This is a genomic window from Streptomyces sp. NPDC051561 (assembly GCF_044454195.1).
Taxonomy (GTDB): Bacteria; Actinomycetota; Actinomycetes; order Streptomycetales; family Streptomycetaceae; genus Streptomyces.
Map to the genome: position 1 here is coordinate 1 of NZ_JBITDM010000026.1, position 56,067 is coordinate 56,067.

Consider the following 56,067-nt stretch of genomic DNA (forward strand, 5'->3'; position numbering starts at 1 on the left):
AGACGTCGAACACCTCCCTCAACGGCACGGGAGCCCTGTCCGTTGCTCACACCGGCCCATCACCCGATCAGTGGCCACTCTGAAAACACTCAGTGATTCCTAATGCGGTCTGTCAAGCCGCGAGTGTGCTTGGTGGTGCGAGTTCGTCGGTCCGTCCGTCGCGTAGGAGTGCCCAGAGGACGTTGACGCGGCGGCGAGCCAGGGAGAGGACAGCCTGGATGTGACGCCTGCCCTCGGAGTGTTTGCGGTCGTAGAACCGGCGGGGGTCCTCGCAGTGGCGGATGCTGAACAACGCGGAGATGTAGAAGACTCGTTGGAGTCGGCGGTTGTGGCGGCGCGGGCGGCGGAGGTTACCGTTGATCTTGCCGGAGTCGCGGGGCACGGGAGCAACGCCGCCAATGCCGGCGAGGCGGTCAGCAGTGCCGAAGAGACTCATGTCGCCTGTCCTGGCGGCCGTTCCTGCCCGCCGCCTGGGACGGGCCCGAAGCCGCAGCCCGTCGGCGGGCCTGCCGGATACCCGAGGCCGAGCACCACCGGCCCAAGTGGCAGCTCGCCCTGGACATGCTCGATGAGCTTGCCGCGACCGGACTGCGGCCCGCGGTCCTGGTCGCGGACACCGGCTACCGCGCCAACGCCGACTTCCGCAGCAGTCTGGAAGACAGCGGCCTGGTCTACGTCCTGCAGACCACGGCCGAGATGACCGCCTACGGCGAGGGGGCCGCACCCCACCAGTCGGCTTACGGCGGTCTGAGACCTCGGCCGCTGCCCCGCTACCGCACCAACCCGGTCTCCCTGCGCCAGCACGTGCTGGCCGCGGGCCGCAGCAGCGGGCGGACCGTGACCTGGCGCAAGGGCTCGAAGGCAGCCGTGAGTCCGCACTTCGTGTTCCTGCGGGTGAGGCTGGCCGGGCGACGGTCCAAGTCCTGTGGCGACGATGGGACGATCCCGCCTGTCTGGTTGATCGCCCAGTGGCCCGAAGGCGGGAGTGAGCCGGTGAAGTACTGGATTTCGAACCTGCCCGCCGACCTCCCGCCCAAGGACCTCGTCCGCCTGGCGAAAGCCTGCTGGCGGATCGAGCACGACTGCCGTGAGCTCAAGACGGCCCTGGGCCTGGACCACTTCGAGGGCCGCTCGTTCACCGGCTGGCACCGCCACGTCACCCTCGTCACCGCCGCCCACCTGTTCCTGACCGAACAGCGGACCAGCCCAAAAGCCCCTGCCAGGGCCTGACCCTCCACCAGGCCCTGGACCTCCCCCAACACCTCATCGCCACCTGGACCGGCACCTGCCCCACCTGCCCCACCTGCCGACAACTCACCTGGCAGCCCCCGGCAGATCCGGCCGCAGGCCAACGAGACGTAGGCATCGTGGAGTTCGGGTCGTCGTTCCCAGCGCACGGCGAGGCGCTTGAACCGGTGGAGCGGGGCGAAGGTCTGCTCGACGACGTAGCGGAGCTTGCCCGGGCCCTTGATGTTCGGGGCGCCCTTGCGGGAGATCACGGGCAGAGTACGGCGATTGCGCAGTCCGCGCCGGACGGCCTTGGAGTCGTACGCCTTGTCGCCCAGCAGAGTGTCGGGGCGACGTCGCGGTCGGCCGGGTCGTCCGGCCACCGGCGGCAGACCGTCGACCAGGGCGAGGGCCTGGGTGATGCCGTTGACGTACGCCGCGGTGGTGACGACGTGGAGCGGGGTGCCGCGTCCGTCGCAGATCAGGTGGTGCTTGCTGCCCGTTTCCCGGTGGTCGACCGGCGACGGGCCGGTCGAGGCTCCCCCCTTCGCGCGGATGCGGGAGCCATCCACGCACGCACGGGAACAGTCGGGTGCGCCGGCCGCGTTCAGCTTCGCGAGGAGGATCCGGTGCAACTGCTGAAAGAAACCGACCTGTTGGCACCGGTCCGGCCGCCGCCAGCAGGTCTTTCCGGAGCCGAACCCCAGCTCCACGGACAGAAGTTGCCAGGCGAGGTCCTGGTGCAGGACCTACAGGACGCCCTGTAGGCACATCCGGTCGTTCACCGGCTTTGGCCCCGGCGACCGCTCGGGCCAGGGCTGCAGCAGCGGCTCGACCAATGCCCACAAGTCGCCGTCCACCATCCACAGCCAAGTCGTCACACTCACCCAAACGATCAGATCGTCACGACAGTCACGCCCGACCGGGGCACTTCAACAAGATCCTGGTACGAGCTCTTCGGGAAGTACTGACGCAGCAAGCCGTTTATGTTCTCGTTCGTTGGTCGTTGCCAGGGTGAGCGGGGATCGGCGAAGAACACCTTCGTCCCGGTATCGAGGGCGAACTGGGCGTGGCCGGAGAGTTCCTTTCCGCGGTCCCAGGTGAGGGTTTCGCGTAGCTACTCGGGCAGCTGCGTCATCGAGGCGGTGAGCGCTGCGTTCATCGCGATCGCGCCATAGCCTCCGACTGAGGGGCCGTTCTTCACGGGCGGATTCTCGCCCCAGCCCACGAGCCGGGGCAGGTGCACCAGGAGCGTGGAGCGGCTGCTGCGCTCGACCAGCGTGCCGATCGCGGAGCGATCCGTCCTGATGATCAAATCGCCTTGCCAGTGTCCGGAAACCACGCGGTCTGCGGCTTCGGCGGGGCGTTCGCTGAGGATGACGTCCGCGGTGACGTGCCCTTGCGGTTTGTTCTGCGACCGCGCAGACAGGGCGGCGGTGCGAGATCTGTTCCGGGCTCCATGCCGTCGCCCAGCGCCGGTCCTGCCGGTGCGGCTTGTTCAGCCCCTTCCACGCGGATGTCCTGGGTCCGGTGACGATCGTGTGTCGGGGCGGCGGACGCTGCCGGCATGCCGGTCCTGTACGTACTCACGCAACCTGTCGTTGCAACACCGGCTTGCGGGAGCAACAGGAGCCGCTCGCTGAACGCCTCGGCGGGTGTCTTCTGCTCGAGTGTCTTACCGGGACGGATGTGTCACCTCGTGGACGAGCTGGTCTCCGCATTGGCGTCCGCGTGCTGGAGTTCCGCAAGTAACTCGTTCTGCCCGGAGAGCAGTTCCGTGAGAATGCGTCGCGCGGCCCGTAGGAGTTCCGCCACGTCGCCCCCGGCCAGGGCGTAGCTGACGGTGGCGCCGTCACGGATGGAGACGACGATTCCGGACCGGCGCAGCACCGCGAGTTGCTGGGACAGGTTGGACGGTTCGACCTCGATCTCGTTCAGCAGGTCGCGCACGGGCACGGGCCCGTTCTGGAGCAGTTCCAGCACGCGGATCCGGACGGGATGCCCGAGCATGCGGAAGAATTCGGCTTTCGCCTGGTACAGCGGCACCTGCATGCAACAACACTCCCACCCGAGTCCGATCATCCCGTGAGTCGCCAGCTGGACCCGGCGTTTCCCCGGCGCACAACTGCCACCATCCTCCCCCTCCCGGCTCCGACACACTCGCGGCCCATCACATTCGGATGTTCCGAGTTGAAGAATTCTTCAACTTGCGGGCATGGGGAGCCGGGAGGCAGGAAAGCGGTTACAACTCCAGTTCGGCCTCGATGCGCTTGAGCTGGTGCCTGGCCATGGCCAGGTTCGCCCTGCCCTTGTCCAGGACGAGGTACAGGAACAGACCGTTGCTCCCCCTGCCCCTGAGTAGCCGGATGAGGTGGTACTGACCGCTGAGAGTGATCAGCACGTCCTCGATGTCCTCCTTGAGGCCCAGCATTTCCATGGCGTGAAGTTTCGCCCGGATCACGTCGGTGTTTCCTGCAGCGGCCACCGTCAGATCGAGGTCCTTGCCACCGCCCAGCGTACCCAGTGCCATGCCGCTCGTGTAGTCGACCAGCGCAGCTCCCACGCTGCCCTCGATCGAGGTCATCGCCTCTTTCAAAGACGTCTCCACATTCATCATGAGTACACGCTCCTTCAGCTCTCGACGGCCCCGGCCCGGCTGCGTTCCTGTGGGCGGGTGGCGAACGGAGACGCTACCGGTCGACCGCCAAGCAGCAGTCGGAAACGTTGATTTCGGTACCGTCCGCTGTGTCAAGCCCCGGGTTTCGTGGAGAGTGGGTTAGCTGGTTTTCTGGAGTGACGCACGGGGTTCGGCCACGTAGTAGGCGGCCTCGTGTTCGGCGGGGGTGACGTGGCCGAGCTCGCCGTGCAGCCGGCGCTGGTTGAACCGGTCGATGTACTCGACGTCGTTGATGGACGTTCAGGGGCCCTTGTTGCGGATCAGTTCGGCCTTGAAAAGGCTGTTGAACGCCTCGGCGAGGGCATTGTCGTAGCTGTCGCCCTTGGAGCCGACCGAGGCCACGGCCGCTTCGTCGGCGAGGCGTTCGGTGTAGCGGGTGGCACGGTATTGGCCGGATTCAACCGGTCGTTGCAACACCGGCTTGATGGAGCAACTGTAGCTGCTCGTTAAGTGCTTCGGCGGGCGTCCTCCAGCCGAGCGTCTTACGGGGCCTGCTGTTGAGAGTGTGAGCGACGGCCTCGATTTCCTCGGCGGACCACCGTGAGAGATCGGTGCCTTTCGGGAAGTACTGGCGCAGGAGCCCATTGGTGTTCTCGTTCGTGCCGCGCTGCCATGGACTGTGTGGGTCGGCGAAGAAGACTGGAATTCCGGTCTCGACTCTGAACTGCGCATGCGCCGACATCTCCTTTCCTCGGTCCCATGTCAGCGATCGTGTGAGTTGTCCGGGCAGCGTCGACATCGTGTCGGCGAGTGCGGTCTTCATCGTGATCGCCCCATAACCGGCCAGCGCAGGACCATTCTTGACCGATTGCTTATGCCGGTAGCCTTCCTCCCGCGGCAGGTGAACCAGCATCGTGAATCGAGTCGACCGCTCGACGACAGTGCCGATCGCGGAACGCTCCAGCCCGATGATCAGGTCACCCTCCCAGTGACCGGGAACGGAACGGTCCTCGACCTCGGCCGGCCGCTCGCTGATCAGCGCTTCAGGCGTCACATGCGCCCAGGTCTTGCGGCGCGAGCGAGCGCGCGGGGCACGCAACGCACGGCCTGTTCGAAGGCACAGGATCAGCTCCCGCTTCAACGCCCCACGGCCCTGGATGTAGAGAGCCTGGTAGATCGCCTCGTGACTGATGCGCATGGACTCATCATCCGGGAAATCAAGCTTGATCCTGTTCGCGATCTGCTCCGGACTCCACGCCTGCACCCACGCGCGGTCCTTGCGGTGCGGCTTGTTCCGTCCCGCCCACGCGTCTGTCGCCGGTCCTGCGATCGCCATACCGCCAGACGTGCTGATCTCTCCGGACAGTCGCTCCTGGACGTAGGCGTGCAACCGCGGATCGGCGACCAGCTTCGATGTCTTCGGGCGGCGGGCGGCCATGTCCGATTTCCATTGCGCGACCGATGCCCGGTAATCGGGCTTCCCGCCCCTGGTAGCCGCATTGCGCCGCAACTCACGGGAGATCGTCCCCGCATCACGGCCGACTTGCCGAGCGATCTCACGAACGCCCATGCCTTGAGCGTTGAGCAGCGCAATCTCCTCCCGCTCGGAGAACGACAGATACCTGCCCGAATGGGGCTTCGGATCGAACGGTCGCATGCCGCCACACTGCCGATACCAGCGCGAAGCCACCGCCGGCGCCACGCCGATAACTCCGGCCGCTTCTTCCGGGAGAAGTCCCTTGGCGATCTCATCCCAGAATGCAGCTTCAATTTGACGCTGAAATTTCGGATGCCCCGGGGACCTCAGCTTCGGGCGAATCGCCCGATCGGCTGTCTGCTGACGACGAACCATCCCGCACCTCGCTGATCACGAGGTGTTGCGACAACCGGTTGAATCCGCCTTGCGATCCTCGGTCGCTGTGCAGCACGCATCCGGCGACGTTCCCGCGGCGGGCAACAGCGTTGTCCAGGGCCGTGACGGCCAGGCGGGACTTCATCCGTGCGTCGATGGAGTAGCCGACGATCCGTTTGCTGAAGACGTCCTTGACCGCGCAGAGGTACAACTTTGCTTCTGCTGTGGCGTGTTCGGTGATATCGGTGAGCCAGAGCCGGTTCGGGCCGTCCGCGGTGAAGGCGCGTCGGACGAGGTCGTCGTGCACCGGCGGGCCGGGCTTCTTGACCTTGCCGCGTTTCTTGCCGAACACGCTCCACCACTTGTTGTCCCGGCAGATCCGCCATGCGGTCCGCTCCGCCATGACCGACCCCGCGTCGCGGGCTTCGTCGGCGAGGAATCGGTAGCCGAATTCCGGGTCCTCGCGGTGGGCGTCGAACAACGCGTTCGCACGGACGGCCTCCTCGAACTCGGCTTCTGTGACTGGCCGTTCCAGCCAGCGGTAGTAGGGCTGGCGGGCGAGCTTCAGGACCCGGCATGTGACGGTGACGGGCACCCCACCCGTGGCCAGCTCCTTCACGAGCGGATAGATCCTTTTCCCCGGCAGGTTCGCCTGCGACAGATAGGCCGCCGCCCGGCGCAGGACCTCGTTCTCCTGCTCCAGGAGCTTGATCCGCCGCCGTGCTTCCCGCAGTTCCGCGTTCTCCTGGCTGCTCGTACCGGGTTTCACCCCGTTGTCGATGTCCGCCCGGCGCATCCACTTCGACAGCGTCATCACGTGAACACCGAAATCGGTGGCCACCTGCTCCAGCGTCACACCCGGGCCGCGGTTCTTCGCGACCCGCACCACATCGTCCCGGAACTCCTCCGGATAAGGCTTCGGCACAACGACATCCTTCCCACCCGCCGCACAGGGCCAGCCAGTTCAGATGTCACCCGATCGTGCAGCAGACCCGGATGAGGTTGACGCGGTGGCGCAGGAGGGGCACCCCCGCGCGTCCGGTCATGATCCGCTTTGGGAGTTTCAGCTCGGTCATGCGGCCTTCGTAGACGCCGGAGTTGAACCGGGTGGTGATGCCCTGGATGACTACGGGCTGGTCTTCGCGGATGGCGTGGGCCGGGCTGACCAGGGCCGGGAGGCCGGGGGTGGTGAGTTGGCCGAGTCGTTGCGTCGCGTCAGCAAGGTGGCGTCGTGGGAATCGAGCATGGCGGCGAACTGGCGTACCAGGTCATGGGTTTGGTTCAGTTCTGGGCAGTGATCGAAAAGCCGCCTCAGTGCCTCGGTGGCGTGTAGGCCGCGCCGGAACGGCGTGGTGGTGATCCAGCGGGCTGCCTGCCGGTGTGAGGGGGGCCGTTGGTGCGGTGTGTCGACCGGCATACCCCGGCGAAGCGGCGCGATGGCCATCTTGACCCGCTGGTAGTGGCCCCGGTAGCCCTTGGCGACAATCTCCTGGTGCAGCACCGTCGCGGTGTGCTCGCCCTCCTCCCATCGCTGCTGCAGATACTCCAGGGACGGGTCGAGGCTGGTAGGCCGGCGGGAGGCAGGGAGCGCGGCGTACACGTCTCCTGCCAGGTAGTTGCTCGGGCGTACTTGGCCACGGTGCGGCAGTTCAAGCCCAGCTGGCGGGCGGCGGCGTGAAGCGAGATGCCGGTGTCGGTCACCGCGTGCACCGCATCGAACAGGGTCTTCGCGTGCTGGCGGGCACGGGTGTCGGTCTCATCGGATGGTGCCGCCTGGGTCGGTGGCGGTAGTGCGGCTCCAGGATCGGGAACCGCTACGGACAGGCAACTGCGGTGTGCGGCGGCGATGTCCCCGACCCGCTTCGACAAGCCCTGCCACACACCGAAGCGGTCGCCGACCTGCACCGCTTCCGGAGCGCCGTCGGCGATGCCCTGCCGATATACCAGTGAGCCGTCCCGGCAGACGACCTCAACACCGGGATGCGCCCGCAGCCAGACGGCCAGTTGCCCGGCGTCGCGGCCTGCCCACAGCTCGACCGGGAGCCGGGAGCCAGCATCCACCAGCAGGGTCGTAGGTGTACTCGGCGACAGCCGCTCCGACCGTGGTCTTCAGCAGCCGGTTGCGGCCTCCATGGCGGGTAGGGCGCACCCTGTGGTTGGTTCCCATGGTTGCCAGGGCGCCCCCTTGTGCACGCATTGGCTCGCCTGCGCCCCTTACAGAGCCGCGGTCGCGGGGACACTGTGCGCGGCAGGTTGGGAGACGGCCCGGCCGGACCCGGCCACGGCAACCCAGTAGTGGCGCGCGCCGGCATCGAGCGAACTGGCCTCCTTAGTGGGCTCCATGGCCTTACCGCACGGAGACGGTTGGCCACCGCACGAAACACGCTGTAGCTTCAAGTAGCGGCGAACGATCCAGCCGGTTTCCCCGGCTCCTCCGCCAGCACATCCCACTGCGTGCGCCCGATGGCGGATTCGCCCTGTATCAGCATGTGAGCGCCCCCTGCCGGTGCGCCGCGCCACCACGCCCGGATACCGGGTCTTTCTGACGGGTCGTGAGCTGCCCGGTCCGACCCGAGCGAGCACCGCGCTCGGTTCCGCCTCACCACAGCAGCGTCCAGCCACCGCCGGTGCTGCCGCCCGGCTGCGCCCGCGTTCAACGGGCCGTGCCACTTCGAAGGGATCCATGTGCAGTTGAGCGAGTTGCTAGCCGGGCAGGAACACCAGGTACTCCAGGGCGACCCGGGTACGACGCCGATCACCGCGGGCGCGACCTTCGACGTCGACCGGGTCACTCCCGGTTCCGTCTTCGTCGCCGTGCCCGGTCACCGGGAGGGCGGGAGCGCCTCCATCCCGGCTGCGTTCGCCCGTGGAGCGGCGGCCGTCCTCGTCGAGGGGGCCGACCCCGCGCTCCCGGAGTCGCTCTGGCCCGCGAGCAGGTGCACCGTGCGGGTGCCGGACGCCCGGCGGGCCGCCGCGGTGGTGGCCTCCCGGTACTACGGCGAGCCGGGGCGGGAGATGGCCATGGTGGCGGTCACCGGGACCAACAGCAAGACCTCGGTGTCGTACATGGTCGAGTCCGTACTGCGGCTCTCCGCGGCGGCCGAGGTGGGAGTCATCGGGACGTCGGGCAGCCGGATCGGCGACGCGCTGATCCCGATGCCGCCCTCGGTGCTCACGACCCCCGAGTCGCCCGACCTCCAGTACCTCCTGGGGTACATGCGCGACCGGGCGGCAACCTGCGTGGTGCTCGAAGCCACCTCGATGGCGCTGCTGACCCACCGGGTGGACCGTACGTTCATCGACGTTGGGGTGTTCACCAACCTGACCCAGGACCACCTGGACGACCACGGCACGATGGCCAACTACCGGGACGCCAAACTCCGGCTCTTCCAGGGCCTGTGCCGGCACGCTGTCGTCAACGCCGACGACCCGGTCGGGGCGGGGATCACCGCGATGATGCCGGGCGCCGTGACCACGTACGCCCTCGACAATCCGGCGGACTACCGGGCCACCGACCTGGTGGTGAGTGCGTCGGGCACACGGTTCACCCTCCACCACGGCGGGCGCGCCCGCCCGGCCGCCATTCCGTTCCCGGGCCGGTACGCCGTCGCCAACGCGCTCGCGGCCCTGGCCTCCTGCCACGTCCTGGGGCACGAGCTGGACTCCCTCGTCGCCGCGCTGGCCCAGATGCCGCCGGTCCCCGGCCGGTTCGAGCGCTTCGAGACCCCGGACGGCACCTCGGTGATCGTGGACTACGCACACTCCCCCGACTCCCTGGAGAAGGTGCTCACCGCAATCGGCGGCTACTCGCGTGCCCGGGTGATCACCGTGTTCGGCTGCGGCGGCGACCGGGACACCACGAAACGGGCCGACATGGGAAGGATCGCCGGGACGTACTCCGACCTGTGCGTCCTGACCTCGGACAACCCGCGCAACGAGGCCCCGGAGGCGGTCCTGGACGAGATCGCACCCGGCCTCGCCTCAACGGGCACGCCGTTCGAGCGGCTGGCCGACCGGCGCGAGGCGATCGCCTTCGCGCTGTCAGCGGCAGGGCCGGACGACATCGTCCTTCTCGCGGGCAAGGGCAGCGAACCGCACCAGACCGTGCGGGAGGAACTGATCCCGTTCAGCGACATGGCTGTCGCACGCGAACTCGCCCTGCGACAGACTGCCGCCCGGTTCCCCGCCGCCCGGCCGGCTGTGGGACCACATCCGCAGTCGGCCGCCCGCCCGACGCTGGCGGTCGGGGACTGCGCAACGACCACCGCGGAGCGCGCCGGGTCCGGACCGGTGTCGTAGACGACGGCGCTCGACGCCCGATCCCGTGAGGTGGGGACCGGACACGGAGCCCGAGCCGGCGAGGCGGGGGGGGCGGATACGGAGCCCACCGAGAAGACACCCCAGTTGCCTAGATATTGAACGACCCTGTCGAGAATCTCGAGGTTCCAAGGTCATTTGCCTTGGCGCCACCAGAGGGAGCGGGGTAGCTCGCGGGCTTCAAGGTACTGCTGGAACGCTGTGGGTCGCCTGGGGCGGTAGGGGGAAGTGGGGGGCCTGGTGGGCGAGGCGCTCGATGTTGAGGGCGATGGCCGTCATGAGCCTTCCCCTTGATCGTGGACACCTGGAGACTGGGACCTGAGGTTCCAGAGGAAGTAGCACCAGGTGGGAAGCAAGTACAGAAAGCGGTACACCGAGGAGTTCAAGCGCGACGCGATCGAGCTCGTCGATTCCTCGGGCAAGACAGTGACGGCGGTCGCCCGGGAGCTGGGCATCAGCTCCGATTCCCTGCGCGGCTGGTACCGCCGGGCAAAGGCCGATCGGGGCGAGGGCGCTCCGGGAGAGCTCACCACGGCCGAACGCGAAGTGCTCAAGCGATTGCGTCGGCAGAACGCCGAACAGGCATAGACGATCGAGGTGCTGCGAAAAGCCGCGGTCTTCTTCGCGAAGGAGAGCGATCGGTGAACGACACGTGCGCGTTCATCGAGGCGGAGAAGACCACCCACGGCGTCGCTTTCCTGTGCCGGCTGCTGAAGGTGGCCCGCTCCTCCTTCTACGCCTGGCTCGCCGCGGCCAGGACGCGCTCGGCCCGCAAGGCCGCCGACGAGGCCCTGGCCCACGAGATCACCGTCATTCACGTCGCCTCCCGCCACACCTACGGGGTTCCGCGCATCCATGCCGAACTGCGGCGCCTGGGGCGACGCGTGAACCACAAGCGCATCGCCCGCCTGATGCGCGAGCACGGCATCCAGGGAGCCCACCGCCGCGGGCGGAGGTCGCTGACCCGGCCGGACAACAAGGCGAAGCCGGCCCCCGACCTGATCGGCCGCGACTTCCACGCCAAGATCCCCGGCACGAGGCTGGTCGGCGACATCACCGCCCTGCCCACCGGCGAGGGCTTCCTCTATCTCGCCTGCTGGCTGGACCTGGCCGCCCGTGAGGTCGTCGGCTACTCGATGGCCGAGCACCACCGCGCCGGCCTCGTCGTCGACGCGCTGGAGATGGCCGCCGGACGCAGCCGTCTCCAACCCGGCTGCATAGTGCATTCGGACCGCGGCAGGGAATACACCAGCAGCCAATTCCGAGATGCAATAAGCAAGTTGGGCCTCCGGCAGAGCTGCGGACGCACCGGATCCCGCTTCGTCAACGCCGCCGCGGAGAGCTTCTGGGCCTTGCTCAAAGAAGAGATCGGCACCCGCTTCGGGCCCGACCGGGCCACCGCCCGCGCCGAGGTCTTCGACTTCATCGAGACGTTCTACAACCGCCGCCGACTGCGCAAGCACAAGGTCTTCGGCTACCTCACCCCAGCCGAGACCCGACAGCGGCACCACCACGACCTCGCGGCATAGAAAACGAGTGTCCAAGATCACGGGGATGCTTCACAGGCGGCCTTGCCCAGGTACTGGCCGGCGCACCCCCCTGGTCCGCCATCAGCGACGAGCGCCGGAGCGTTGGTCCGGAGCCATTGAAGTGGCTCCGGACCGCCAGACTGCCCTGGGGGTGGTCACGGCTGCTGCTGCAGCATCGTCCAAATCGACATCACGAGCATGATGGTGGTGATGAGCGCAAGGGTCGCCGTGGCCCAGGACAGTGTGGGAAGTTGCACGCGGCGAGGGTGCCGAAGACGGCGAACCCGACGAGCGAGGATGAGAAGGCCATCAGGGGCAGGGCGATCCCGGTGACCGCCATCGCGGGGACGATCACCTTGCGGTGGTTGCCCTCCAGCCTGTCGGAGAGCCGCCCGCTGATGACCGTCGCCCTCGCCGAGGCGAGCGCCGGTACGGCCAGGAGCGCGCTGGCGGTGGTGAGCGGAAGGCCGCGCTCCTCGCTGAGGTAGGAGGGGACCCACGTGGTGAGCCCCCAGACGATCACGTTGTAGCCGAACATGATCAGCGCGAAGCGCCACAGCACGCCGATCCGCAGTACGTCCCGGACCCGGACGCGCACACCGGCCCCAGCTGCGTCGGACCTGTCGGACCCGTCGGACCCGTCGGACCCGTCGGATCGCGTACGGGTCAGTGGGTCCGGCAGCCACAGCCGGAGCGCCAGCACCACGAAGACACCCAGTGCGGCGGTCGAGAAGAACGCCGAGCGCCAGCCGAAGACCGCGATGAGCGGGGCCACGGCGAGCGGGGTGAGGACTCCCGCGATCGCGTTCGAACTCATGATCAGCCCCTGGGCGCTCATCCGTTCCTTCGGCGTGGTCCGTTCGACCAGCACCTTCATCGAGGCGGCGGGAAAGATGGCCTCGGCGGCGCCGAAGAGGAACCTCAGGGCCAGGAGCGCGGCGAACGACCAGGCGAAGCCCGTCAGAACGGTGAAGAGGGACCAGGCCAGCAGCGCCCACGTGGCGACCTTGCGGGCGCCGAAGCGATCGGCGAGCATGCCGCCCGGGATCTGGCAGAGGGCGTAGGCGAGGAAGAAGGCGGAGACGACCAGGCCCTGTTGCCCCCGGTCGAGGTCGAACTCCGCGCCGACGGACGGCAGGACGAGGTTGATGACGAGGCGCTCGGCGTAGTCGATCAGCCAGGCGGAGAAAAGCAGCGCGACCGTGACCCGGACGACCCGTTGGGCGCGGGCCGCTTCGGCGGCGTCGGCCGGAACGGCGTGCGGGGGTGGAGCAGGCATGAGACTCCTCTCACCGATGGCCGGAACTGAATGTCGGCCGGGAAGTGCCCCTAAGATCCGCTCCGTGACGGAAGATCTCGGGAAACCGCAGGAAAATTACTCGCGAACGAACCCTGCGCACGATTTCGCCCAACCCGCGCAGGGGGACGCCTGGTTCGCCGAGCAGGACCTGGCACTCGTGGACGCCCTCCAGTCGGCCCCGCGCGCGCCCTGGTCGCGGATCGGGCACGCGATCGGTGTCGACGCGACGACCGCGGCCCGTCGCTGGGAACGGTTGCGCAGCGAGGGACTCGCCTGGGTGACCGCCTACGACTCGGCGCGCACGACCACGGTGGCCTTCGTCGAGGTACGGTGCCGGCCCCGGGCCCTCGCGGAGGTGAGCGCGGCCGTGAGTGCGCTGCCGTGGGTGTTCAGCGTCGACGAGACGGCCGACGACCACGACCTGTTGCTCTCCGTCGCCGCGGCCGACGTGCCGGGCCTCGGCCGGGCCGTTCACGAGGTCATCGGCGGCCTGCCCGGAGTCCGGTCCGCCCGGATGAGGATCGGCATCACGCTGTACGGCGAGGGCGGCGACTGGCGCATCAGGGCCATGGAACCGGCGCGGCGGGCCGAACTGGGCACGTCGGGGCTGCCCGGCCGTGCCTCGTACGCGACGCGTCAAAGCTCCCGGACCTCGCCCGAGGACCAGGCCCTGCTGGCCGCCCTCGGCGCCGACGGCCGCCTCGGCTTCACCGCGCTCGCGGCCGCCACGGGACTGAGCGAGCACACGGCGCGCAGGCGGGTGCAGCGGATGCTCCGCGACGGGGACATCACGCTGCGCTGCGACCTGGCCTACCCGCTCGCCGGGCTCCCGACCCTGGTGGTGTACCGCATGTCGGTACCGCACGGCGCGCTCGGGCCGACGGGGCGTGCCCTGGCCCGGCTGGGCCCGGTGCGGCTGTGCGCCTCGGTCAGCGGCCCGCACAACCTCCTCGTCCAGGTCCTGCTGCACGGGCTGGCGGGCATCGACCTGTTCGAGGCGCAGCTCGCCGACGCGTTCGGGGACCTGGAGATCAAGGACCGGACCGTGGCGTTGCACACCCTCAAGCGGATGGGCTGGCTGCTGGACGCGCAGGGCCGTGCGACCGGGCGCGTCCCGCTGGCCCCTCCGGAGCACTGACCCGGCCGTTCACTCCACGGCTCGCCACAACGACGTACGGCTTCGTGTCACGTCGCTGCGGTACGGCTCACCTGGGCGGTCGCCGCAGACCGTGCAGGGTGGCCTGCTCGAAGGCGAACCCGGCGCGCAGCAGCGGCAGTTCGCCCCGGTGGGGGCCGACGAGCTGGACGCCCACCGGAAGCCCCTCCGGGGTGAAGCCTCCGGGTATCGCGAGCGAGGGGCTGCCGGTCGCCGAGACGTAGTAGGCGGACTTCATCCAGTCCAGGTAGTCGTCCATGGCCGCCCCGGCGATCCGGTCCGGGTACTCGAACTCCACAGGGAACGGCGGGAGTTGGCTGGTCGGCAGGAGGAGTATGTCGTACCGGGAGAAGAACTCCCGCATACGGTGGAAGAGTTCGCCGTGGCGGAGTTCCGCCCGGCCCAGGTCGGCGCCGGTCAGCCCGAGACCGTGGTCGATGTTGGCGGCGAGGGACGGCTTGACCCGGTCGCGATGGGCTGCGAGCGCGGGTCCGAGCACCGTCGCCATCTGCCAGGCCCGCAGCGTACGGAAGACCTCGTCCGCCCCGGTGAAGTCCGGGCAGTCCCGTACAACGGTGCAGCCGAGGCCGGTGAAGACCTCCGCCGCCTCCTCGACGACGGCGGCCACCGACGGCTCGACGGGCACCGCGCCGCCCAGGTCCGGTGACCAGGCGACGCGCAGCGCTCCCACGTCGCTGTCGAGCGGTCCGGCGAAGACGTCGGGGTCCTGCTCGATCGAGACCGGGGAGCGCGGGTCGGGCCCGGCCATGACCGAGAGCAGCAGTGCCACGTCGGTCACGGTGCGGGCCATCGGCCCCTGGACGACCTGGGTGGCCCAGGGGGTGAAGTCCGGCCACAGCGGCACCCGGCCCGGTGCGGGGCGCAGTCCGACGACGTTGCAGAACGAGGCGGGGTTGCGGACGGAGCCGCCCATGTCGCTGCCGTCGGCGAGCGGGTGCAGTCCCGCAGCCAGGGCCGCCGCCGCGCCGCCACTGCTGCCACCGGCCGACCTCGTGGTGTCGTACGGATTGAGGGTGGGTCCGAAGAGCGGGTTGAAGGTGTGCGAACCGGCCCCGAACTCGGGCACGTTGGTCTTCCCGAGGGTGATGGCTCCGGCCGCGCGCATGCGCGCGATGCTGAGGTCGTCGTGCTCGGGGACGTGGTCGGCGAGGAGCGGGGAGCCGTGGGTGGTGCGGATGCCCGCCGTGTTGTGGGTGTCCTTGTGGGCGACGGGCAGGCCGTGCAGCGGGCCCACGGCTTCGCCCCGTACGAGACGGCCGTCGGCGTCGGCGGCCTCCTTGAGGGCCTGTTCGGCGGTGAGGGTGACGATCGCGTTGAGGGTCGGGTTGAGCTGCTCGATCCGCTCCAGGTGCGCGGTCACGACCTCGACGGCGGACAGTTCACGGGCCCGCAGGCGCCGGGCGAGCTCGGACGCGGGCGCGTCACAGATTTCCGGGTGCAGGGGATCGGTGCGCAGGGGATCGGTCATGCGGGGCCTTCCAGTGCGGTGCCGGACGGCGGCGGCCGTTTCATCGGTGCTTCACAGGACCGGACGTCGGTCCGGCGTGTACGTCCACGGCCTCAGCCCCTCCAGTGCCTTGCCCACGCGGAAGACGGTCGCGTCGTCGTAGGAGTGCCCCACGATCTGGACGCCGGTCGGGAGTCCCCAACTGGACTGCCCCGAGGGTACGTTGAGAACGGGACAGCGGTTGTTGATGTTGAAGGGGAGCGTCATGGCGGCCCAGAGCGTCTCCCCGTGGTCCTCTCCGTTGACGACGAGGCGCTGACCCGTCATGTCGTCGCCCGCGTGCCAGCCCGGCACGGCCGTGGTCGGGCAGATCAGGGCGTCGTACGGGCCCATGGCCTGCGCCAGTTGGGTCTGGAGCCGGTTCTCCGCGCGGAGGCTGCCGAGGTAGGTCACCTGGGTGCGGACGAAGGCCATGACGTCGACGTAGTTCTGGGCGTACGACGTGAGCTGGTCGCGGTGCTGCTCGGCCACCTCGGTGACGGTCTCGGCGAAGATCGTCGCGAAGTGGCCGGCGAAGGCGGTGAGCAGGTCGTCCTGGGTCCAGGGGAGTTCGATCTCCTCGACGTGCGCACCTGCTTCGGCGAGGGCCCGCGCGGTGGCCCGGGTGTTGGCCTCCATCTCGGGGTGTACGTCGTAGGCGCCGAGTCGCACGCACAGCGCGATGCGCATGCCGGTCACGTCCTCGTACGCCGTGGGCAGGGTCAGTTTGGGCCGGATGGTGGCGTGGTCGCGCGGGTCGGGGCCCGCGAGGACGTTCTGGAACAGGACGCAGTCGTCCACCGTGCGGGCCAGCGGGCCGTCGCCCCGGTAGTGGTCGGCGGCCAGCGCGCCCGAGCCGGGATTGCGGCCGTACGGGGCTTTGAAGCCGACGGTGCCGGTGAACGCGGCGGGGATCCGGGTCGAGCCGCCGATGTCGGAGGCGGAGGCGAGGAGGGCGGATCCCGCGGCGAGCGCGGCGGCCGAGCCGCCGGAGGACCCGCCGGGGGTGAACTCCGGGTTCCACGGGTTGCGGGTGAGGCCCCAGATGCGGCTGTGGGTGAAGGTGGCGATGCTGAACTCGGGGGTGGTGGTGCGGGCGTGGATGATGCCGCCGGCGTCCAGGATGCGGTCGATGACGGGAGCGTTCTCCGTGGCGACGTTGCCCCGCTTGGCGAGCGAACCCTCGGTGAGGGACCGGCCGGCCATGGCGTGCTTCTCCTTGGCGGCGACGGGAATGCCCTCCAGGGGTCGGGGAGAGCGTCCGTTCTTGCCGAGGAAGCGGTCCTCGGCGTGCCGGGCCTGTTCCAGGGCCTCGTCGAAGAGCCGTTCGGCGAAGGCGTTGACGACCGGTTCGGTCTTCTCGGCACGGTCGATGACGGCTCGCACGAGTTCGACCGGCGACAGGGACCGGCTCTCGAACAGCTGTCGCGCCTCGGTGGCGCTGAGGTACGGGAGGTCGTGGTCGGCGACGGCGGGGGGCATGGCGAATTCCCTTCCGCCCGGCGTGGGTACGCGGTGCTGATGCGCGGCCGGGCGCCCTCAGAATCCGGGGTCCTCCGACAACCGCACACCGAATGCACGATTCTTTCCCCGTTGCCCATGCAGGCGCAGGAATGCGACAGTACGAGCAGCCCCCGAAGGCCGGTGCCTTCGGGGGCTGCTCGTGTCGGCTGCGGTCTACCGTGCCGCGTAGCCGAAGGCCACGCCGTTGGCCGGGAGGCCACCGGCGCCGGGCCGGTACGTGGTGGTGGGAGCGACCGTGCCGCCCTGTGTCACGTTGGACATCGGCAGCGCGTGGAGCGCACCGGTGGCCAGGGGGCCGAAGGGCATGCCCACGTACAGCTTGGTCGCCGTGAAGTGGATGTTCCTGCCCAGGTATTGGTTGGCGCCGATGGGGCCGGGGACGCCATTGCCGGCCTCCAGCCAGCGGTCGTTCGCGCCGGCCGATCCGGCCAGCGAGAAGGTGTGGATCGCGCCCGCGTTGGCGACGGTGCCGATGTCCTCACCGGGTGTGCCCACCGCGAGCCGCATGGACGCCACGGTGCTCACCGAAGCGGGGGCGGTGTTGACGGCGGCGAGGTACTCGCCCATGCGGTCCCCCTCCTCGGAGGTACCCGTCACGTCGTCGTCCGCTGCGCCCTGCTTGAGCTCGCGCAGGTAGCTCCAGGTGCCGTCGGGCTTGATGCGGATCTGTACCACGCGGCCCGCGTTCGCGCGGGCCGCGGTGCCGACCGTCACGCTCTCACCGGGTGAACCGATCGCCAGGATCGACTCGGTGGCGGCTGCGGCACCGCTGGCCCGGAACGGGGCCATGGCCACCGCGTACCCGAATTGGTCGCCCGCCTCGGCGTCGCCGGAGATGACGGAGCTGTTCTGGTCGAGCCCGGCGAGCGGCAGGGGGTGGCCGGTGGAGTCGAAGCGGTTGGCGTCGAAGATGACGACGCCGCCGGCCTTGGCCGTGCTGCCCAGGGCCTCGTTGGGGGAGCCGATGGCGAGGTAGTTCTGGTCTGCGGCAACGGACCAGCCGAAGAGGTCGCCTGTTTCAGGGTCACCGGGGACACCGGCCGTCGCCTGGCTCACCGCCACGCTGGTGGTGCCGTGCACGTAGAAGGAGGATCCCGCTTGTGTGGCGTCGCCGAGGGATTCTCCGGGCAGGCTGATGATCAGGTACGGTCGGCCCGCATCGTTCACCGCGGCGGCGATCCTGTGGCCCATCCGGTCGCCCGCTTCGGATGCCGAGCCGGCGATCGCACCCGTACCGGCCCCCTGTTCGAGGTGCGTGGCCTTCAGAGTGCCGGCGCCCAGGCCGCCGGCCGCGCCGTAGAGGATGTCGACGAAGCCCGCGTCGGTGGCGGTGCCGACGGACTCGCTCGGGGTTCCGGCGACCAGGTCGGTGAAGCCGTCCTTGTTCCAGTCGACGGTGGCCAGGGTCTCACCGAAGTAGTCGTCCGCCTCGGAGCCGCCGGGCACCCAGTCCAGGTCCTGGCTGATCTCCGCGGTGCCCTTGCCCGCGCCGTACACGACGCGGATCAGGCCGGCCTTGGCGTCGGCACCGACGGTGGCCTGCGGGTCGGAGATCGCGAGGTCCTCCGCGCCGTCACCGTTGAAGTCGGTCATTCCGGCCGGTTTCGGGGGGTTGCCCCCGCCACCGAGTGCGGAACCGAGGTCGATCCGCGGAGTGGTGGCACCGGTGTAGGCGATGCCTCGGCCGCTGTTCTTCAGCAGGGCGGTCAGGTCGGCGATGGTCTTGGTGGGGAAGGCCTGCTTGAGCACGGCGTACGTACCGGCCACGTGCGGCGCGGCCATGGAGGTGCCGTTCTTGGAGGCGTAGGTGCCGCCGGGCACGGAGGAGACGATGCCCGTGCCAGGGGCGAACAGGTCGAGCAGCACGCCCCGGTTGCTGAAGGCGGACAGTTCGTCGTCGTCGGTGGTGGAGCCGACCGTGACGGCGGAGGAGATACAGCCGGGCATGCTCACCGCGTCGGTGTGACCGTTGTTGCCGGCCGCGATCACGGTGGCCACGCCGGCACCCAACAGGCTGTCCACGAGCGGCTTGCGCAGATCGCTGTCGCAGGCTGTGCCGTAACGGCCGTTGCCGAGGCTGAGGTTGGCCGCGACGATCGGCGTACCGGCCCGCTTGAGCTTCAGTACGTGCTCCAGGCCCTTGAGCTGGGCACTCTGGTAGCTGCCCACGCAGGGGGCGGCGCCACCGCAGAACTCCTCGGTGGTGAACTGGCTGAAGACCTGGACGGCGACGATGTTGGCGCCGGGCGCGACACCGTGCTTGGGAGCGCCCGTGATCCCTGCGCCGTTGCCCGCGGCGATGCCGGCCACATGGGTACCGTGGTCGCAGGAGGTCATGGTCGCGCAGGCGCCGGCCGCGGTGTTGGCCGCACCGGTGCCCTCCTGTGCTTCGGCTCCGTTCGGGCACAGGCTGACGACGCCGCTCTCGGCGTCGCTCGGCGAGAAGCACGCCTCGGCCACGACTCGGTTCTTCAGGAACGGGTGGCCGGTTTCGACGCCGGTGTCCAGGACGGCGATCGCCTGTCCCGTACCGGTCTTGCCGGCCGCGACGGCGTCGTCACCGCCGATCAGCGGGACGCTCTGGTCCAGGGTCGGCAGCTCCACCTTGTCCTCGGTGACGCTGACCACGCCCGGCTTCGCGGCGAGTCGGTCCAGGCCGGCCCGGTCCACCTTGAGGGTGACCACCGGGACAGTCTCGAACTCCTGCTTCTTCTCGCCGGCCCTCGCCGCGTCGGCGACGTCCGCGAGGGTCTCGGTGACCACGTTCACGCGGACCTTGCCACCGCTCACTGTCCGGTCGTAGAGCGGCGGGTCGACCGGGTCGGCCGCGGCTTCGGCGGCTGTCGCGGTGCCCTGCGGAGTGACGGCGTACGCCGGTATCGCGGCGCCGAGGGTCACGACCGTCATCGTGGTGACGACCGTCGCCCAGATCGTTCTCTTCATGTTGCCTCGGTGAGCAGGGGGCGTGCCAGGACCGGTCCTGTGGGGAAGCAGACGTGGCGCAGCCCGGGAGGTGTGGGGACGATGTGGTGAGGGTGCCTGGCGGGACACGGGCCGGGCGGCGGGAGGTGTCCGCCGCCCGGCCCGGCCACGCCCATGAGGCGTGCTCCGTCAGGAGGTTGTGCCGTGCGTTCTCCGAAACCGCGGGGACCTGGGTCAGGTCTTCTTGGCTCCGTTCTTCGGGTTGCCCTTCCATGCCACGGCCTTGAGGTAGCCGTAGGCGTAGGCGTTGCACTTCCAGCGGACGAAGACGTTGTACGCCTTGCAGCTGCGCGTCTTCATCGTGGAGTAGAAGGCGTTGTCGACGTTCGACTTCTTGCTGCGGTCCAGGTAGTACCTGTAGCCCTTGTACGTGTTGCCGATCAGGCCGTATCCGTAGTCGTGGGAGTCGCACGCGGCCCGGAAGTTGAAGCCGCCCGGGCGGCTGATGTTCGGACCGGGGGTGCTGCAGCCGTCGTTGATGATGCCCGCTACGCGGAAGCCGGTCGGCGTGTACCGGAACTTCGGCCAGTGCCAGCCGTAGTGCGCGGCCCACGCGACGCAGCCGCGGTTGAGGTACCACATCCACTCGGTGGCACGGTTGCAGTAGCGCGGGTAGGCCTGCGGGTCGGTGACCTCACCGGTGGTGAAGTCCCCGGGCGGGGGCGTGCTCGCGGTTCCGTCGCCGGCCGGGCCCCGCAGGGGCTCGGTGGCGGACGGCAGGTCGGTGCCGACGGGTGCGGCGTTCGGGGCGGCCGAGGCGGCCGGGAACGTCAGGTCCCACTCACCGTTGCTCGGAGAGTCGACGTCGGAGACGCGCCCGGTGGTGTCGTAGCCGTACGACGAGACCGGGTCGGTGCCCTCGACCGGGTTGGTCACGTTGCGCAGCAACCCCGAGGCGTCGTAGGAGTAGCGCGCCAGCGTCTGCGTGGTGGCACCCGACGTGAGCGTGATCTCCTTGGCGCGGCCGGTGTACTCACCGTGTGCTGTGCCGGTGGCCGTCGTGGCGGACGAGTACTTGACCGCCAGCGACTGCGCCGGAGTGTCGGCGGTGGCGGGCTCGCTGACCGTGGCGACCCGGCCCTTGGTGTCGTAGGAGACCGTGGCGTTGGCGCCGTCGGCCAGGTTGCCCAGGCTGGTCACACGCCACTTGTCGGCGCCCGGAGCGATCTGCTTCCAGTTGTAGGTCACCGTGAGGTTGGCGACCCCGATGGCCGCGCCGGCGTCCTCGTCACCCGTCACGTCGGTGTCCGGGGTACCGGTGGCCGGGGCGAGGGTCTCGACCGCGGTGGTCACCAGCGTGCCGGTGGCCTCGTTGTACGTGGTGGTCTCGGAGAGTTTGTCGCCGGTGGAGGTCTCGTACTTCTTGACGCCTCCGCCGCTCGGATAGTCGACGCTGCTCTTGAGGGCGTACGGGACGGAGACCTTGGCGTCGAGGTCGGTGACCACGACGGAGTCGGCCTTCTGCTCCAGCTTGCGGTTGAGCTGGCCCCCCAGGAACCCGGCTTCCCAGCCGGGCCCGAAGACGCCCTGGTCCGGGCGGGTCGCGGGTGCCGACTCCGGCTTGGCGATTCCGTCCGCGCCTTCGGTCACCGTGTGTGTACGGCCCATGAGGCCCTCGGCCACATCGGTCTCGTGCAGTTCGAAGGACTTCTCCGCGGTGGAGTACAGGCCGGGACCGACCTGCTTGATCTCTCCGTCGGCCAGCGGTGGTTCGACGGTGGCGGCCGCGGCCTGCGGCTGCTCGATGACAGCGGCTCCAGCGTGCTGCTGCGGAAGCATCAGCGCTATGGAGAGTGCGGCCATGACAGGCAGAGCTGTCTTGCGCACGAGTTCCCCCCCGTTGTGTCGTTGGTGTGTTGATCGATCGATGCGGACCGTAGACCGGCGCTGATCACGACCACAAGAGGCTTACAAATAGGGGCCTTTGATTCCGCTTCCTTGCAGCAGTGAAGAACACCGGGCCGCCACCCGAGGTTGAGTACGTGTACTCATGTGGTGCGTGTGACCCGGGCCAACACTGGAAACATGATGCGAACTCAGGCTCCCAGCAGGGCAGTTGACACCGGAATGCGTCGCCGCCTGCACGGCCTCGCGATCGCGGCTCTCGCCGCTGCCTCTCTGGCCGCCTGCGGTAACGAGCAGCCGAGCCCCGTCGGAGAGCGTGACAAGTCCGCCGACGCCGTCTCGGCCCCGAGTGACGCGGCCTTCGTCAAGATGCTGGACGAGGTGGCACGGGAGTGCCCCCCACCAGGCACGGAGAGGGAGTCACCGGCCACCCCCGAGGGCGCGGCGCCGACCGCTCCGGTGGAGGCCCCGCCCGGCTCCACCGTCACCCCGCCGCCAGGTGGCGCGGTCGAGCCCATCGCCCCCACGGCAGGCCCGGAAGTGGAATTGGACGCCCACGACTGGTGCGCCGGCGTCCAGCACGAACAGCGCGTGGCCGAAGCGGTCCTGCAGCTCAAGCAGCCCGACCCCGCCCAGGTCAGGAAGGTACTGAACGGCCTCGGCTACATCGACGGGCGCATCCACGGCCTGAAGCAGTCCGCCGCCGTGACGAAGTTCGTCATCGACCTCCGCGACAAGGGTGGCCGGCTGTGTCTGGACGGCACTGCCAACGGCGAACTGACGGAGGTCGAAGCTTGCGTCGCACCCAAGGATGGACTGTTTGATATTGCAAATCTCCATCGCCGATCATGAATTAGATGTGACCCAGATCACGCTCTAGTGATCATTTTGAGTGACTGTTCAGCAACACCTTGTTACCCAATATTGGGGGATACTGTCCTAAAACACAGCTATAGCGGCGAGTTTGGGAGCGCCGGGCCATTGGAGGCAGTTGTCCTTCAGATGTGCAAGCAAGATTGCGCTAGCAATTATCTATGTCCGCGGGCGAACGGCTTCACCGGCGCTCGACAGCACCCTCAGGAGCCGGCCAAACGCGCGGACACGGTTCCTGCGGCGGTCCACCTGCGGGACGGCCCGGGATCGAAAGGGCTCAGAAGGTGCACGAGGAGAGGCATCGAAGCCGGGGAACTGCCGGTGCAGGACACGCTCAGCGGCTTCGGACCCGCCGCAGTCTCTTCATCTCCTGCTCCAGCTCCGCGATCCGGGCGACCTCCGCGCCGGTGCTCGCGGCCGTACGGCCGAACTGGACAAAAATTTCGGCGGCCGGGTTCGCCATTCGATTCGGCAGTTGGACAGGGGGAAAACGGGTGTGGACCTTGCAGACCGACGGGAGCAGCTTCAGCGTTCGTCGGAGCGACCCCACTCTGCTCCAGGTCAACCATGAACTGATCGTGCACTCTCAGCTCGCGTCCCCTGCCCGGGCCCGTCAGGACGAGCACCTCCACCCTGGCCGCGGCAAGCGAGCACAGGGCCGCCGCCACATGCGCGGCGGAGACCCGGAACCGGGACACTCCCGTGAACACGTCCCGCAGGAGGCCCTGTCGCACCGGGTCCACTCGCCACGCCCGATGGCACCAGCCACATGGGCGGCCGGACAACTTTTAGGCGGACCGAGCGACGTCCAGCCGCTCGGGCGACGGCTCGTAGCCAGCAGCTTTGTACGTGGCGACGGCGGCGGCGTTCGAGCTCTCAGCAGCAACGAGCGCGCTGGACGCGCCCATCTCGCGCAGCGCCGCCGCAGCAGCGACGCAGATCGCCGGCCCGTGGCCGCGACCACGATGGGCAGCGTGGACACCCATCGGCTCCAGCAGGCCGGGCTTGCCGGGCCCGGCCGACCAGACCGTCACCGCAGCCACCGCGTTGTCCTGGTCGTCGTAGCCGATCAGGCAGCGGGCGTCAGCGTAGACCGGCCCGGCGGCCAGGACGTGCCAGATCTCCTCGGTGAACCTCGGGCTGTCGAACGCCGAGCGGTGTACCGCGGTCCGCGTGCCCGCCGTCTGCGGACCGACCACCTCAATGCGCAGGCCCGAGTCCTTGACCGGATCGGAGAGGTCGCGGTGCAGCGGCGTCCACGGCTCGTCCAGATGCCAGCCCGCCCTCACGAGAGTCTCACGGAGCAGCGCGCCGCTGGGGATCTCAAGGCTGACCTGCCCGGGCGGCAGGACCCCGCGCTCCGGATCATTGAGATCCGCCAGCAACTGACGCGCCAGAGCCTCGTCCTGTCGCAGATCCGGTGCGGTCGTCAGACGAAGCACGTCGGGGCCGTCCAGGTAACCGACAGCAATGATCTGCCCGTTGACGCTCCAGGTACGGACGGCGGCGGCCAGCTTCTCCGCGCCCAGTGCCCAGGCCCAGCCGAGGTCTCCCGGATGGAGTTGCAGCGGCGTCCGGTCGTCCTGCCATTCGCGGAGCGCGTCCACAGCCCCGGTCAGTCCGTCAACACCGGGCTCGTTCAGAACGATCGTCATATCCCGCATCCCACACCATCACAGCAGGCGGCCGCACTCTCTTTTGATTCAGCCAGACAGATCAGCTTGTCGCATACCCGGACGGCGAACGAGGCTCTTACTGCTTCCGAGGTGAGATCCGCTACGCCACCCGCCCCCGGGCCGGTCTTCTGCGCCACCGCTCCTGGAATCGGCTGCGCCCGGGCCTCGCCCTGCCGTGACGCAGGGCGTCGGGAGCGCCACACATCACGGGGTGTCGCCGGACCAGTCCCACTGGTGCCGTACCCCGGGGCCCGGGTTGGGGCGCGGGTCGTACAGGGCCCGGCCGCCGGGGCCGAACTGACCGAGTTCGGTCATCAACGCGGCACCGTCGCTGATCTCGTTCTCGGTCCAGTTGGTGATGTCGAGCAGCAGGCCGTCCAGCGGGCCGCCGACCAGTTCGGCGTAGATGCGGCCGGGTTTGGGGCCGGGCCTCGGGTGGTCGTGGTCCTCGCCGTAGATCCGGCCGCGCAGGAGCTCCTCGTCGCTGTCCATGCCCCCAGCCTTCCAGCCGGCACTGACAATCGGGCTCCGTCGCTCGGTTCGCGCTACGGCGGTGGTCCCCGTCCGCCGTTTCCCAGCTCGCCAGGAAGGTGGTGAGGGGCGGCGGTGGGGTTGTTCGCGGATGCTCTGCCGGGAAAAGGTGTCGCGGGCGACGTAGGTACGGGGCGACGACGGCGAGCACCAAGTGCTGGAATTCGTCCGGCTCCAGGGCTTCCACCTCCCACCGCACCGGGCGGCGGGGTACGAACCGTCGCAGCCGTTCCTACTCGTCATACGGGCCTCGGAGCAACCGGTGCTTGTCCTCCGGCCGTGGGCGAGTTAACGACCGCAGGCAGCCCGAAGAAGCCGAGGAGGAGGCCCGTGACGCCCGTAGGGGCGGAGACCAGCGTGGCTACCTCAACTGTCCGCCTGCCTCGTCCCTGATCCGGCGGTGCTGGTGCCGGCGGCTGCCGTTCGGAGCAGACCGTGCAGGGTCAGTGCTGACGGCAGCGGGGCGGTGGGCAGGGCGACGTGCAGGGTCCGGCGAAGGGCCGGGTCGGTGAGCCGGACCAGGACGAGCCCGTCCGGCACCGCCCAGGCGGCCAGGGACGGGACCAGCGCGACGCCGAGGCCAGCGGCCACGTAACCGAACTTGCCCGCCCACTCGGCGATCCGGATGATCTTCCTGGGGACGAAGCCCGCCCGCGCGCAGGCGTCGGCGAGCATCGTGGGGCGGTCCCCGTACGCGTCCTGAAGCCAGGCCTCGTCGCGCAGTTCGAGCAGATCGACCACGTCGGCTCCGGCCAGGCGGTGCTCGCAGGGGAGGGCGACGAGCAGTTCGTCCGCGCACAGCGGTGTCGTGGTGACCCCGTCGGCGGAGGGCAGACCGGAGGGGTAGTCGCTGAGCACGGCCAGGTCGAGCCCTCCGTCCGCGAGCCGTGCCGTCAGCATGCCGCTGCGGCCCTCGACCGCGATGACCTCGACATCCGGTCGGGCCAGCCGGAACGCCCGTAGCGCGGCGGGCATCAACGAGATGTTGGCGGTGGAGAACGCCCCGACGTGGAGCAGCCCACCATGCCCCCGGTGCAGCACGGCCAACTCCTCTTCCGCACGCGCCAGTCGGTCGAGAACGTCCACGGCATGCCGGTGCAGGGCGCGGCCGGCCGGGTTCAGCCGGACGCCTCGCGGAAGCCTCTCGAAGAGCGGACCGCCCGCTGCTTGCTCAAGCGACGCGATGCGCCGGGAGACCGCCGACTGCGTGTAGTTGAGGCCGACCGCGGCCTTGGTGAAGGACCCCGCCCCCGCCACGGATACCAGCAGCCGCAATGCGTCAATGTCGAACACGGGACACTCCTCCTCAACGCGACCCATTCCCCTGCCGCATGACTCTCATGCAATCCAGTCGCTGGTGGAATGTATCGCCTCGTCCTAGCGTCGACAGTGCGGCCGCACGCGAGCCGCTCCGATCACTCCGGGGGACCCCGACTCCCCTGCCCGACGAGGGGAAGTGCCGTGCTGAGCAGAGCAGTTGATACGGGAGAGACAGGCGCGTTAACGGCGATGCTCGCCGACCTGGAGACGCTGGTGTGCTGCGAGTCCTACTCGGCCGACCACACCGCACTCGCCCGGAGCGCCGAGGCGGTCGGCGCCCTGGGGACGAGGCTGCTGGGAACTGCACCCGAGAGCATCGTGATCGACGGGGTGACCCATCTGCGCTGGGTCTTCGGTACGGCACGGGTGCTGCTGGTGGGGCACCACGACACGGTGTGGCCGATGGGCTCGCTGGACGCCCGGCCGTGGAGGGTGGCCTCAGGGATCGCGAGGGGGCCCGGCGTGCTCGACATGAAGGCCGGTCTGGTGCAGATGTTTCACGCCCTGGCCTCCCTCCGCACCCTGGACGGGGTGTGCGTGCTGGTCAACGGGGACGAGGAAGTCGGCTCACCGACCTCGCGCGAACTGATCGAGGAGGCGGCGCGCAGGAGTGAGGCGGCGTTCGTGCTGGAGGCCTCCGGCGACCGGGGCGGGGCCTTGAAGACAGCACGCAAAGGGAACTCCCGCTACGCGGTGACCGTGCACGGACGGGCGGCGCATGCGGGTCTGGACCCCGAGAAGGGGGTCAACGCGGCGGTCGAGGCGGCACATCAAGTACTGGCCATCGCGGGAATCGGAGCGTCGGTGGCAGGAGGCGCAGGGGCGACCGGGATGACAGGGGGTACCGGGGCAACCGGCGGGGGCCCGGGCAGTTCGACCGTCACGCCCACCCTGCTGTCGGCCGGCAGCGCACCCAACACGGTGCCCGCACGGGCGACGATCGCGGTGGACGTACGCGTGCCCACCTCGGCCGCGCAGGATCACATCGACACGCTCCTACGGGGGCTGACGCCCCGCACACCCGGGGCCCGGCTGGAGATCCAGCACATCGGCGGACGGCCGCCCATGGAACCTGGAGCCTCCGTCGCACTCTTCGCCCTCGCGTCTCGGATCGCCCGGGAACTGGGCCAGCTTCCCCTGCGCGGGATCGCCGTCGGCGGTGTCTCGGACGGCAACTGCACGGCGTCCGTGGGCTGTCCGACGCTGGACGGGCTGGGAGCGGTGGGCGCGGGAGCTCACGCCGACGATGAATACGTGGAGGTTGCGAGCATGATCCCGCGGTCCCGGCTGCTGGGCGAACTGGTCACCAGGACCCTGCGATGACCCGCCCCGGACGCGCCCGTGTCGCACTGCTGCTCACAGTCGTCACCGCTGCACTGCTGACCGCCTGCACCGGAACCGACACCGATCAGGCCCGCACCGACTCCGCCCCGGCCACGCAACCGACCCCGGCCTCGCCCCCGGCTCCAGCCTCACCCCCACCCCCGTCTCCGACCGCCTCCCCGACACCGAGTACCGCCGCCGAGATCGCCGAAGCCGTCGCCAAGTGGTACACGTACGGAGGCGAGACGGCGATGATCAGACTGATCAAGGAAGCCCGGAACGCAGAATCCGCCCGCCCCCGCGAGGCATTCGAATTCGTGACCCTGGACTTCGGTGGCCTCAACGACGCGCTCAGCACGGCCCGGCTGATGGGTTCCCTCCCCGACCCCAAGACGCAGACGGCCTGGGCGGCCGCCATCGAGGATCTCGACGGGGCGGTGCGGGCGGCCCTGGATTCGGTGCCGAAGGACGGCAGAACGTTCCAGTCGCCCCAGGAGACCGGACAGTTGTTGCGGGGGTGGTCCACGCTCGACAAAGGGATCAAGAGCCTCAAGGCCACGCAGGCGCTGCTGAACCGGAGGTTCGGCCTGAAGCCGTCGGTGGACCCGTGGAAGGGGGAACTGTCGCCGTCAGGTGGATGGTGAGGCGAGATTCGTCCGCACGGACAGTCTGCCGCAGACGCCACAGCAGCACATGACAGTGCGGGTTCGCCCCCCGTCGGGTCCGCCGTGGGCTTCTGGCGCGGTGGCGGATGCCTACGCGATGTTGTCCACCGGAGAGCTCTCGCAGGGCCGCAACCGCGTCCGGGACCTCTCCAGCCCTGGTCGTGGACGGAGAGGTCCCTGACATCGTGGTGGGTGTCGATCCGGCAGGGGCGCCCGCCCTCAGGCTCCCCAGCCGCCGCCGACCGCCCTGCTCGACAGGTACGAGTCACGCAGGGCCTTGCGCAGGCCGGGGACGGCCTGCTCGTCGTAGTACGCGGCGAGTGCCTTGAGGGTCGGCTTGTGCTCCCGGCGCTCCTTGGAGGTGAACACGCTGGTCACCTCGGCCTCGGCCGCGAACACCGCCATCGCCAGCTCGTCGTCAGGAGTCGACGCCGGGCCCGTGTTCTTGAACACCGCCTCACGCACCCGCTGTTGGAGGGCCAGGACCTGCTGCGGATCCTGGACGTGGATCCGGTCGATGGGGAGGACTCCCAGCTTCTTCTCGTGCTCGACCGTGATCGCGCCCGTCGCGGCGAGCTGCGTGCGGACGGGCTTCTCGGCCGTGTGCGCCTTGTTGTGCACGAACGACAGCCAGCCCTTGGGCCTGTCCGCGGGCAGGTCGCGCCAGACGTCGGCGAGGAAGTCGTCGCCCTTCGGCTCCGTACCCGTCTGACGGACCTTGCGGCCCTGGACCTGCAGCAGTCCGGAGCGGGCCAGCTCGTGGAGGGCTGCGGCGCGCAGCAGCTGGCCCCGGCCCTGGAGGTTGGTGAGTTCGAACTTGCCCTTGTCCACGGTGTAGCAGAGCAGGTACAGCTGCTGCGGCAGTGTCGGTTGCACTTCCGGCCTCCGGGGGAGATTCGGTTCCGAGTGGTCAGCGTGGTCAGCTGGTGGGCGAAGGCCCGGGCTGGTGGCCGGCCTGAGGTCCGGCGTCCCGGTGAGCCTGCTGTTGGGCCTGGGCCTTCAGTCGTCGGCCCGACTGCCGGGCCGCCCAGACGACCACCAGGAGGGCCAGCGCGAGCAGCGGGTACCCCATGGCGATCCTGGCGAAGGCCAACCAGCCCGTGGAGTCCTCCTCGTACAGCCACTGCTGGACCACGAACCTGGCCGCGAACACGCCGGTGAGCGCGAGGGTGGCGATGTCGTAGTAGCGGACCGACGGCTTGTCCTTCAGCCAGGCGGTCCCGGTGCTGTTGAGCGCTCCCCAGACGATTCCGGCCAGCGGCCTGCGTACCAGGACGGAAAGGAGGAAGACCGCTCCGAGCGCGAGGCTCGACCAGATACCCAGCAGGAAGTACCCCTTGGCCGAGCCGGTCTTCCAGGCGACGAACGAGGCGACCGCGACACCGAACAGGCCGGACAGGGCGGGCTGTACGGGTTCCTTGCGGACCAGTCGCAGCACGGAGAGCGCGACGCCGACGCCGACGGCGGTAAAGATCGCGGGCATCAGGCCAAGAGCGGCGTTGGCGAGCACGAAGGCCACGATCGGCAGCATCGTGTAGACCATGCCCGTGGCGCCGCCCATCTGTTCCAGGGCGGTGGGCCTGGGCTTCGGGGACGTGGGGCCGGTGGGGCGGCTGGGGCTGGTGGGGTGTATCGGTTCAGTCATGGCGGGATCAACTCACTGAGTGGTGGGGGGGTGTGTCCGGCATGTGCTGACTGCTACTGCTGCGTACCGCCGGCTACTGCCGACCGGCGTGCTCTGCCGCGTCTCGGTCCGGGCCCGGGCGAGTGCCCAGGTGGCGGGCGAGGAAGTGGTCGGCCGCGCGGTACATGTCGATGTTGTTCTCGGGGTTCACGAAGCCGTGGCCCTCGTTGTCCTTGACCATGTACTCGACCGCGACGCCGCGGCTGCGGAGCGCATCGACGATCTGGTCGGACTCGGTCTGGGTGACGCGGACGTCGTTGCCGCCCTGGATCACCATCAGCGGAGTACGGATCGCGTCGACCCGGCTGATCGGCGAGCGGGCGAGCAGCTCCGCCTCCTGCGCGGGATCCTCGGGGTTCCCGGCGTAGAGGTACCAGTTGTTGTACAGCGACGGCTTCACGAACTCCGGCACGTTCCGCAGGAAGGTGACGAGGTTGGAGATGCCGCAGAAGTCGATCGCGGCGGCGAACACGTCCGGGGTGAAGGTGACGCCGACCAGGGTGGCGTAGCCGCCGTACGAGCCGCCGAAGATGCCGACGCGGTCGCGGTCGGCGTACCCCTCGGCGACGGCCCAGTCGACGGCGTCGATCAGGTCGTCGTGCATCTTGCCGGCCAGTTCGCCGACGCCGGCCTGGAGGAAGGTCTTTCCGAATCCGGTGGAGCCGCGGAAGTTCACCTGCAGCACGGCGCAGCCGCGGTTGGCGAGCAGTTGGGCCGTGGGGTCGAACCGCAGGCTGTCGCGGTGCCAGGGACCGCCGTGCACCAGCAGGACCAGGGGCAGCGCGCGCGGCTCGACTCCGCGGGGCAGAGTCAGGTACGAGGGGAGGCTCAGCCCGTCCCGCGCGGTGATCGTGACCGCGGTCATGGGGGCGAGGGTCTCGGGGCCCAGCTCCGGCAGGGGGCGGAACAGGAAGCGGCTTTCGCCGGTGGAGTGGTCGTAGAGGTAGGTGAGGCCCGGGTCGAGGGGGTCGCTGAAGCTGACGACCCAGCGTCGGCCGCTCGTGTCGCTGGAGACGGAGGCCAGTTCGCCCTCGGAGAGCTTCTGCAGGTTCTCCAGGACTGCGGCGAAGTGGGGGTCCAGGGCATGGATGACCTGGCGTTCACCGAGGTAGCGCACGCCGAGGAGGTTCCCGGTGCCGCGGTCGAGGATCAGCGGTTCGGGCATGGTGGGGAAGACGGTGGAGCGGGTGTCGAGGTCGAGGCCCGGGTGACGGTCGACCTCGGTCTGCGTGCCGGTGGCCAGGTCGAGCCGGGTGAGGCCGAGGTGGTCGGTGTCCCCGTAGGAGGCGATCCAGACGCCGGTGCCGTCCGGGGTGGGCTGGAACGGGTTGACTCCCAAGGGGTGTTCGGCGCCGTCGAAGGTGGCCACCGGGCGCAGCGTTCCCGAGTCCGGGTCCCACTGGGCGAAGTCGATCTTTCCGTCGGACGTCCAGGTCTGGGCGTACAGCTTCCCGTCCGGTGTCGGCAGGAGCCCGGCGAACTGGCCCGGGTTCTGCGCGACGACCGTCAGCTCGCCGGTAACGATGTCGATGTCGCAGAGGTCGAACTCGGCGGGACTGCGGTGGTTCAGGTGCACGGTCATCCTGCCCGGGCGGGCGGGCGTCGTCTCCCAGGCCACGGCGGTTGCCCCGGGGTAGGGGGTGAGGTCGAACGCGTCGGCGTCGGGATCGTCGAGGTCGACGCGGTAGACGTGCCAGTTCTCGTCGCCTTCGCCGTCCTGGGCGTACAGCAGCCACCGGGGGTCATCGGTCCAGCGGAAGGTGTGCACGCTGCGGTTGTCGTCGGCGGTGACGCAACGCGCGGGTTCTCCCATGTCGAGGCTCTCCACCCACACATTGAGCCGCTCGCGCCAGGGGGCGAGGTAGGCGATGCGGGTGCCGTCGGGCGAGATCGAGGCTGCGATGCGGGCGGGAGGGGCGAAGAAGTCCTCGACGGCAAGAAGGGGGAGGTCGTTCGGGAGGCCGTTCTGGGCATGGTTCGGCGTGTCGTTCGGAACAGTGGGCATGAGGACACTCCTTGTCGGATATGTGGTCCATTGGTCGATCTGCGTTCGCCCGGCAGGCAGCGGTGTCGGCCTCGCCGGCGCACGCTCACCCAAGGGCGGGGACACGGGGCGGCAGGGTTCGTGGTGCCGGGCGACAGGACTCGCGGCTGCGGGCGGCGGGGACCCGCGGTGTCAGGCGACGGGGTCTCCGACCACTCCCCCGGTGGCGGTGCGAATCGCCCGGGCGAAGCGTGCGGCAAGCTCCGGCACGTCGGAGAACTCGGTGAGGTCGGCGCCGGAGAGCACGGCCGCGCCGATGTGCTCGTCCAGCACCCGGATGACCGCTGCGGCTGCCGCGGCGTGCACCCGTACGTCGAGGTCGTCGTCGGGGCGGTCCATGCGGCCGCCGATGATGGACCGCATCTGGCGTTCCGTCTGGTCGCAGGCCATCAGCCAGGCCGTACGGAGCGCCGGTTCGGTGTCGGCGAGCCTGATCATCTTCATGGCGAGCATCTCGTCGGCCATGCTGACGGGCGGCGACCCGTGCCGGAGCCGGGTCAGCTCGTCGATGAGGTGCTCCTCCAGGGAACTCTCCCGGGGCCAACTGCGCATCACGCTCAGCAGGGTGACGACGCCCTGCATGACGATCGGTTCGGCACAGCTCTCCTTGCTGCGGAAGTGTCGCCAGATGGTCCGCGTGGACAGGCCCACCGCCTCGGCGATCTGGTCGCCGCCGGTGGCGGCCACGCCCTGCTCCCAGAACAGACGCGCCGCTTCCCGCGAGATCTCCAGCCGCAGCCGCTCACGCCGCTGGTCACTCATTCTTCCCGCGCTCCGCTTCGTCTCCGCCATGACGTCTCGCCGCCTCTCCAGTCACTGTCTTCAAACGACATTATGTCACTAAGTGACATGCGACAAGAGGGGTAGCACTATGGGCACACAGCAAGCACGAAAGACCCACAACACGCAGGAGTCGTGAGGCGCGAGTGTGGGTGACCCGCTCGCTCTCGACCAGGCGCAGGAACTCCCCCGCGTCCGGGCTCGCCATGACGACGATCCGCCCGCCGAGGGCGAGGACGGGGAAGCACAGCACGCCGACGTAGCTCGGGCGGCCCTCCAAGGAGTAGCCCATCCCCCAGGTGGCGAGCTCGACTGGTTGACGGTTGCAGCCCACCCACGATTCCCATGGCCCGCGTTGTCTCACGGCCGCTTCGATGAGGAGAGTTGATGTCCACCAGGCAACCCGGGTACGCCACAGTGCGGCCGGATGCCTTCCCGGCCGCACCGTGAGGGCCCCATTCCTGGGGGAGGGCTACCCCACGGCCACCGGTCGGTAGGTGCACACGTGTACGCCCGTGCTGCTGACCACCGTCGAGACCAGCTCAAGGGTGCGCAGCGCGCCGTCGGCCGGGTAGATCGTCTTTCCGCCGCCGAGCAGGACCGGCATGATCATGAGGCGCAGTTCGTCGACCAGTCCTTCGGCCAGGAGGGTGCGGGCGAGCGAGAGGCTGCCCATGACCACCAGGTCCCGGCCGTCGGTGTCGCGTAGCTTCCGGATCTGGTCGAGTGCCTGGTCGCGGGGTATGCGGGTGGTGTTGTTCCACGTCAGGTCGGCTTCGCCCAGGGTGCTGGAGACGACGTACTTGGCCACCGAGTTCATGTGGTCGGCGAAGGGGTCACCGGCCCGTTCGGGCCACGCCGCGGCCATGGTCTGCCAGGTGCGGCGTCCGAAGAGCAGCCCGTCGGTATCGGCGGCCCACTCGGCGAGGGCGCCGCCCATCACCTGCGGGTCGAAGAACGGGTGCGTCCAGCCGCCGTGGGCGAACCCTCCGTCGGTGTCCTCGTCAGGGCCGCCGGGGGCCTGCGCGACGCCGTCCAGGCTGACGAATTGACCCATCACAATGCGCATCGAACTGTCTCGCTTCCTCGTAAGTCGCTGGTCGTTCGGTTGTTGGTCGTGGAGTTTTGGGGCGGTGGCTCTCAGGCAGTGCGCCGGTAGTGCGCGGCTACGTACGCGAGCAGCATGAACATGGTGGTCGTGCCGATGGCCATGGTCAGCGCGCCCGCCTTGCCGCCGCTCATCGACCACGCGTCGCCCGCCAGCATCACCGTGGCGGCGACGCGGGAGACCACCGCGAGACGCTGGTTCCCGAGCCGGGAGAAGTGGCGGCCGAGCAGGTAACCCGCGGCGATCAGCGAGGCGAAGGTGATCGAGCCGGCGGCCATGTGTCCGTACGCGTGCCAGCTCATCGACTGCGGGATGCCCGCCGGTGTGCCCAGCGGGAAGGCGTCCGCCGGGTCCATCGTGAGCAGCCCGGCGGCGACCATGCCGACCCCGACCACCCGGACCAACCGTGGCACCGCGACACCACCGGCCGTCCCCCGCATGACCCGGCGCAGACCGGCCGCGCCCACCGTCGCCAGGATCCCGGCGATCACGAAATTAGTGATCTGCAGCCAGCCGAGCGTTCCGGTGGCCAACTGGCTGAGCGCGTGCCGGGTCGGGTCGAACCCCTCGCGGGTGAGTGCCTGGGCGACCGAGACGGCCACCCACAGGGGACCGGCGACGGCAGCGCAGGCGAGCAGTCGGCGGGTGCCGGTCGAGCCGCGCCGGGCAGCGGGGCGAGCCTGGTCGGCGGCAGCTGCCGCTGTGGTGGTGGCGGTGACGTGCGGGCGGCGGGTGCTGGTGGTCACGACGGGCTCCTTCGAAGGGCGGGCTGGCCTCGGATGTGTTCCGTGGGGCTCGCACCAACGTCGATCCACTGATACAAGAGGGAATCGGCGAATTCCCTGTCACATCGTCGGTACGACGTGTCAGTACGCCCCGGCGATCCGGCCGGGCGGAACAAGCGGGAGAGACACCATGCGCTACCTGATGACGACCAAGGCCTCGGAGACGGCGAAGGCCCCTGACGACAAGCTCTTCGCCGAGATGGGCGCCTTCATTGAGGAGCTGAGCGCCGCAGGTGCGCTGCTCGCCACCGGCGGGCTCGAACCGGGCGGTGTCCGGCTGGTCTCCGAGGGCGGCGACATCACTGTCACGGACGGCCCGTTCGCCGAGTCCAAGGAGGCCGTCGTCGGCTTCGCCCTCATCGAGGTCCGCTCCAAGGAGGAGGCGGTGGAACTGGGCCGCCGGTTCCGGAAGATCGTCGGTGACGGCGAGAGCGTGATCCAGCAGGTCTTCGGTCCGTGACGGACGTCCACCGGACGGTCGACGCGATCTGGAAGATGGAGTCGGCCCGTATCGTCGCCGCGCTCACCCGCATGGTGCGCGACGTCGGCGTGGCCGAGGAGTTGGCTCAGGACGCGTTGGTCGCGGCGCTGGAGCGGTGGCCCGAGTCCGGGATCCCGGAAAATCCGGGTGCCTGGCTCACCACCGTCGCCAAGCGCCGCGCCGTCGACCACATCCGCCGCGACCGGCGCCTGGCCGAGCACGGCGAGACGCTCGCGCACGAGCTGGCCGAGCGGCAGCGGCTCGACGGTGAGGGCGACGGCGGCGTCGACCACGCTCTCGAATCCGCCGAGTCCACGGAATCCGATCCGACCGACCCTGCCTCCGGGCAGGACGACGTACTGCGGCTGATGTTCGTCTCCTGCCACTCGGTCCTGCCGACCGAGGCGCGCGTCGCCCTGACCCTGCGGCTGCTCGGCGGACTCACCGCGTCCGAGATCGCCCGCGCGTTCCTCACCGCCGAGCCGCTGATCGCCCGCCGTATCGCCACGGCGAAGCGCACGCTCGCCGAGGAGCGGGTGCCGTTCGAACTCCCGGACGGCGGCGAGCTGACCGAACGCCTCGCCTCCGTCCTGGAGGTCGTCTACCTGATCTTCAACGAGGGCTACTCGGCGTCCTCGGGCGACGACCTGACGCGGCCCGGCCTGTGCCTGGAGGCGCTGCGGCTGGGACGCCTGCTCGCCCGGTCGGTACCCGGCGAGGCGGAAGTACACGGCCTGGTGGCGCTCATGGAGGTCCAGGCCTCCCGCACGGCGGCCCGCACCGGCCCTGCCGGCGAACCGGTTCCGCTGCACATGCAGAACCGGGGACGCTGGGACCCTCTGCTCATCCGGCGCGGCTTCGAGGCGATGCTGCGGGCTCGCGCGGCCGGCACGCCCGGCCAGCCGGGCCCCTACGTACTGCAGGCCGCGATCGCCGTCTGCCACGCCCAGGCGCGCACCGCCGAGGAGACCGACTGGGTACGGATCTCCGGACTGTACGCCGCCCTCGCCCGCCTCCTGCCCACCGCTGTGGTGCGGCTCAACCAGGCGGTCGCGGTGGGCATGGCCGACGGCCCCGCAGCCGGCCTCGCCCTCGTCGACACGCTCACCCCTGACCCCGCGCTGCGTGATTACCACCTGCTCCCCGGCGTACGCGGCGACCTGCTGCTTCGCCTGGGGCGCGGCGAAGAAGCCCGACGCGAGTTCGAGCGCGCGGCGCTGCTGACCCACAACGCCGCCGAACGCGCGTACCTGACGCGCCGTGCCGAGGCGATCCCGGCCGGGGACGCGTCCACGCCGACGTTCGGGAAGGCCATCGACGCGTTTATGGCCCAGGGCCGGCTCGCACCGGCGACGGCCCGCTCCTACGGACAGACCTTGTGGCGGCTGCGGCTGGCCCTGGGAGTGGGGATGCCGCTCACCTCAGTGACGGCCGATCAGATCGCCGGTGCCTTCCGTCTCTCGTGGAACGGCGTGGCGGCGTCCACCTGGAACCGGCACCGCGCCGCCGTACGGGCGTTCGGGGCGTGGGCGCACACCCCGGACCTCGACGCGGCCATCCCCCAGCGGACGCCCCGGTCCCGCCCCGCACAGACACCCGTACCTGCCCCTGCTCCGCCAGGAACTGCGTGGCCTGGCGAGGTGGAAGCCTCGTTGCGGGAACGCACCCTGTGGATGCTGCTGCACGAGTCGGGCTCCACCGTCACAGCCTTGCTGGCCCTCAACGTCCAGGACCTGGATCTGCCGGAGCGACGAGCCCGCCGTGCGGACCGGCGGCCGGACCGGCGCGGCGCGTGGATCACCTGGCGATCGAAAACGGCCGCGCTCCTGTCCGAACTCCTGGACGGCCGCACCCAGGGCCCGGTGTTCCTCACCGACCGGCGCCCGGGTCCGGCACGGGCGGGCATCCTGGACGCGTCCGACGTCTGCCCGCAGAGCGGCCGCGGGCGACTGTCCTACGAACGCGCCGAGTTCCTGTGCAAGTCAGCAACGGGCCTCGCACTGCGCCAGCTGCGGGACTGGGAAGGGGACGGGGAAGCGGACAGAGGCGGGGACAGCACCGAACGCTGAGAAACCGAGGCGGAGCGCAGGTCGAGGTCCCGGAATCACGGAAGTACGGAAGTACGGAAATTCAGCGTGCCGTGGGGCGTGCAGCCGCTCATTCCTCCGCGTCCCGGACCAGGAGTGCGATTTGCACCCGGTTCTCCAACATCAGCTTGGCGAACAGGTGGCCTGTGTGCGCCTTGACGGTCGCGACACTGATGTGGAGCCGCTCGGCGATCTCCGGGTTGCCCAGACCGTCGGCGATGGCCCGGGCGGTGTCGAGTTCCCGTTCGGTCAGCGCGGACAGCTGTTTCCGCGCGGCTTCTCGGAACGAACGACGAGCCTCAGCGGACTGCGGGCCCGTGGCGGCGGCGATCACCCGTGCCGTGGCCGCCGGGGACAACACGGGGTTTCCGGCGGCGACGGTCCGCACCGCGTCGAGAATCCGCGCCGGCGGGGTGTCCTTCAGGACGAATCCGAGGGCACCGGCGCGCAGCGCGCCGAGCACCAGATCGTCGGAGTCGAATGTGGTCAGCATGAGGACACGCGGCGGCGTCGGCCGGGTGAGGAGTTCCCGGGTCGTGCTGAGACCGTCCCGGCCGGGCATCCGGATGTCCATCAGCACGACGTCCGGCCGCTGTTCGTCCACCACGGTGATCGCGGCGTCTCCGTCGGCAGCCTCCGCGACGACGGTCAGGTCTGGTTCGCCGTCGATGACGAGTCGTAGTGCAAAACGCACCAGTTGATCGTCGTCGACGATGACGACACGCACCGGGTCCCGCTCGCTGTCCACTCAGCTTCTCTCTTCGTGGTCGTGGTTCGGCCAGGGTAGGTGGGCGGTGAGGAGGTATCCGCCGTCGTGCGTGGAGTGGTGGGTGAGTTCTCCGCCGACGAGGGTGACGCGTTCGGAGAGGCCGAGCAGTCCGAATCCCGATGAAGGCGGTGGGTTGGTCGCCGTGGTGGCCGGGGAATTGTGGACGCTCACGTGCAGTTCATCGCCGGCGGTTCCTTCGAGGGTGAGGTGCACGGTGGCGCCCGGGGCGTGTTTCGCGGCGTTGGTCAGTGCTTCCTGGAGGACCCGGTAGCAGGTTCGTCCCACGACGTCGGACGGTTTTCCCCTCACCGCGGTGGTGAGCGTGACGTCCAGTCCGGAAGTGCGGGCGTCGGCCACCAGCTCCGGGACGCGGTCGAGGGAGGGCTGTGGCGGTTCCGGGGCGTCCGGGTCGGCGCGGAGGACACCGAGGACGTCTCGTAGCTCTTCCAGCGCTTGATGGGAGCCGTCGGCGATGCCACGGATCAACGTGCGGTTCTCCTCAGGGGTGAGGTTGCGGCGGTGGTCCAGCACTCCGGCCTGCATGGCGACCAGGGAGATCCGGTGCGCGAGCACGTCGTGCATCTCCCGGGCGACATGGTTCCGTTCCAGGGCCCGTGCCTGTGCTTCCCGTGCACGCTGTTCCCGTTCCGCGCTCTCTGCCCGCGCTCGCAAGGACCGCACCTCGACGCGCCGGGCGCCGATGGCCACGCCCATGGCCACCGCGATGCCCGCGCTCAGTGCCGGCAGGGCGAGTTGGAGCCATACCGGGCCGGACGGGCTCTTGATCGGGTAGAGCACGAGGGTGAGTTGCGACGCGGCCACATAGACACACGCGGCAACTCCGATCTCCGCCGGACGGCGACGAGTGGACATCGAGCACAGAGCCAGAAGCGCGGCACCGACGGCGAGGGCCGACGTGCCCGAGGCGACGGCGACCACCATGGCGACGGCAAGCGGAAACCGTCGCCGCCACAGGAGAACCGTCAGGCAGCCGAGAGCCACCAGCGGATCACCGGTGACCAACCAGGAACACGTGTCGGCCGCGCACCCCCGCGGCAGCACCGCAGCGGTGGAGAGCCAGAAGGGAATACCCAGTGCCGCGGCTGCCACCAGCCGCCATGTCTGCTGCCACCCCGCGAGCCGTGGCACGGCGTCCCTGTTCATCCGGTCATTGTCGCCAATTCCCTGCGGACGGTGCAGCCCCGGGGCCACTCCCGCCCTGGCCCGGAGTCGTAGCACCGACTCGACTTTGGTCGAAGGCGGGTCGAGCCGTTGGGCCGATGTGACCGTGCCGCCGGGCGAACAGACTCGTATCCGTCGCCCGGCCGTTCCGGCACGCACCCCCGCGAGCCCCCTCAGGAGGACACCAGATGCGCAAAACCCTGTCTCTCGCCCTCGCCGCCACCGCGATGGCAACGGTCACACTTCCCGGATCGCCTGCGGTGGCGACTACGGATACGGTGACGGCCGCGCCAGGCTCCCCGCAGTGGGGGCCGTGTCCGCAGAAGGCCGGATCGAAGAGCGCCGACGCGTCCCGGCTTGAGTGCGCGACGCTCGACGTCCCGCTGGACTACCGCGATCCCGACGGCCGGCAGATCGAGATCGCCATCTCCCGTCTGGCGAGCAAGGACCCTTCGAAGCGCCGCGGCGTGCTGCTGACCAACCCGGGCGGCCCCGGTGGTTCCGGGCTCGACTACCCTGCCCTCCTCGCCGGCGCCAGGCTGCCGAAGGACGTCCTCGATTCCTACGACGTGATCGGCTTCGACCCGCGGGGCGTGGGCCGCAGCACTCCGGTCACCTGCAACCTGACGCCGCAGCAGCAGGCCCGCGGAAACTTCCCGCCGTACGCGCACTCCGCGGCCGACGTCACCAAGGAAGCCCCGTACGCGCGCACCATCGCCGAACAGTGCGCGACGTCGCGCACCGCGTGGATGCTGCCGCACACCACCACCGCGAACACCGCACGCGACATGGACCGGATCCGGGTGGCGCTGGGCGAGCCAAGGGCCTCGTACTTCGGTTCCTCGTACGGCAGCTACCTCGGAGCGGTGTACACGACGCTGTTCCCCGAGCGCAGCGACCGGATCGTGCTCGACAGCAACATGGGCACCGGGGGCTACGACCTGGCGAACTTCCGTTTGCTGGGCCTCGGCATGGAGGACCGGTTTCCGGACTTCGCCGCCTACGCGGCCCGGCACCCCACGTACGGTCTGGGCACCACACCGAAGCAGGTGACCTCCAAGTTCTTCGAACTCGCGCAGCGGCTGGACGCCAAACCGGTCGGCGGCATCGACGGCACGCTGTTCCGTGGGGTGACGTTCGATCGCCTCTACGTCGAGGGACTCATGCCCCAACTGGCCAAGGAATGGCAGGCGCTGGACGCGGGCACACCGCTACCGGCTCCGCCGCCGGTCCCGGAGAACTTCCTGGCCGGCCACTTCTACGTAACCTGCGGTGACTCGCGCTGGCCCGGCAAGGTCCGGGACTACCAGCGCAATGCCGCGATCGACCGGCGCAAGTACCCGATGCTGGGCGGCACCACCGGAAACATCAAGCCCTGCGCCTTCTGGCCGGACCACCGCGCCGAGCCTCCGGTACGGATCGGCGACCGAGGGCCGTCGAACGTACTGATGGTGCAGAACGAACGCGACCCGGGGACCCCTCTGGCCGGCGCCATGCGGCTGCGGCGGGCATTCGGCGACCGGGCCACGTTGGTGACCGCCGACCAGGGCGGGCACGGCGTCTACCCGTTCGGCCTCAACACGTGCGCCAACAACACCGCGACAGCGTTCCTGACCACCGGACAGCTCCCGGCGAAGGACCGCGTCTGCGCGGCGGAGCCGAACAAGTAAGGAGAGCGAACACATGATCAAGGAGTGGCGGCAGCGTCGTGCCCTCCAGCGGGTCATGCCCGGGGACGGACGAGAGTTGCAGCATTTCCGCTGGTGGCAGCTGCCCTTCCGGGCGCTGTTGCACCTGCGGCTGACGGGCGACGACGCCCGCCGGACGCTCTACACCGTCGACGTCAGGCACTGGCAGAACCAGTCGTCCGGCAAGGTCAAAGCCCACCTGTACCGCGACGGCAGGCTGCACGCCGTGTCCGGGCTTCCAGCCGTGTTCCGCGTCCCCGGCGGCACCGTCGAAGTGAGGATGAGCGGATTCGGCCTCAAGCGCTGTCATTACGTCACCGATGAAGGCCGCGAGGTGCAGCTGACCCCGGACCCCGACTCCGCCGAGGGGCGCCGAGCGCGCCTCGACCGCGCACACCCCGCGCTGAGCCGCGCCCTCGGCCTCCTCTCACTGGGCGTACTCGTCGCCGCCCTGGTGGTCCTCGTCCCACAGCTCGCCGAACAACTCACCAAGTCCGAGGGCATCGCCCAGCACACCGGGACCTTCACCTCACCGATCGACGTGCCGAAGTGGGGCAACATCGCGATCGGCGTCGCCACCTTGGCGGCCAGCACAGAACGGGCACTGCGACTGCGCCACAGCCTCCTGCTGGACGGCGCGGCGGGCTGATCCGCGCAGCCACCCGAGGTGCCGCCACCTCGGCGGCCGGAGGACCGAAGCCGGTGCGCAACACGCCGGTGGCCGGCAGTTCCACCCAGGCCCTGGCCGGCCGCTCCAAGGCGCTGCGGCTTCTCCCCCGTGGGAGGGACGGATGGACCGGCAACGCCACTTCCGGCACCGCCGGCTGCCAGGACCACCAGCACTGCACGCATCCGGTCTGTCAGGTGGTGTATCGCTGCCAGAACTTGACGGCACCCTTGGGACTGTTCGCCGAGTTGGACTTGTGCGGCACCAGGCAGAGGTAGTGCTTGCCGTGGAGGGTGGTGCGGTCGATCACCGCGGACCGGCCCACGAGAGGGTGCGCTCGCGGGACCTCCAGGACGAGCACCCTCACGGCACCGGTGCTGCGGAGACTGGACCCGGTCAGGCCTTGCCGACGGCGGACACCACGAGAAAGGAATCGGTTTCGAGCTCCATCACCACGGTGGCCGCCACCCCTTTGCTCTGCTGGGCAGCAGCGAAATCCTCCGCACGCCAGTTCGCCCAGGGAGAGTCGGCGGGGAAAGAGCCAAGAATTTTTTCGTCTCCGCCGCCATGACAGCTCGGGTTGCCTCAGATGGCGAGGTGGGCGCGGGCGTCCCGGCCGCAGTGCTGCTCCTGGTGCTGTCCCTCGCCGGCGAACGGCTGGTCGGTAAGAGTTCGCGCGGACAGGTGTGGGGTGAGCCTCTGCAGCGAGGCGGCACCGGTCCCGAAGAACAGGGACTCGCGACACTCTGTGACCGCTGGAGAGACCGTGCCCGTTCCTCCGTCGCGGCCGTCAGTCCGCCTCCTTGGGCTGCCAGCCGGCGGCCCAGTCATCGAGCTGAGAAAGGGATTCTCGCAGGGACCTGCCCTGTTCAGTGAGCAGGTATCCCTCACCAGTGTTCTCGACGAGGTCGGCCTGTCCGAGCTCGCGAAGTCTGTCTGCCAGGACGCTTGAGGAGACGCCGCCGCATCGTTGCTGGAGCTGTCGGAAGGTGGGAGAGGAGCCGTCTCGCAGCTCCCACAGGACCCGCAGCGCCCAGCGTCGACCCAAGAGGTCCAGGAGCGCCATGATCGGGCGCCCCGTGTGCGAGCCGCGGACCCGTCGGCCTGGGAGTGGTGTTGGTCCCGTCATTTGCTTCCCTTTCCAAAGCACCAATGCTACCGTCTCGCCATGCCTCTGAAATCGAAGCAGCCACGCATCGAGCCGCTCTCTCCGCCCTATGGCAAGGGAGCCGGCGAGGCCCTTGAGCTCCTCGGGCATTCACCCATCCAGCTGTTCCGGGTATGGGCCCGCCGGCCCGAGCTCGCCCGCTCCATCGCGGGCTGGGGAAGCTACTACTTCTCTCGGCGCTCCGCTCTCACTCTGCGCCAGCGCGAGCTGGTCATCGACCGGACCACCGCGCTGTGTGGCGCCGACTACGAATGGGCCGTGCACGTCGCGCACTTCGCCGAGAAGGCGGGACTCGACGCGGCGCAGCTCGTGTCCCTCGCGAGGGGAAGGCCGACGGACGGCTGCTGGCACACCACCGACCGCGCCGTACTCGAAGCCGTCGACGAGCTGCATGCAACCTCTGACTTGTCCGATGGCACCTGGGCGAACCTGGTCGCTGTCGCCGATGAGGACGCCGCACTCGATCTGGTCTTGATCTGCGGTTGGTACCACGCCATCTCGTTCGCCGTCAGGGCGCTCCGCCTGCCCCTTGAGCCCGGCACCGAGCCGATCTCCGCACTCTGATCCAAGCCAGATGCACTCATTCCCACACTGGAGTTCCAACACTGGAGGTTCCTATGCCCAAGGGCTACTGGGTCAGCGTCTACCGCACCATTTCCGATCCCGAGAAGCTGGCCGCTTACAACAAGCTGGCCCGTCTGGCCGTCGAGCCCGAGGGCGGCCGGACCTTCGTCGTCGGCGGCCGGGTCGTGGCGTACGAGGCCGGAATCGCCGAACGCACCGTCCTGGTCGAGTTCGACAGCTTCAAGCAGGCCGTTGCGACGCGCGAGAGTACGGCCTATCAGGAGGCGCTCGCCGCCCTCGCCGACGGCGTCGAGCGCGACTTCCGCATCGTCGAAGGCATCGACTGACCCAGGCCCGGTCGGAGCCTGCACTCCCGCACCACCAGAGGCCGAAGGCTCTCCACGAATGCCTGGACGTCAGCCGCGAGCGGCAGGGCTGCGCCGGCGTCGGTGTCGGTGTCGGTGTCGGTGTCGAACCAGGTCAGACGGCTCCCCCGATGCACCGTAGGCCCGGTGGTCGAGCAGGAGCCTGCGTGGGCACCAGCCGGGCGGCGGGAGGCAGCGGCTTCCGGAGCTGCCGGCCGAGAGGAAGCAATGCCGTATGTCCACGTTTCCTGTCGCGGTCAACCTCGCTGACAAGCTTGCCCAGTTCAGAGCCTGTGTCTAAACCCCGGTCGGATCAGCGAACGTCGTCTGGTGCGTGCGATCGCAAGGCGCTGGAAGGTCCTCGCTGGGGTCTCCCCTGCTCGAACGAAGTTGAGAGCTCGGGGAAGGAGCTACTAGGGCATTTCGGCAACGCCGCGAGCGTGCGTGCCAGGCGGCGGGCGCCCGGCCGGGGTTTAGACACAGGCTCTCAGCGACTTGTGGTCGCAGAAGAAGGTGGCCGAGCTCAACGACTACGAGGTGAAGCTCGCGAAGCTGAAGGGTGAGTTCGTCCGGCACAGCCGTGAGAGCACCGATGAACTGTTCTTGGTCATCAGCGGGCGGCTCACCATCCAGCTCAGGGATGACGATGTGGTGGTGGGTCCCCGGCGAGTTGTTCGTGGTTCCCCGAGGTGTCGAGCACTGCCCTGTGGCGGATGAAGAGACCGCCATCCTGCTGTTCGAACCGGCTGGAACGATCAACACCGGTAACGCAGGGGGGGGCCGATGACCAAAGCAGCCGAGACCTTCGATCAGGGGCTGTGATCAGTTGCTGGGCAGCATCCTCCGGCGTGGCGTTGGTCCCCTTCGGTGTCGGGGCCAACGCCCGGAGCTCCGGGTGGGCGATCAGCTGCCCGGGCCCCCGCACCGCCCGGGTGCCGTTGGGGAGCCCTGCCCTCACCCGGTACGCCGCCTGCGCCGGTAGTACGCGACTGCCACGACCGCGAGCAGGGGGCCCCAGAGGAGCAGCGGCGCGTACGCGAGGGTCATGACCCACCACTTGCCGCCGCCAGGGGCGTCCGGTGCGCCCATGTTCTCGGCGTTCCCCCACTCCCCCGCCCCCTGCACGGTGACGAACGTGACCGCGGCCGCCCCCAGCAGCGCCGGCACCGTCGCCAGCAGTACCGGTATCCGCCGTCCTCCCAGTCCCGGCACCCACGCGGGGAGCACTTCGCCCCACCGGTGCACAAGTCCCAGGGTGAGCAGCGCAAGCAGTTCCGCGAACAGACTCAGCCCGATCAGGTAGAAGGAGCCCGCCCCTGAAAAGTTCGCCGGTCCGAGCGGCCCGTCGAACCCCGAGTCCCACCCGAAGGCGATGGCGACCCGCCACAGCCCCGTCGGCAGCACCGCGAGCGCCGCGGCATGCGCCGCCCACCTGATGCCCCGCGCGACCTCGGGGCTTCGGGGTGCCCCGGGCACCTGGGCCCGCGCACCGGCTCCGCGCCGCACCCCGTCCAGTACGTCAGCCACGATGCCCCTCCGCTCCACCGTTCGCCACCTTCGCCGACGCCTGTACCGGAGCCTTCGGGGTCTTCCGCAGGTCCGCGTGCACGACCTTGAACCCACCCGTCCGTACGGTCGTGAACGGTGCGGGCGCCATGCAGGGCCCCACCTTCCCGAGGGTCACCTCGCCCTTTTCGTCCAGCACTTCGGGGTCGATGTTCACGGCCCCCCACGAGAACCCGAGCCGGTCCTTCTCCCGCTTGCCCCTGTCACCCTGCTGCACGCTGAATCCGAGGCGCTGCCCAGCCTTGAACGCGGCCCCGTCCGTGGTGATGACGGCGGTGAGCGTCGCCGTTCTGCCACTGGTCACGAGGCAGTCCACCCGCGCCTCGGCCTTCATGGGCTCGGGCATCCCCGCCGCTCCGTGACTGAACTTCACGATGCCCGTGGCATCGGTCGCAATGCCGGTGGGAATGCCAGGCACCGGCCGCGAGAAGGGCTTCGACTCGGCGTGCACGGTGAAGCGAATGTCGTCTTCGAGCGACTCGATGTAGTCGATCCGCCCCGCCCCGTGCACACTCGCGGTCACCGGAGCCGTCCCGCCCGCAGCCTTCGCGGCACCGGGCTTCCCGGGGCCGTGCTTCCCGGGGCCGCTCGCGCCGTGCCCCACCCCCATCAACGCGGTGAGCATCACCGCAGCCGCCCCAGCAGCACCCATCATCTCCACACGCACGACAAACTCCTCTGTCAGTGTCAGCAGGGCCGCTCAGGGCCTCGCACCCCGGGCCGCTCGCGGCTTCTCCCGGCCGCTCACCGCCCCTTCAGGAACGGCTCCAGCCTCGCCCGCCACCCCCACCCCCGCCCATCCGCCGATCGGCAGAACTCCCGCCCCGACTCACCGCCCGACCTCTACCGATCGGCATACTCCGCGGCCCGCACCCCGCCCGTACGCTGCCGCCATGTCACCCCCAACCACCCCGCCCTCCCCGCCGCTTCCCCTACGTCGGCACGTACCTGCGCCAGACCGAGACCCGCCGCCACAAGGCCGTCACCCAGGCGGTTCTGGCCCCAGAACGCATCGGGAAGGCCGGTCTGAGCGCCATGGACCGCACCATCCAGATGCTGCATGGCCCGGGACAGGCCGCCACCACCGCGCTACCGGGCCCGGACCAACTCCCCGCCCTGAGAAGGAGACAGCCGCCCGAAACGAGTGACCCGTACCCGCACCTGGTGCTGTGACCGAACAGGTTCGCCGAGGTCGTCGTCGTGGCGGCCGGTTGCGCGGTGACGTCCGGTTCGGGAGAAGGGCGGCACCGGCGGAGAATGGCTCAGGAGGCGGACGGCTCGATCTCCCCCGCGAAGACGATGACCTGGTCGATGAGGCTCCGCCGCAGGTGGACGACGTCCGTTCCCGCCAGGCGGGGGCCGCCGTCCGGCGTCGTGAAGACCCACTGGTACCGGGCCCACTCGTCCGGCATGTCCACCCCCGAACAGCGCACCATCGTGCCGGTCCCGGCGGGGTGGCGCCGGAGGTCCAGCACGAACCGCTCGACCGCCTCGATCCCCTCACTGCGGCCCAACGGCCCCCAGAAGACCACGTCCGAAGTGAGGGCCTGGGAGAGCAGCGCAGTCACATAGCTGTCGTCCGAGGCGTTGAACGCGGAGATGAACGTGTCGATCGCGGACCGCGCGGTCTCTTCCTGCTCTTCGGGCATGCACCAGTAATACCAGTCGCCTCGCGGACCGCGCGCGTCCCGTGAGCCGTCTCCCGAGCACGGTGAACCATCCCGGTCACAGCACGAGCGAGCAAATGGGATATTTCGAGCAGTACAGTCGGAATCATGGAGACACAAGAGGGCCGCGGGATTCGAAAGTGGGTTTCGACGGGACCACCGTCGAAGCCCTCGGCGACCCTGTGGCCGTCTCCCGTACATAGCGGGCGTACGGTTCCGGATCGCACCCGGCGCGACCACCCCTCTCCCCCGAGCTGATCGACGCGGCGTTCGCGGCTCCGGCCGCCGAACCCGCACCCGCACCACCCCCCAGCAAGTGAAACCAGGTACCACCATGAGCAGCGCCCCCGAATTCGCCCGCAAGACCGCCCTGGTCACCGGCGCGGCCTCCGGCATCGGCCTCGAAGTCGCCCGCCGCCTCGCCGAGGGCGGAGCGGCTGTCGTCGTCGCCGACTACAACGAGCAGGGCGCGAAGGACACCGCCGAGTCCCTCGTCGCGGCCGGTGGCAATGCCGCAGCGGTCCGCGTGGACGTCACCGACCCGGAGTCGGTGCGCGCCGCCGTCGACTTCACCTTCCAGAAGTTCGGCGGCCTGCACCTGGCCGTCAACAACGCCGGGATCGCCGGAGCCACCGCCCCCACCGGCGAGTACGGCATCGAGGACTGGCAGCGCGTCATCGACACCAACCTCAACGGCGTCTTCTACTCCCTGCGCTACGAACTCCCGCTGATCCTCGCCTCCGGCGGCGGCTCGGTCGTGAACATGTCCTCGATCCTCGGCAGCAACGGCTTCGCCGGCTCGGCCGCCTACTCCGCGGCCAAGCACGCGGTCGTCGGCCTGACCAAGACCGCAGCCGTCGAGTACGCGTCCCGGGGCGTCCGCGTCAACGCCGTAGCCCCCGGCTTCATCGACACCCCGCTCCTGAAGGGCGGCGACGAGGCCACACGCGAGCACCTGATCTCCCTCCACCCGCAGGGGCGCCTCGGCACCGCGGAAGAGGTCGCCGAACTCACCCTCTTCCTGCTCTCCGACCGCGCCTCGTTCGTCAACGGCAGCTACCACCTCGTCGACGGCGGCTACGCGGCCCGCTGACCGCGCGCGTCCCAGCACGCACCACGTACCCACCCTCCCCCGCAGGCTTCAAGAAAGCAGCACCCATGTCCGCTCAGATGAAAGCAGTCCAGTACCGCGCCGTCGGCGCGGCCCCCGAAGTCGTCACCATCGACCGCCCCGAGCCGGGCCCCGGCCAGGTGCTACTGAAGGTGACCGCCGCGGGCGTCTGCCACTCCGACATCGCCGTCATGAGCTGGCCCGCCGAGGCACTGCCCTTCCCCCTGCCGCTCACTCTCGGCCACGAGGGCGCGGGCACGGTCGCCGCGCTCGGCGAGGGCGTCACCGCCTTCGGCGTCGGCGATTCCGTCGTCGTGTACGGGCCGTGGGGCTGCGGCAGCTGCCTGCTGTGTGCGCAGGGCAAGGAGAACTACTGTCTGCGCGCCGCCGAACTCGGCATCCGTCCGCCCGGGTTGGGCGCACCGGGCGCACTCGCCGAGTACATGATCGTGGACGACCCCCGGCACCTCGTTCCGCTGGGCGACCTCGACCCGGTCACCGCGGTGCCGCTCACGGACGCGGGCCTGACCCCGTACCACGCGATCAAGACCTCGCTGCCGAAGCTGACTCCCGGCAGCACGGCGGTCGTCATCGGCACCGGAGGCCTCGGCCACCTCGCCATCCAGCTGCTGCGCGCGCTGACTCCGGCCCGGGTGATCGCCCTGGACGTCACGGAGGAGAAGCTGGACCTGGCCCGCAAGGTCGGGGCGCACGAGGGCGTCCTGTCCGACGAGCACGCGGCGGCCAAGATCCGCGAACTCACGGCGGGCCTGGGCGCGCAGGCCGTCTTCGACTTCGTCGGCGCGCCGCCCACCGTCGCCACCGCGTCGGCCTGCGCGGGGGTGGAGGCCGACGTCACGATCGTCGGTATCGGCGGAGGCGCGGCCCCCGTCGGCTTCGGGTCGGTCCCGTACGACGCGGCTTTCCGCGCCCCGTACTGGGGTTCGCGCTCCGAGCTGATCGAGGTGCTCGACCTGGCGCGTGCGGGCGTGCTCGATGTACATGTCGAGACGTACACGCTGGACCAGGCCCCCGAGGTGTACGAGCGTCTGCACGCGGGCCGCGTCAACGGCCGCGCCGTGCTTCTGCCCAACGGCTGACGTCGTCCGCTACGACCGGCTGCTCCCGTTCCGTACGACGTGACGGGGGCAGGAGTGGGTCTGGGCGGAGGGAAGGGGAGTGCCGCGGGCCCGCCCGTGTGTACTGCCTGACCAGCGGGCGTATTCGGTCCGGGTTGGAGTGAGCACCACTGGCCGTGATGATCACTCTGTTACGGGCAGGCATTCGGCAAGCAGGTTGACGATGTCGCGCCAGGCTCGCTGTGCGTGCTGTGGGTGGTAGCCGACGCCCGGGGGTGTGGCGTGGTCGACCGTTGGATGGTGGAAGCCGTGCAGGGCCCCGCCGTAGACCACGCAGCGCCAGTCGACGCCCGCGTCCCGCATCTCGGCGGTGAACGCTTCCCGTTGCGCGGGCGGCATGATCGGGTCTTCCGATCCGACCCCCACCCACACAGGGCAGCGCATGCGTGCCGCCTCGCCCGGTCGGCCCGTGGTCAGTGCGTTGACCGTACCGATCGCGCGCAAGTCGACTCCGTCGCGCCCGAGTTCCAGCGCAATCGCTCCTCCGGTGCCGTAGCCGATTGCGGCGACCTGGTCGAGGTCGGCCCGGGGTTCGGCGCGCAGCACCTCAAGTGCCGCATGGCCGATGGCCCGCATCCGGTCGGGGTCTGCGAGCAGCGGCATGCAACGAGCCAGCATCTCCTCGGGGTTGTCCAAGTAGCGCCCGCCGTGGAGGTCGAAGGCAAGCGCCACGTATCCCAGCTCGGCCAGGGCATCAGCGCGGCGGCGCTCGACGTCGCTGAGACCCATCCCCTCAGGCCCGATCAGGACTGCGGGTGCACGATCTGCACCGGCGGGGAGCGCGAGGTGGCCGATCATCGCGAGACCATCGGCCGGGTAGGCGACCGTGCGTGTGGTGATCGTCATGAGGCTGGACCGTAGTGGCGGTCGGGCCGGGTCGGGCAGGTGTTCACCGTCGGCAGAAGGTGGTCCGGCGCGGCTGCACGAGGATCGCGTCGGCTGCGTGCGCATCCGCGGTAAGCCGTCACGTCCGTTGCTCCAGGCGCCAGGTCACGCTGAGTCGGTCGATCAGGTCGATCAGGTCGATCAAGGTCGCGTGTGACCGAGTGTCCCCCAGGCCAACGGTTGCGGGACCCCGGGCGGCGGTGAGGGGCGCACCCGTGCCGGGGCGGATTTCCTCGCCGGCGCAGTGATAGGCCCCCGACGAATTCTGTCGGGGGACCGACTTTCAGATGCTCGCCGGGATCAGCTCTCCGAGAAGTTGCTTCCGGAGATGCACGGGCCGGACGGCGGATTCCAGCACAGGTGCAAGTAGTACCTGGTCGATCCCGTGATGTCGTACGTCTTGTAGGCGCCACACGCCGCGTCGCCGCCATCAGTGATCGTAAAGACGGTTGCTCCTGTGCTGTACTTCTTCAGCTTTCCTACGACACCGTGACCATCAACGTTGGTGTCGCACACTCTGAACTTGTCGCCGCTGTCGACGAACTCCATGAATCCGCGACCGTTCAGCGTCACAGAGCGGTCAGCCGCATAGGCTGATGTGGACAGCGTCACCACGGTGCCCAGGGCAACGGCCCCCACAGCGGCCGAACGGATCAGGTTCTTCCCAAATCGCATAGCGGTCTCTCCCCTTCGGTTGTGAAGGAAAGCAGCCTGTTCGGCTGCCGCGGCCGACTATTGCGCACCGCGCGCCGCACGAGCAACGGGTGGAAAGCATTCCGATTGAAACCCTTCGGTGCGCAAGCGGAAACGCGCCAATTCCCGCTGCACCTGGGCTTGTTATCGAATGCACAATGCCGGACCGGCACCAGTACCGGGACTGAAGGAACTCCGGTATCCGAACGCTCGTGGTGACGCCTTCGGCCGGAATGTGCGGCAGTGACCGCAGTGGCAGGCGCCCCCGTGCCCTGGGCTTCGGGTTCACGCCGCCATCGGGAGGCCTTGGGGAGGACGGCTCCGCTGCGGCCGGGAGCTCTGCGCGGGCGTGGCTCTCAACCTTGCCAGGGTGGGGCGGGCCGTGCTGAGGCTGATCCGGGCGGTGTCCCGAACCGTGCCAGACAGTGCCACACCTTCTTGAGGGACTGCGGGTCATGGTGTCCGGTGCGGGCAGCGTCTCCGATGACCCGGGGGTTGAGGATCCCGTCGACGGCGACCTCGGCTCCCAGGTCGACGTACTCCTGCCCTCGGAAGTCGGGGTGGCGTCGCAGTTCTTCGACGGAGAGCTGGAGTCCTGGATGCCATTCGATCGGACATGGCAGGCGGCGGGCTGCCACTTCCACCGGCGTTTGCCTGTACGACGGATCCAGGACCAGGGCTTCCACATGGTGCTCCAGCACCAGTGGTCCATGGATTTGTGCCTCGATGTAGTCGTCCAGCGCGTCTTGATCGTCAACCGCAGCCAGGTCGATGAGAGACATGCTGGTGGCGACCCCGAAAGCCGTTGGCTGGAGGAAGCTGTCCGGGTAGCAGAACGTGGCTCGTGGGAGAGTTTCGGCGGTCAGCCGAAAGTGCGCGGAGCCGAATCGTGGCGCGGCCCCGTGGGGCTTGTGCCGGAAGTTCAGTGCGCCGTAGACAGGCCGCTCGTGGGAAGGCGCGTGGTCATAGGCACCGTTGAAGATCCGGTTCTCCCAGCGCCATCGGTCCCCGCCCGGGTGGGCGGTCAGACCGCCGTTGCTCGTTCCGGTGACGAACTGCGAGTGGTAAACGCCGTCCCTTGCCAGCGCGAGCAGGACGGGCCGGTCGTGCACCATGCGGTCCGGGTGAAAGTTCAGGGTCACTCGCAGCGCGGGGTCCACGGGAGGGCCGGATGACAGCGACGCGACATGACAGAGGGCCTGCTCCTGCGGTGAACGGCCTGTGTCTGGCTTCATCGGCGCAGTGTGCCCGAACTCGATCAAGTGGTGCACCCGGATTGACCGGGCGGACGGCATCGGCATGCGACGGGGAGGGAAGTCGCTCGACGCAGGGGCCGTCATGGCCGAATGCGGCCGCTGCCCCGGAGACGGGCTCGGCCTGCAGAACGGTCGAGCGCGTGAACACGCCGGCCCGCCGAAGGTGAGGGGCCGGGCACAGTCGGAGCAGGGAGCCACTGCTCCGATACGGTGAGGGGATGACCGAGAGCCTGCCTGACGACGTCGCCGACGTGCTCGCGGCGGTGCTGTGCTCGGACATTCCGGTTCATGCCGCGCTGCGGGCGCAGGTTCCGCACCTCAGCGTGCGAGATCGCTGCACATGCGGGTGCGGTACCGCCTACTTCGCACTCGACACCAGCGAGGTTGAGCCTGCACCGACCGGCCCCGGCACCGTCGTGGCGGGCGAAGCTCAGCTCGTCACCGAGGCCGGTGCGTGCTGCGGCGAGGTCCTGGCCTTCGCGCAGGGCGGCTACTTGTCGTGGCTGGAAGTCTGCTCATGGAGCGACGACACCGAGGTGACCCTGGCCGCCGCACGGCACTGGCTGCATCCACGCCCTTGATGACGACGAGTACGCCGGAGCAGGGGAAGAGCGGGCCGGAAGGGTGGCGTGCACATCACTTGTCACCTCGACGGCTCGCAACCGGCGCAGCACGGGTGTGTGTCCAAGGCGGCCGGCAACCCGCGCCGCGCGGGACGACGCTCACCGGTCACTCGTTTGGCACTTGTGGCGCTGGGCGGCCGACGGCGCCCTCGTGCCTCGACTGCCAACGGTGCTGCGGTACTTGAGAGGGCATCGCACCGGCCGGGGCACCGCGGCTGACGGAACTTCAGGATGCGAGGGCGTGCGCGGGGCCTTCTGCTCGGAAGTGAACTCGTTTCGCCGCGACGGCGCACCGGTGCCGCCCCGGGTTCTGTGGAGGTCATTTCCTTGCGTTCGCTGAAGATAGCCACCGGCACTGCCCTCGTCACCACCGCTCTCCTGCTCAGCGCCCCGATGGCCTCGGCCTCAGACACTCAGTGCGACCCCGCCACCGCGGCGGCGATGGAGGCGGAGTCCGCGTACAAGGCGGCCGTCGCCGACTACCAGAAGCAGATCGACGCCGGCGGGCACCCGGGTCAGGCCGAACAGGACAACGTCGACCAGCTCAAGCAGAAGTCCGACTCGGCCGCCTCGCACGCGCAGCGGGTCTGCGGCGACACCACGATGGACCCCTCGCACCAGACGACGCAGCCCCACGGCGCCGTGCACACCGGCGTGGGCGGCACCAGTGGCGGCGACAGCGACAGCACGGAGCTGGCGGTCGGCCTCGGCGCGGCCGCTGCCCTGGGTGCGGGTGCGCTGCTGGCGAACCGTCGCCGCAACCGCGGTCGGGTCTGACCGAAAGCAGCGCCGGGCCGGGCCGGATAGCGGTCAGGTCCAGTACAGGCCAGGTCCGGCTGGTGGTCCCGCGGGACCGGGACCAGCAGCCGGACCTCCTGCGAGACGGCTGGCGAGACGGCGCAGGGGCCCACGGCGAAGCCGGGCCACCCTCCCGGGCGCGCGCACCCACCCACGACGAGAGCAGGGCACCCGTGGAGCAGACTCCGCCCGGTTTCAGGGAGCGAGTGAACAGAGCCGCCCGTACGGTGGTGGCCCTCGTGCTGCTCTTCTGGGGTTTGACCGTACTCAGTAACGGCCAGGCGTCCGGGCCGCCTCCGCAGCCCGGTGCCGCCCAGGCTCTCGGCACCTCCTCCGGACTCGCTCCCGTGCCCACGGCGCCTCCCCTTGCCGCAGCGGTTCCCGTCGGTGTGGTGATCCCGGAACTACAGGTGGACGCACCGCTCATGGGCCTGCCGCTGGACGAGGACGGCCGCCTCGCCACGCCTCCGGACAGTGAGCGCAACCTGGCCGGCTGGTACCAGGCAGGCGCCTCCCCCGGCGCCGTCGGCACCGCGATCCTCGCCGGACACGTCGACACCGCGACGGGCCCGGCCGTCTTCTACGGCCTGGGCTCCCTGGCCAAGGGCAACACCGTCCGAGTTCCGCGCACGGACGGCATCACCGCCGTCTTCACCGTCGACGCCGTTGAGGTGTACCCGGCCGACGCCTTCCCCGACGACAAGGTCTACGGCCCCTCTTCCACACCGCAGCTGCGTCTGATCACCTGCGGGGGCGGCTTCGACAAGAAGACGCAGCGCTATCTGGGAAACGTCGTTGTCTTCGCCCATCTCACCGGCCGTGCTTGAGTGCCCTGAGCCTGAGAGCCTGTGCGCCGAAACGACTTGGTCGTCAGGAGGGCAGAGCGTGCCCCACGAGCAACGCCCGGCGCGCCAGGAAGCCGGTTGATGGCGTGGAGGAGTGTGGGGGCGGTGCCGCGCAGGAGGCTCCGGCGGAAACTGGCCGGTGTTGTTGCACCTGTCGTAGCGGCATGTGGTGTGGTCGAGGCACCACCGCACGAAAGGCTCCGTCTGATGCACCCCTCCCTCACGCCTCCCCGCCAGGTCAAGATCGGTGATGCGGCCGCGTTTGCCGGGACCACCCCGCGTGCCATCCGCCATTACCACGCGATCGGTCTGCTGCCGGAGCCGGAGCGAGGTGGAGACGGCCGACGCCGCTACGGCTACGACGACATGATCCGCCTGCTGTGGATCCGCAGGATGGCAGCGGCCGGCATCAGCCTGGACGACATGCGGGCCGCCTTTGACGAAGCCCGGGGCATCGAGGAGATCCTGAGCAGTCTGGAGGAGACCTTGGCGGCGCGGGAGGCCGAAACCAAGCGTCAGCGCGCCGCTGTCCAGCGCCTGCGGGCGGCGGGCAGCCCGCTGGGACTGCTCTCCGAACTGGTCACGGACCGGCTCAGCGACCTGCCACCGGGCGCACTGCGCCCCTCCGACCTGGACACCCTGCTGGTCACGGAACGGGTCTTCGGACCGCTGGGCGCCGCCCTCCAGGCCAGCGTGTTCATCGTGCTGGCCACCCACCCCGGCCTGAGGGCCGAGGACGACCGTCTCGACGCCGCCGAAACCGCTCTGGACGAGGGCGTCGATCCCTACGACCCGCGCGTCGAGGAACTCGCCGTACAGCGATGCGCCCAGCACATGGCCCTGGACGAGGCGGCCGGGGCAGCTGGGCTGGACGTGGCCGAGGAGAAGCTCTTCGAGATCTACGACGCCGATCTGAAGGGGGAGGAGGACACAGGAATGAGCGCCGTGGAAGCGACCGGCAAAATGCCCTACGACTTCTCTCCTGCCCGGATGCGCTGTATGGAACTCACGGCACAACTCGTCGCCGACGCCATCTCCGCGGACGACTGATCGCCTGTGGATGGCACCGATGCGGCCAGACGTCCGGTCACGGCAGGGATTGCGGGGCCCTGACCGACTTTCGATCGCGTGTTCGCATCTGCCCCGGTGTCGGGGTAGCGTGCTCGAAACGATCACCAACCGGGAGAGCCATGCCCCTTACCAGAACCGGCCCCGGGCGCCCTCCGGGAATCCGCCCTGGAGCCGATGGCCTCACCGTGCGGCAGGGCGCCATCGTCGAAGCCGTCCGCGAGCACGTCCGTGAGCACGGCTACCCGCCCTCGATGCGGGAGATCGGTGTGGCAGTCGGGCTGGCTTCCACGTCCTCGGTCGCGCACCAGCTCGGGGTGCTGGAGCGACTCGGCATCCTGGAGCGCGACCCCAAGCGCCCCCGCGCCTACCGCATCAGTGCCGACCGCGTCACCGCCCTCTCCTCACCGCACGAGGACACCGAGCACCGGGCCGTGCACGTGCCGCTGGTGGGCCGGATCGCCGCCGGCAGCCCGGTCCTGGCCGAGCAGCACGTCGAGGACGTCCTGCCACTCCCCCGCCGCCTGGTCGGCGAGGGAGACCTGTTCGTCCTCACCGTGGTCGGCGAGTCCATGATCGGCGCACACATCGCGCCGGGCGACCAGGTCGTCGTACGCGTCCAGAACGAAGCCCAGAACGGCGACATCGTCGCCGCGATGATCGACGGCGAAGCCACCGTGAAGCGCTTCAAGCGCGACGGCGACCAGGTCTGGCTGCTCCCGGAGAACCCCAGCTACGAACCGCTCTGGGGCAACGAAGCCACCATCCTCGGCAAGGTCACCGCCGTACTGCGCTCGCTG

At 69.5% G+C, this 56,067-nt stretch carries 52 protein-coding genes and 4 pseudogenes (1 of these 56 only partly in view); 22 read left to right on the forward strand and 34 right to left on the reverse strand.

From position 1 onward, the window contains the following. Positions 1-112 precede the first annotated feature (112 nt). Positions 113-454, reverse strand: a pseudogene (locus ACIA73_RS35710) (transposase); the annotation flags it as partial. Positions 455-459: 5 nt separating this feature from the next. Here ACIA73_RS35710 and ACIA73_RS35715 point away from each other — a divergent pair. Further along, positions 460-1,230, forward strand: a complete 771-nt coding sequence (locus tag ACIA73_RS35715; RefSeq protein WP_399443196.1) for an IS701 family transposase — start codon at positions 460-462, stop codon at positions 1,228-1,230. A 113-nt stretch (positions 1,231-1,343) separates the two neighbouring features. Here the strand turns inward: ACIA73_RS35715 and ACIA73_RS35720 are convergent. The 8 genes and pseudogenes from ACIA73_RS35720 to ACIA73_RS35755 all read right to left on the reverse strand — a co-directional run. Next, a pseudogene (locus ACIA73_RS35720) lies at positions 1,344-2,090 on the reverse strand (IS5 family transposase); the annotation flags it as partial. Positions 2,091-2,176: 86 nt separating this feature from the next. Continuing rightward, a pseudogene (locus ACIA73_RS35725) lies at positions 2,177-2,845 on the reverse strand (IS30 family transposase); the annotation flags it as partial. A gap of 74 nt (positions 2,846-2,919) precedes the next feature. Further along, positions 2,920-3,279, reverse strand: coding sequence for an ArsR/SmtB family transcription factor (locus ACIA73_RS35730; RefSeq protein WP_399443105.1), 360 nt, complete (start codon positions 3,277-3,279; stop codon positions 2,920-2,922). 190 nt (positions 3,280-3,469) lie between these two features. Next, complete coding sequence (locus ACIA73_RS35735; RefSeq protein ID WP_399443106.1) at positions 3,470-3,844, reverse strand: hypothetical protein; 375 nt, start codon at positions 3,842-3,844, stop codon at positions 3,470-3,472. A gap of 303 nt (positions 3,845-4,147) precedes the next feature. Beyond that, positions 4,148-4,294 (reverse strand): annotated as a pseudogene (locus ACIA73_RS35740) (IS3 family transposase); the annotation flags it as partial. 7 nt (positions 4,295-4,301) lie between these two features. Beyond that, positions 4,302-5,696: an IS30 family transposase gene (locus tag ACIA73_RS35745; protein WP_399443107.1), complete on the reverse strand. Its 1,395-nt coding sequence runs from the start codon at positions 5,694-5,696 to the stop codon at positions 4,302-4,304. Continuing rightward, complete coding sequence (locus tag ACIA73_RS35750; RefSeq protein ID WP_399443108.1) at positions 5,611-6,621, reverse strand: IS3 family transposase; 1,011 nt, start codon at positions 6,619-6,621, stop codon at positions 5,611-5,613. Before ACIA73_RS35750 ends, ACIA73_RS35745 begins: the two co-directional genes overlap by 86 nt. Before the next feature lie 201 nt (positions 6,622-6,822). Next, positions 6,823-7,296, reverse strand: coding sequence for a hypothetical protein (locus ACIA73_RS35755; protein ID WP_399443109.1), 474 nt, complete (start codon positions 7,294-7,296; stop codon positions 6,823-6,825). Positions 7,297-8,381: 1,085 nt separating this feature from the next. Here ACIA73_RS35755 and ACIA73_RS35760 point away from each other — a divergent pair. The 3 genes from ACIA73_RS35760 to ACIA73_RS35770 all read left to right on the forward strand — a co-directional run bounded on the left by ACIA73_RS35760 (position 8,382) and on the right by ACIA73_RS35770 (position 11,542). Continuing rightward, positions 8,382-9,995 (forward strand): UDP-N-acetylmuramoyl-L-alanyl-D-glutamate--2,6-diaminopimelate ligase, encoded by a 1,614-nt coding sequence (locus ACIA73_RS35760; RefSeq protein ID WP_399443110.1) that lies wholly within the window; start codon positions 8,382-8,384, stop codon positions 9,993-9,995. 363 nt (positions 9,996-10,358) lie between these two features. Beyond that, positions 10,359-10,601, forward strand: a complete 243-nt coding sequence (locus ACIA73_RS35765) for a transposase (RefSeq protein WP_399443197.1) — start codon at positions 10,359-10,361, stop codon at positions 10,599-10,601. Then, positions 10,598-11,542: an IS3 family transposase gene (locus ACIA73_RS35770; RefSeq protein ID WP_399443198.1), complete on the forward strand. Its 945-nt coding sequence runs from the start codon at positions 10,598-10,600 to the stop codon at positions 11,540-11,542. The genes ACIA73_RS35765 and ACIA73_RS35770 overlap by 4 nt, the downstream gene beginning before the upstream one ends. Positions 11,543-11,732: 190 nt before the next feature. Here ACIA73_RS35770 and ACIA73_RS35775 read toward each other — a convergent pair whose 3' ends face one another. Further along, positions 11,733-12,821 (reverse strand): MFS transporter, encoded by a 1,089-nt coding sequence (locus ACIA73_RS35775; RefSeq protein ID WP_399443111.1) that lies wholly within the window; start codon positions 12,819-12,821, stop codon positions 11,733-11,735. 64 nt (positions 12,822-12,885) lie between these two features. On the opposite strand from ACIA73_RS35775, the gene ACIA73_RS35780 reads away from it, so the two are divergent. Beyond that, positions 12,886-13,980 carry an Lrp/AsnC family transcriptional regulator gene (locus tag ACIA73_RS35780; protein ID WP_399443112.1) on the forward strand — a complete coding sequence of 365 codons (1,095 nt, stop codon included), beginning with the start codon at positions 12,886-12,888 and terminating at the stop codon, positions 13,978-13,980. 67 nt (positions 13,981-14,047) lie between these two features. On the opposite strand, the gene ACIA73_RS35785 is transcribed toward ACIA73_RS35780, so the two are convergent. From ACIA73_RS35785 to ACIA73_RS35800, 4 genes are all read right to left on the reverse strand, one after another. Continuing rightward, positions 14,048-15,487 carry an amidase gene (locus ACIA73_RS35785; protein ID WP_399443113.1) on the reverse strand — a complete coding sequence of 480 codons (1,440 nt, stop codon included), beginning with the start codon at positions 15,485-15,487 and terminating at the stop codon, positions 14,048-14,050. Between the two features lie 51 nt (positions 15,488-15,538). Then, positions 15,539-16,987: an amidase gene (locus ACIA73_RS35790; RefSeq protein WP_399443114.1), complete on the reverse strand. Its 1,449-nt coding sequence runs from the start codon at positions 16,985-16,987 to the stop codon at positions 15,539-15,541. Between the two features lie 195 nt (positions 16,988-17,182). Further along, a complete protein-coding gene (locus ACIA73_RS35795; RefSeq protein ID WP_399443116.1) occupies positions 17,183-19,972 on the reverse strand; it encodes a S8 family serine peptidase in 2,790 nt (929 codons plus the stop codon). 213 nt (positions 19,973-20,185) lie between these two features. Then, positions 20,186-21,838, reverse strand: coding sequence for a phospholipase A2 (locus tag ACIA73_RS35800; RefSeq protein WP_399443117.1), 1,653 nt, complete (start codon positions 21,836-21,838; stop codon positions 20,186-20,188). 198 nt (positions 21,839-22,036) lie between these two features. Between ACIA73_RS35800 and ACIA73_RS35805 the strand changes: the two genes are divergently transcribed. Next, positions 22,037-22,708 (forward strand): hypothetical protein, encoded by a 672-nt coding sequence (locus tag ACIA73_RS35805; RefSeq protein ID WP_399443118.1) that lies wholly within the window; start codon positions 22,037-22,039, stop codon positions 22,706-22,708. Positions 22,709-23,063: 355 nt separating this feature from the next. Here ACIA73_RS35805 and ACIA73_RS35810 read toward each other — a convergent pair whose 3' ends face one another. The 4 genes from ACIA73_RS35810 to ACIA73_RS35825 all read right to left on the reverse strand — a co-directional run bounded on the left by ACIA73_RS35810 (position 23,064) and on the right by ACIA73_RS35825 (position 26,229). Next, positions 23,064-23,192, reverse strand: a complete 129-nt coding sequence (locus ACIA73_RS35810) for a hypothetical protein (protein WP_399443119.1) — start codon at positions 23,190-23,192, stop codon at positions 23,064-23,066. Between the two features lie 325 nt (positions 23,193-23,517). After that, the gene (locus ACIA73_RS35815) at positions 23,518-24,384 is read right to left on the reverse strand and encodes a GNAT family N-acetyltransferase (RefSeq protein ID WP_399443120.1); all 867 of its coding nucleotides are present in this window, start codon (positions 24,382-24,384) and stop codon (positions 23,518-23,520) included. A 225-nt stretch (positions 24,385-24,609) separates the two neighbouring features. Further along, the gene (locus tag ACIA73_RS35820) at positions 24,610-24,897 is read right to left on the reverse strand and encodes a hypothetical protein (RefSeq protein ID WP_399443121.1); all 288 of its coding nucleotides are present in this window, start codon (positions 24,895-24,897) and stop codon (positions 24,610-24,612) included. 405 nt (positions 24,898-25,302) lie between these two features. Further along, positions 25,303-26,229 (reverse strand): LysR family transcriptional regulator, encoded by a 927-nt coding sequence (locus ACIA73_RS35825; protein ID WP_399443122.1) that lies wholly within the window; start codon positions 26,227-26,229, stop codon positions 25,303-25,305. Between the two features lie 216 nt (positions 26,230-26,445). Between ACIA73_RS35825 and ACIA73_RS35830 the strand changes: the two genes are divergently transcribed. Then, a complete protein-coding gene (locus tag ACIA73_RS35830; RefSeq protein ID WP_399443123.1) occupies positions 26,446-27,579 on the forward strand; it encodes a M20 family metallopeptidase in 1,134 nt (377 codons plus the stop codon). Beyond that, the gene (locus ACIA73_RS35835) at positions 27,576-28,223 is read left to right on the forward strand and encodes a hypothetical protein (protein ID WP_399443124.1); all 648 of its coding nucleotides are present in this window, start codon (positions 27,576-27,578) and stop codon (positions 28,221-28,223) included. Before ACIA73_RS35830 ends, ACIA73_RS35835 begins: the two co-directional genes overlap by 4 nt. A gap of 240 nt (positions 28,224-28,463) precedes the next feature. Here the strand turns inward: ACIA73_RS35835 and ACIA73_RS35840 are convergent, their stop codons facing one another. The 6 genes from ACIA73_RS35840 to ACIA73_RS35865 form a co-directional block, all read right to left on the reverse strand. Further along, positions 28,464-29,120, reverse strand: coding sequence for a GPP34 family phosphoprotein (locus tag ACIA73_RS35840; RefSeq protein WP_399443125.1), 657 nt, complete (start codon positions 29,118-29,120; stop codon positions 28,464-28,466). A 43-nt stretch (positions 29,121-29,163) separates the two neighbouring features. Beyond that, complete coding sequence (locus ACIA73_RS35845) at positions 29,164-29,889, reverse strand: DUF3159 domain-containing protein (protein WP_399443126.1); 726 nt, start codon at positions 29,887-29,889, stop codon at positions 29,164-29,166. A gap of 73 nt (positions 29,890-29,962) precedes the next feature. Continuing rightward, positions 29,963-31,933, reverse strand: coding sequence for an alpha/beta fold hydrolase (locus ACIA73_RS35850; protein WP_399443127.1), 1,971 nt, complete (start codon positions 31,931-31,933; stop codon positions 29,963-29,965). Positions 31,934-32,104: 171 nt separating this feature from the next. Then, the gene (locus ACIA73_RS35855; protein WP_399443128.1) at positions 32,105-32,734 is read right to left on the reverse strand and encodes a TetR/AcrR family transcriptional regulator; all 630 of its coding nucleotides are present in this window, start codon (positions 32,732-32,734) and stop codon (positions 32,105-32,107) included. A 490-nt stretch (positions 32,735-33,224) separates the two neighbouring features. Further along, positions 33,225-33,821 (reverse strand): dihydrofolate reductase family protein, encoded by a 597-nt coding sequence (locus tag ACIA73_RS35860; protein WP_399443129.1) that lies wholly within the window; start codon positions 33,819-33,821, stop codon positions 33,225-33,227. 71 nt (positions 33,822-33,892) lie between these two features. Next, positions 33,893-34,606, reverse strand: coding sequence for a DUF998 domain-containing protein (locus ACIA73_RS35865; RefSeq protein ID WP_399443130.1), 714 nt, complete (start codon positions 34,604-34,606; stop codon positions 33,893-33,895). Between the two features lie 169 nt (positions 34,607-34,775). On the opposite strand from ACIA73_RS35865, the gene ACIA73_RS35870 reads away from it, so the two are divergent. Next, positions 34,776-35,105, forward strand: coding sequence for a YciI family protein (locus ACIA73_RS35870; protein ID WP_399443131.1), 330 nt, complete (start codon positions 34,776-34,778; stop codon positions 35,103-35,105). Then, positions 35,102-37,195, forward strand: a complete 2,094-nt coding sequence (locus ACIA73_RS35875) for a DUF6596 domain-containing protein (protein ID WP_399443132.1) — start codon at positions 35,102-35,104, stop codon at positions 37,193-37,195. The genes ACIA73_RS35870 and ACIA73_RS35875 overlap by 4 nt, the downstream gene beginning before the upstream one ends. An 88-nt stretch (positions 37,196-37,283) precedes the next feature. On the opposite strand, the gene ACIA73_RS35880 is transcribed toward ACIA73_RS35875, so the two are convergent. Both ACIA73_RS35880 and ACIA73_RS35885 read right to left on the reverse strand, forming a co-directional pair. After that, positions 37,284-37,961, reverse strand: coding sequence for a response regulator (locus ACIA73_RS35880; protein WP_399443134.1), 678 nt, complete (start codon positions 37,959-37,961; stop codon positions 37,284-37,286). Beyond that, entirely contained in the window at positions 37,962-39,146 is a 1,185-nt protein-coding gene (locus ACIA73_RS35885; protein WP_399443135.1) for a sensor histidine kinase, read from the reverse strand. Positions 39,147-39,352: 206 nt separating this feature from the next. On the opposite strand from ACIA73_RS35885, the gene ACIA73_RS35890 reads away from it, so the two are divergent. Together ACIA73_RS35890 and ACIA73_RS35895 are read left to right on the forward strand one after the other, a co-directional pair. Further along, the gene (locus ACIA73_RS35890) at positions 39,353-40,834 is read left to right on the forward strand and encodes an alpha/beta hydrolase (RefSeq protein WP_399443136.1); all 1,482 of its coding nucleotides are present in this window, start codon (positions 39,353-39,355) and stop codon (positions 40,832-40,834) included. 13 nt (positions 40,835-40,847) lie between these two features. Next, positions 40,848-41,501 (forward strand): hypothetical protein, encoded by a 654-nt coding sequence (locus tag ACIA73_RS35895; protein ID WP_399443137.1) that lies wholly within the window; start codon positions 40,848-40,850, stop codon positions 41,499-41,501. A gap of 211 nt (positions 41,502-41,712) precedes the next feature. Here ACIA73_RS35895 and ACIA73_RS35900 read toward each other — a convergent pair whose 3' ends face one another. Then, entirely contained in the window at positions 41,713-41,886 is a 174-nt protein-coding gene (locus ACIA73_RS35900; protein ID WP_399443138.1) for a hypothetical protein, read from the reverse strand. A 423-nt stretch (positions 41,887-42,309) separates the two neighbouring features. Beyond that, positions 42,310-42,585 (reverse strand): winged helix-turn-helix transcriptional regulator, encoded by a 276-nt coding sequence (locus ACIA73_RS35905; protein ID WP_399443139.1) that lies wholly within the window; start codon positions 42,583-42,585, stop codon positions 42,310-42,312. Between the two features lie 102 nt (positions 42,586-42,687). Between ACIA73_RS35905 and ACIA73_RS35910 the strand changes: the two genes are divergently transcribed. From ACIA73_RS35910 to ACIA73_RS35920, 3 genes are all read left to right on the forward strand, one after another. Continuing rightward, the gene (locus ACIA73_RS35910; RefSeq protein WP_399443140.1) at positions 42,688-43,251 is read left to right on the forward strand and encodes a carboxymuconolactone decarboxylase family protein; all 564 of its coding nucleotides are present in this window, start codon (positions 42,688-42,690) and stop codon (positions 43,249-43,251) included. 53 nt (positions 43,252-43,304) lie between these two features. Then, positions 43,305-43,598: a DUF1330 domain-containing protein gene (locus ACIA73_RS35915; protein WP_399443141.1), complete on the forward strand. Its 294-nt coding sequence runs from the start codon at positions 43,305-43,307 to the stop codon at positions 43,596-43,598. 531 nt (positions 43,599-44,129) lie between these two features. After that, positions 44,130-44,333 carry a hypothetical protein gene (locus tag ACIA73_RS35920; RefSeq protein ID WP_399443142.1) on the forward strand — a complete coding sequence of 68 codons (204 nt, stop codon included), beginning with the start codon at positions 44,130-44,132 and terminating at the stop codon, positions 44,331-44,333. Between the two features lie 237 nt (positions 44,334-44,570). Here the strand turns inward: ACIA73_RS35920 and ACIA73_RS35925 are convergent, their stop codons facing one another. The 3 genes from ACIA73_RS35925 to ACIA73_RS35935 all read right to left on the reverse strand — a co-directional run bounded on the left by ACIA73_RS35925 (position 44,571) and on the right by ACIA73_RS35935 (position 46,831). Next, positions 44,571-45,143, reverse strand: coding sequence for a hypothetical protein (locus ACIA73_RS35925; protein WP_399443143.1), 573 nt, complete (start codon positions 45,141-45,143; stop codon positions 44,571-44,573). Continuing rightward, on the reverse strand, positions 45,136-45,849 hold the full coding sequence (locus tag ACIA73_RS35930; protein WP_399443145.1) for a hypothetical protein: 714 nt from the start codon (positions 45,847-45,849) through the stop codon (positions 45,136-45,138). The genes ACIA73_RS35925 and ACIA73_RS35930 overlap by 8 nt, the downstream gene beginning before the upstream one ends. A 595-nt stretch (positions 45,850-46,444) precedes the next feature. Continuing rightward, on the reverse strand, positions 46,445-46,831 hold the full coding sequence (locus ACIA73_RS35935; RefSeq protein ID WP_399443146.1) for a nuclear transport factor 2 family protein: 387 nt from the start codon (positions 46,829-46,831) through the stop codon (positions 46,445-46,447). A gap of 352 nt (positions 46,832-47,183) precedes the next feature. Between ACIA73_RS35935 and ACIA73_RS35940 the strand changes: the two genes are divergently transcribed. After that, positions 47,184-47,942 carry an SDR family NAD(P)-dependent oxidoreductase gene (locus tag ACIA73_RS35940; RefSeq protein WP_399443147.1) on the forward strand — a complete coding sequence of 253 codons (759 nt, stop codon included), beginning with the start codon at positions 47,184-47,186 and terminating at the stop codon, positions 47,940-47,942. Between the two features lie 77 nt (positions 47,943-48,019). Beyond that, positions 48,020-49,060 carry an NAD(P)-dependent alcohol dehydrogenase gene (locus ACIA73_RS35945; protein ID WP_399443199.1) on the forward strand — a complete coding sequence of 347 codons (1,041 nt, stop codon included), beginning with the start codon at positions 48,020-48,022 and terminating at the stop codon, positions 49,058-49,060. 162 nt (positions 49,061-49,222) lie between these two features. Here the strand turns inward: ACIA73_RS35945 and ACIA73_RS35950 are convergent, their stop codons facing one another. From ACIA73_RS35950 to ACIA73_RS35960, 3 genes are all read right to left on the reverse strand, one after another. Further along, positions 49,223-49,945 (reverse strand): dienelactone hydrolase family protein, encoded by a 723-nt coding sequence (locus ACIA73_RS35950; RefSeq protein ID WP_399443148.1) that lies wholly within the window; start codon positions 49,943-49,945, stop codon positions 49,223-49,225. Between the two features lie 339 nt (positions 49,946-50,284). Further along, positions 50,285-50,659, reverse strand: coding sequence for a hypothetical protein (locus tag ACIA73_RS35955; protein ID WP_399443149.1), 375 nt, complete (start codon positions 50,657-50,659; stop codon positions 50,285-50,287). A 374-nt stretch (positions 50,660-51,033) separates the two neighbouring features. After that, positions 51,034-51,912, reverse strand: a complete 879-nt coding sequence (locus ACIA73_RS35960) for a DUF3626 domain-containing protein (protein WP_399443150.1) — start codon at positions 51,910-51,912, stop codon at positions 51,034-51,036. Between the two features lie 239 nt (positions 51,913-52,151). On the opposite strand from ACIA73_RS35960, the gene ACIA73_RS35965 reads away from it, so the two are divergent. The 5 genes from ACIA73_RS35965 to lexA form a co-directional block, all read left to right on the forward strand. Next, a complete protein-coding gene (locus ACIA73_RS35965) occupies positions 52,152-52,514 on the forward strand; it encodes a hypothetical protein (protein WP_399443151.1) in 363 nt (120 codons plus the stop codon). 369 nt (positions 52,515-52,883) lie between these two features. Continuing rightward, complete coding sequence (locus tag ACIA73_RS35970) at positions 52,884-53,333, forward strand: hypothetical protein (RefSeq protein WP_399443152.1); 450 nt, start codon at positions 52,884-52,886, stop codon at positions 53,331-53,333. Between the two features lie 227 nt (positions 53,334-53,560). Further along, positions 53,561-54,181 (forward strand): class F sortase, encoded by a 621-nt coding sequence (locus tag ACIA73_RS35975; RefSeq protein ID WP_399443153.1) that lies wholly within the window; start codon positions 53,561-53,563, stop codon positions 54,179-54,181. Between the two features lie 225 nt (positions 54,182-54,406). After that, positions 54,407-55,249, forward strand: a complete 843-nt coding sequence (locus tag ACIA73_RS35980; RefSeq protein ID WP_399443154.1) for a MerR family transcriptional regulator — start codon at positions 54,407-54,409, stop codon at positions 55,247-55,249. 140 nt (positions 55,250-55,389) lie between these two features. Continuing rightward, positions 55,390-56,067: the 5' portion of a transcriptional repressor LexA gene (gene lexA, locus ACIA73_RS35985; protein WP_399443155.1), read on the forward strand. 3 nt of this gene lie beyond the right edge of the window; the window shows 678 of its 681 coding nt (coding positions 1-678); its start codon is at positions 55,390-55,392; its stop codon lies off the right edge, out of view.

What these genes read in the sequence shown, in the direction of transcription:
- ACIA73_RS35890 (WP_399443136.1), top strand. Translation starts at nt 39,353, where the DNA reads ATGCGCAAAACCCTGTCTCTCGCCCTCGCCGCCACCGCGATGGCAACG.
- ACIA73_RS35950 (WP_399443148.1), bottom strand. Translation starts at nt 49,945, where the DNA reads ATGACGATCACCACACGCACGGTCGCCTACCCGGCCGATGGTCTCGCG.
- ACIA73_RS35860 (WP_399443129.1), bottom strand. Translation starts at nt 33,821, where the DNA reads ATGCGCATTGTGATGGGTCAATTCGTCAGCCTGGACGGCGTCGCGCAG.
- ACIA73_RS35745 (WP_399443107.1), bottom strand. Translation starts at nt 5,696, where the DNA reads ATGGTTCGTCGTCAGCAGACAGCCGATCGGGCGATTCGCCCGAAGCTG.
- ACIA73_RS35830 (WP_399443123.1), top strand. Translation starts at nt 26,446, where the DNA reads ATGCTCGCCGACCTGGAGACGCTGGTGTGCTGCGAGTCCTACTCGGCC.
- ACIA73_RS35850 (WP_399443127.1), bottom strand. Translation starts at nt 31,933, where the DNA reads ATGCCCACTGTTCCGAACGACACGCCGAACCATGCCCAGAACGGCCTC.
- ACIA73_RS35735 (WP_399443106.1), bottom strand. Translation starts at nt 3,844, where the DNA reads ATGATGAATGTGGAGACGTCTTTGAAAGAGGCGATGACCTCGATCGAG.
- ACIA73_RS35965 (WP_399443151.1), top strand. Translation starts at nt 52,152, where the DNA reads ATGACCGAGAGCCTGCCTGACGACGTCGCCGACGTGCTCGCGGCGGTG.
- ACIA73_RS35845 (WP_399443126.1), bottom strand. Translation starts at nt 29,889, where the DNA reads ATGACTGAACCGATACACCCCACCAGCCCCAGCCGCCCCACCGGCCCC.
- ACIA73_RS35805 (WP_399443118.1), top strand. Translation starts at nt 22,037, where the DNA reads ATGATGCGAACTCAGGCTCCCAGCAGGGCAGTTGACACCGGAATGCGT.
- ACIA73_RS35915 (WP_399443141.1), top strand. Translation starts at nt 43,305, where the DNA reads ATGCCCAAGGGCTACTGGGTCAGCGTCTACCGCACCATTTCCGATCCC.
- ACIA73_RS35910 (WP_399443140.1), top strand. Translation starts at nt 42,688, where the DNA reads ATGCCTCTGAAATCGAAGCAGCCACGCATCGAGCCGCTCTCTCCGCCC.
- ACIA73_RS35935 (WP_399443146.1), bottom strand. Translation starts at nt 46,831, where the DNA reads ATGCCCGAAGAGCAGGAAGAGACCGCGCGGTCCGCGATCGACACGTTC.
- ACIA73_RS35835 (WP_399443124.1), top strand. Translation starts at nt 27,576, where the DNA reads ATGACCCGCCCCGGACGCGCCCGTGTCGCACTGCTGCTCACAGTCGTC.
- ACIA73_RS35775 (WP_399443111.1), bottom strand. Translation starts at nt 12,821, where the DNA reads ATGCCTGCTCCACCCCCGCACGCCGTTCCGGCCGACGCCGCCGAAGCG.
- ACIA73_RS35885 (WP_399443135.1), bottom strand. Translation starts at nt 39,146, where the DNA reads ATGAACAGGGACGCCGTGCCACGGCTCGCGGGGTGGCAGCAGACATGG.
- ACIA73_RS35790 (WP_399443114.1), bottom strand. Translation starts at nt 16,987, where the DNA reads ATGCCCCCCGCCGTCGCCGACCACGACCTCCCGTACCTCAGCGCCACC.
- ACIA73_RS35730 (WP_399443105.1), bottom strand. Translation starts at nt 3,279, where the DNA reads ATGCAGGTGCCGCTGTACCAGGCGAAAGCCGAATTCTTCCGCATGCTC.
- ACIA73_RS35940 (WP_399443147.1), top strand. Translation starts at nt 47,184, where the DNA reads ATGAGCAGCGCCCCCGAATTCGCCCGCAAGACCGCCCTGGTCACCGGC.
- ACIA73_RS35945 (WP_399443199.1), top strand. Translation starts at nt 48,020, where the DNA reads ATGAAAGCAGTCCAGTACCGCGCCGTCGGCGCGGCCCCCGAAGTCGTC.
- ACIA73_RS35815 (WP_399443120.1), bottom strand. Translation starts at nt 24,384, where the DNA reads ATGACGATCGTTCTGAACGAGCCCGGTGTTGACGGACTGACCGGGGCT.
- ACIA73_RS35855 (WP_399443128.1), bottom strand. Translation starts at nt 32,734, where the DNA reads ATGAGTGACCAGCGGCGTGAGCGGCTGCGGCTGGAGATCTCGCGGGAA.
- ACIA73_RS35955 (WP_399443149.1), bottom strand. Translation starts at nt 50,659, where the DNA reads ATGCGATTTGGGAAGAACCTGATCCGTTCGGCCGCTGTGGGGGCCGTT.
- ACIA73_RS35795 (WP_399443116.1), bottom strand. Translation starts at nt 19,972, where the DNA reads ATGAAGAGAACGATCTGGGCGACGGTCGTCACCACGATGACGGTCGTG.
- ACIA73_RS35980 (WP_399443154.1), top strand. Translation starts at nt 54,407, where the DNA reads ATGCACCCCTCCCTCACGCCTCCCCGCCAGGTCAAGATCGGTGATGCG.
- ACIA73_RS35960 (WP_399443150.1), bottom strand. Translation starts at nt 51,912, where the DNA reads ATGAAGCCAGACACAGGCCGTTCACCGCAGGAGCAGGCCCTCTGTCAT.
- ACIA73_RS35905 (WP_399443139.1), bottom strand. Translation starts at nt 42,585, where the DNA reads ATGGCGCTCCTGGACCTCTTGGGTCGACGCTGGGCGCTGCGGGTCCTG.
- ACIA73_RS35895 (WP_399443137.1), top strand. Translation starts at nt 40,848, where the DNA reads ATGATCAAGGAGTGGCGGCAGCGTCGTGCCCTCCAGCGGGTCATGCCC.
- ACIA73_RS35785 (WP_399443113.1), bottom strand. Translation starts at nt 15,487, where the DNA reads ATGACCGATCCCCTGCGCACCGATCCCCTGCACCCGGAAATCTGTGAC.
- ACIA73_RS35870 (WP_399443131.1), top strand. Translation starts at nt 34,776, where the DNA reads ATGCGCTACCTGATGACGACCAAGGCCTCGGAGACGGCGAAGGCCCCT.
- ACIA73_RS35810 (WP_399443119.1), bottom strand. Translation starts at nt 23,192, where the DNA reads ATGGCGAACCCGGCCGCCGAAATTTTTGTCCAGTTCGGCCGTACGGCC.
- ACIA73_RS35820 (WP_399443121.1), bottom strand. Translation starts at nt 24,897, where the DNA reads ATGGACAGCGACGAGGAGCTCCTGCGCGGCCGGATCTACGGCGAGGAC.